Annotated in this window: 46 protein-coding genes (2 of these 46 cut by a window edge); 32 read left to right on the top strand and 14 right to left on the bottom strand. The window is 63.4% G+C overall.

What is annotated here, in order from left to right; genetic code table 11:
- The 5 genes from AWB76_RS13945 to AWB76_RS13965 form a co-directional block, all read right to left on the bottom strand.
- Positions 1–1,133: the 5' portion of a cytochrome-c peroxidase gene (locus AWB76_RS13945; RefSeq protein WP_061160716.1), read on the bottom strand. The gene continues 310 nt to the left of window position 1, outside the view; the window shows 1,133 of its 1,443 coding nt (coding positions 1–1,133); it begins with the start codon at positions 1,131–1,133; its stop codon lies off the left edge, out of view.
- Between the two features lie 92 nt (positions 1,134–1,225).
- Positions 1,226–3,040 (bottom strand): phospholipase C, encoded by a 1,815-nt coding sequence (locus tag AWB76_RS13950; protein WP_061160717.1) that lies wholly within the window; start codon positions 3,038–3,040, stop codon positions 1,226–1,228.
- 214 nt (positions 3,041–3,254) lie between these two features.
- Entirely contained in the window at positions 3,255–3,692 is a 438-nt protein-coding gene (locus AWB76_RS13955; protein WP_061160718.1) for a hypothetical protein, read from the bottom strand.
- Positions 3,693–5,657, bottom strand: a complete 1,965-nt coding sequence (locus AWB76_RS13960; RefSeq protein WP_061160719.1) for an RICIN domain-containing protein — start codon at positions 5,655–5,657, stop codon at positions 3,693–3,695.
- A gap of 24 nt (positions 5,658–5,681) precedes the next feature.
- On the bottom strand, positions 5,682–6,266 hold the full coding sequence (locus AWB76_RS13965; RefSeq protein ID WP_096031298.1) for an SCO family protein: 585 nt from the start codon (positions 6,264–6,266) through the stop codon (positions 5,682–5,684).
- 460 nt (positions 6,267–6,726) lie between these two features.
- On the opposite strand from AWB76_RS13965, the gene AWB76_RS13970 reads away from it, so the two are divergent.
- Complete coding sequence (locus AWB76_RS13970) at positions 6,727–8,406, top strand: outer membrane protein assembly factor BamB family protein (protein ID WP_061160884.1); 1,680 nt, start codon at positions 6,727–6,729, stop codon at positions 8,404–8,406.
- Between the two features lie 194 nt (positions 8,407–8,600).
- Entirely contained in the window at positions 8,601–9,737 is a 1,137-nt protein-coding gene (locus AWB76_RS13975) for an aminotransferase class V-fold PLP-dependent enzyme (RefSeq protein ID WP_061160721.1), read from the top strand.
- Here AWB76_RS13975 and AWB76_RS13980 read toward each other — a convergent pair.
- The gene (locus tag AWB76_RS13980) at positions 9,631–11,592 is read right to left on the bottom strand and encodes an AAA family ATPase (RefSeq protein WP_082864436.1); all 1,962 of its coding nucleotides are present in this window, start codon (positions 11,590–11,592) and stop codon (positions 9,631–9,633) included. The genes AWB76_RS13975 and AWB76_RS13980 overlap by 107 nt on opposite strands.
- A 179-nt stretch (positions 11,593–11,771) precedes the next feature.
- Positions 11,772–12,089 (bottom strand): LysR substrate-binding domain-containing protein, encoded by a 318-nt coding sequence (locus AWB76_RS13985; protein ID WP_061160722.1) that lies wholly within the window; start codon positions 12,087–12,089, stop codon positions 11,772–11,774.
- A gap of 476 nt (positions 12,090–12,565) precedes the next feature.
- On the opposite strand from AWB76_RS13985, the gene AWB76_RS13990 reads away from it, so the two are divergent.
- The gene (locus AWB76_RS13990) at positions 12,566–13,894 is read left to right on the top strand and encodes a phenylacetate--CoA ligase family protein (RefSeq protein WP_061160723.1); all 1,329 of its coding nucleotides are present in this window, start codon (positions 12,566–12,568) and stop codon (positions 13,892–13,894) included.
- Positions 13,895–13,909: 15 nt separating this feature from the next.
- Here the strand turns inward: AWB76_RS13990 and AWB76_RS13995 are convergent, their stop codons facing one another.
- Positions 13,910–14,767, bottom strand: a complete 858-nt coding sequence (locus tag AWB76_RS13995; RefSeq protein WP_061160724.1) for an alpha/beta hydrolase — start codon at positions 14,765–14,767, stop codon at positions 13,910–13,912.
- Positions 14,768–15,236: 469 nt separating this feature from the next.
- Between AWB76_RS13995 and AWB76_RS14000 the strand changes: the two genes are divergently transcribed.
- From AWB76_RS14000 to AWB76_RS14010, 3 genes are all read left to right on the top strand, one after another.
- Entirely contained in the window at positions 15,237–21,308 is a 6,072-nt protein-coding gene (locus tag AWB76_RS14000; RefSeq protein WP_157696124.1) for a hypothetical protein, read from the top strand.
- 214 nt (positions 21,309–21,522) lie between these two features.
- Positions 21,523–21,696 (top strand): hydantoinase/oxoprolinase N-terminal domain-containing protein, encoded by a 174-nt coding sequence (locus tag AWB76_RS39160; RefSeq protein ID WP_244173363.1) that lies wholly within the window; start codon positions 21,523–21,525, stop codon positions 21,694–21,696.
- A gap of 477 nt (positions 21,697–22,173) precedes the next feature.
- Positions 22,174–23,754 (top strand): isocitrate lyase, encoded by a 1,581-nt coding sequence (locus AWB76_RS14010; protein ID WP_061160727.1) that lies wholly within the window; start codon positions 22,174–22,176, stop codon positions 23,752–23,754.
- A 70-nt stretch (positions 23,755–23,824) separates the two neighbouring features.
- Here AWB76_RS14010 and AWB76_RS14015 read toward each other — a convergent pair whose 3' ends face one another.
- Positions 23,825–25,216 carry an aminotransferase-like domain-containing protein gene (locus tag AWB76_RS14015; protein WP_061160728.1) on the bottom strand — a complete coding sequence of 464 codons (1,392 nt, stop codon included), beginning with the start codon at positions 25,214–25,216 and terminating at the stop codon, positions 23,825–23,827.
- Positions 25,217–25,607: 391 nt separating this feature from the next.
- Between AWB76_RS14015 and AWB76_RS14020 the strand changes: the two genes are divergently transcribed.
- Genes AWB76_RS14020 through scpA form a run of 9 tightly spaced genes read left to right on the top strand, consistent with a single transcriptional unit; the run spans position 25,608 to position 34,240 of the window.
- Complete coding sequence (locus AWB76_RS14020) at positions 25,608–26,090, top strand: MSMEG_0572/Sll0783 family nitrogen starvation response protein (RefSeq protein WP_061119141.1); 483 nt, start codon at positions 25,608–25,610, stop codon at positions 26,088–26,090.
- 5 nt (positions 26,091–26,095) lie between these two features.
- Entirely contained in the window at positions 26,096–27,103 is a 1,008-nt protein-coding gene (locus AWB76_RS14025; protein ID WP_061160885.1) for a Nit6803 family nitrilase, read from the top strand.
- Positions 27,096–28,166, top strand: coding sequence for an MSMEG_0568 family radical SAM protein (locus AWB76_RS14030; RefSeq protein WP_061160729.1), 1,071 nt, complete (start codon positions 27,096–27,098; stop codon positions 28,164–28,166). Before AWB76_RS14025 ends, AWB76_RS14030 begins: the two co-directional genes overlap by 8 nt.
- Before the next feature lies 1 nt (position 28,167).
- Positions 28,168–28,728 carry an MSMEG_0567/Sll0786 family nitrogen starvation N-acetyltransferase gene (locus tag AWB76_RS14035; RefSeq protein ID WP_061160730.1) on the top strand — a complete coding sequence of 187 codons (561 nt, stop codon included), beginning with the start codon at positions 28,168–28,170 and terminating at the stop codon, positions 28,726–28,728.
- A complete protein-coding gene (locus AWB76_RS14040; RefSeq protein ID WP_061160731.1) occupies positions 28,725–29,675 on the top strand; it encodes a sll0787 family AIR synthase-like protein in 951 nt (316 codons plus the stop codon). Before AWB76_RS14035 ends, AWB76_RS14040 begins: the two co-directional genes overlap by 4 nt.
- Positions 29,676–29,697: 22 nt before the next feature.
- Positions 29,698–29,982 (top strand): MSMEG_0570 family nitrogen starvation response protein, encoded by a 285-nt coding sequence (locus AWB76_RS14045; protein WP_061160732.1) that lies wholly within the window; start codon positions 29,698–29,700, stop codon positions 29,980–29,982.
- A gap of 32 nt (positions 29,983–30,014) precedes the next feature.
- A complete protein-coding gene (locus AWB76_RS14050; protein WP_061160733.1) occupies positions 30,015–31,304 on the top strand; it encodes an MSMEG_0569 family flavin-dependent oxidoreductase in 1,290 nt (429 codons plus the stop codon).
- A gap of 9 nt (positions 31,305–31,313) precedes the next feature.
- Positions 31,314–32,138, top strand: coding sequence for a Pnap_2097 family protein (locus tag AWB76_RS14055; protein ID WP_061160734.1), 825 nt, complete (start codon positions 31,314–31,316; stop codon positions 32,136–32,138).
- Positions 32,135–34,240 (top strand): methylmalonyl-CoA mutase, encoded by a 2,106-nt coding sequence (gene scpA / locus AWB76_RS14060; protein WP_096031299.1) that lies wholly within the window; start codon positions 32,135–32,137, stop codon positions 34,238–34,240. Before AWB76_RS14055 ends, scpA begins: the two co-directional genes overlap by 4 nt.
- A 24-nt stretch (positions 34,241–34,264) precedes the next feature.
- Here the strand turns inward: scpA and dkgB are convergent, their stop codons facing one another.
- The 3 genes from dkgB to AWB76_RS14075 form a co-directional block, all read right to left on the bottom strand.
- The gene (gene dkgB / locus AWB76_RS14065; RefSeq protein WP_061160735.1) at positions 34,265–35,071 is read right to left on the bottom strand and encodes a 2,5-didehydrogluconate reductase DkgB; all 807 of its coding nucleotides are present in this window, start codon (positions 35,069–35,071) and stop codon (positions 34,265–34,267) included.
- A gap of 159 nt (positions 35,072–35,230) precedes the next feature.
- The gene (locus AWB76_RS14070) at positions 35,231–35,812 is read right to left on the bottom strand and encodes a PPC domain-containing DNA-binding protein (RefSeq protein WP_061160736.1); all 582 of its coding nucleotides are present in this window, start codon (positions 35,810–35,812) and stop codon (positions 35,231–35,233) included.
- A 109-nt stretch (positions 35,813–35,921) separates the two neighbouring features.
- On the bottom strand, positions 35,922–36,872 hold the full coding sequence (locus tag AWB76_RS14075; protein ID WP_061160737.1) for a LysR family transcriptional regulator: 951 nt from the start codon (positions 36,870–36,872) through the stop codon (positions 35,922–35,924).
- A gap of 178 nt (positions 36,873–37,050) precedes the next feature.
- On the opposite strand from AWB76_RS14075, the gene gbd reads away from it, so the two are divergent.
- From gbd to AWB76_RS14130, 11 genes are all read left to right on the top strand, one after another.
- Positions 37,051–38,190 (top strand): 4-hydroxybutyrate dehydrogenase, encoded by a 1,140-nt coding sequence (gbd, locus tag AWB76_RS14080; protein WP_061160738.1) that lies wholly within the window; start codon positions 37,051–37,053, stop codon positions 38,188–38,190.
- A gap of 25 nt (positions 38,191–38,215) precedes the next feature.
- Positions 38,216–38,995: an enoyl-CoA hydratase/isomerase family protein gene (locus AWB76_RS14085; RefSeq protein ID WP_061160739.1), complete on the top strand. Its 780-nt coding sequence runs from the start codon at positions 38,216–38,218 to the stop codon at positions 38,993–38,995.
- A 19-nt stretch (positions 38,996–39,014) separates the two neighbouring features.
- Positions 39,015–40,193: a CaiB/BaiF CoA transferase family protein gene (locus AWB76_RS14090; RefSeq protein ID WP_208606567.1), complete on the top strand. Its 1,179-nt coding sequence runs from the start codon at positions 39,015–39,017 to the stop codon at positions 40,191–40,193.
- Between the two features lie 45 nt (positions 40,194–40,238).
- Positions 40,239–41,270 carry a TRAP transporter substrate-binding protein gene (locus AWB76_RS14095; RefSeq protein WP_061160741.1) on the top strand — a complete coding sequence of 344 codons (1,032 nt, stop codon included), beginning with the start codon at positions 40,239–40,241 and terminating at the stop codon, positions 41,268–41,270.
- A 32-nt stretch (positions 41,271–41,302) separates the two neighbouring features.
- Complete coding sequence (locus AWB76_RS14100) at positions 41,303–43,183, top strand: TRAP transporter large permease (protein WP_061160742.1); 1,881 nt, start codon at positions 41,303–41,305, stop codon at positions 43,181–43,183.
- 51 nt (positions 43,184–43,234) lie between these two features.
- A complete protein-coding gene (locus tag AWB76_RS14105) occupies positions 43,235–44,140 on the top strand; it encodes an amidohydrolase family protein (protein ID WP_096031300.1) in 906 nt (301 codons plus the stop codon).
- A 10-nt stretch (positions 44,141–44,150) separates the two neighbouring features.
- Complete coding sequence (locus AWB76_RS14110) at positions 44,151–45,107, top strand: amidohydrolase family protein (RefSeq protein ID WP_061160744.1); 957 nt, start codon at positions 44,151–44,153, stop codon at positions 45,105–45,107.
- Between the two features lie 125 nt (positions 45,108–45,232).
- Complete coding sequence (locus AWB76_RS14115) at positions 45,233–46,351, top strand: ABC transporter substrate-binding protein (RefSeq protein WP_061160745.1); 1,119 nt, start codon at positions 45,233–45,235, stop codon at positions 46,349–46,351.
- Between the two features lie 20 nt (positions 46,352–46,371).
- On the top strand, positions 46,372–47,292 hold the full coding sequence (locus tag AWB76_RS14120) for an ABC transporter permease (RefSeq protein ID WP_061160746.1): 921 nt from the start codon (positions 46,372–46,374) through the stop codon (positions 47,290–47,292).
- Complete coding sequence (locus tag AWB76_RS14125) at positions 47,289–48,080, top strand: ABC transporter permease (protein WP_061160747.1); 792 nt, start codon at positions 47,289–47,291, stop codon at positions 48,078–48,080. The genes AWB76_RS14120 and AWB76_RS14125 overlap by 4 nt, the downstream gene beginning before the upstream one ends.
- Positions 48,081–48,099: 19 nt before the next feature.
- On the top strand, positions 48,100–49,170 hold the full coding sequence (locus AWB76_RS14130; RefSeq protein WP_061160748.1) for an ABC transporter ATP-binding protein: 1,071 nt from the start codon (positions 48,100–48,102) through the stop codon (positions 49,168–49,170).
- A gap of 192 nt (positions 49,171–49,362) precedes the next feature.
- Here AWB76_RS14130 and AWB76_RS14135 read toward each other — a convergent pair whose 3' ends face one another.
- On the bottom strand, positions 49,363–50,268 hold the full coding sequence (locus AWB76_RS14135; RefSeq protein ID WP_061160749.1) for a LysR family transcriptional regulator: 906 nt from the start codon (positions 50,266–50,268) through the stop codon (positions 49,363–49,365).
- Between the two features lie 115 nt (positions 50,269–50,383).
- Between AWB76_RS14135 and AWB76_RS14140 the strand changes: the two genes are divergently transcribed.
- The 6 genes from AWB76_RS14140 (at position 50,384) to AWB76_RS14170 (ending at position 57,414) form a co-directional block, all read left to right on the top strand.
- Entirely contained in the window at positions 50,384–51,262 is an 879-nt protein-coding gene (locus AWB76_RS14140) for an alpha/beta fold hydrolase (RefSeq protein WP_061160750.1), read from the top strand.
- A gap of 4 nt (positions 51,263–51,266) precedes the next feature.
- On the top strand, positions 51,267–52,685 hold the full coding sequence (gene leuC / locus AWB76_RS14145) for a 3-isopropylmalate dehydratase large subunit (RefSeq protein ID WP_061160751.1): 1,419 nt from the start codon (positions 51,267–51,269) through the stop codon (positions 52,683–52,685).
- Positions 52,682–53,296, top strand: a complete 615-nt coding sequence (gene leuD / locus AWB76_RS14150; RefSeq protein WP_061160752.1) for a 3-isopropylmalate dehydratase small subunit — start codon at positions 52,682–52,684, stop codon at positions 53,294–53,296. The genes leuC and leuD overlap by 4 nt, the downstream gene beginning before the upstream one ends.
- Positions 53,297–53,402: 106 nt before the next feature.
- Positions 53,403–54,755: a dicarboxylate/amino acid:cation symporter gene (locus AWB76_RS14155; RefSeq protein WP_061160753.1), complete on the top strand. Its 1,353-nt coding sequence runs from the start codon at positions 53,403–53,405 to the stop codon at positions 54,753–54,755.
- A gap of 68 nt (positions 54,756–54,823) precedes the next feature.
- Positions 54,824–56,254: a DEAD/DEAH box helicase gene (locus AWB76_RS14160; protein ID WP_061160754.1), complete on the top strand. Its 1,431-nt coding sequence runs from the start codon at positions 54,824–54,826 to the stop codon at positions 56,252–56,254.
- 464 nt (positions 56,255–56,718) lie between these two features.
- Complete coding sequence (locus AWB76_RS14170) at positions 56,719–57,414, top strand: CBS domain-containing protein (protein WP_061160886.1); 696 nt, start codon at positions 56,719–56,721, stop codon at positions 57,412–57,414.
- A gap of 36 nt (positions 57,415–57,450) precedes the next feature.
- Here the strand turns inward: AWB76_RS14170 and AWB76_RS14175 are convergent, their stop codons facing one another.
- On the bottom strand, positions 57,451–57,671 hold the 3' portion of the coding sequence (locus AWB76_RS14175; protein ID WP_061160756.1) for a universal stress protein. The gene runs 607 nt beyond the window's last position; only the last 221 of its 828 coding nucleotides appear in the window; its start codon lies off the right edge, out of view; it ends in the stop codon at positions 57,451–57,453.

Here is a 57,671-nt window from a genome sequence, read left to right on the forward strand (position 1 = left end):
ATGCCGCAGTATTGCGTCAGCGTGGTCATGTCGGTGCGGAGCGGGCCGCAGACGCCCATGTCGTAAAACTTCGGATTCCTGTTGATCGGCAGATTGCGATTGCGCGGCACGCCGAGCGCTTCGTATTGAGTATCGGTGAAAAGCGGCGGCAGGTTATCGGCGGTGGGCTTGCTCAGGTGGCAGCCGGCGCAGTTGGCCTTGTCCGGATCGTTGAAGAGGCGCAAGCCGCGCAGCTCCGCCTGCGTGAGACGCGCCTTGCCTTGCAGCCAGTAATCGTATTTGCTCGTGAAAGGATGAAACGACGCGTCCTCGAACTGATAGCGTCCGACCGCGAACATCGCTTCATCGATGAGCAGATCGGGCTGACTCACGATACGGTCGCCGAAGAGCTGCTTGAATTGATCGAGGTACTTCGCTTTCAGCAGCTTCTGCACGACTTCGCCGGCGTTCTTGTTCGCCATTTCGACGGGATTGAGCATCGGCACGATCGCCTGGTCCTGCAGCGTGCTGGCGCGTCCATCCCAGAACAGGCCGCCTTGCGGCACGAGCGCGGGCGCGGCGGGCGCGGTGCCGGCCGACTTCGTGGCGCGCTGCGTGCCGCTCGCCGCCGCGGCCAACTGGTCGAGCGAGACGGGCGCGGCGTCCATGTCGTTCTGATCGGGACCGATGGAAAACGCCGCCTGCCGATACAGATACGCAAGCGACGGCGGCGGCCGGTAACCCGCGTCCGCGAGATGCGGACCGCCCAACTGAACCGAGAGCTTGTTCGGTGGCCCGTAAGCGTGATCGGGGCTGTGACACGACGCGCACGACTGCTTGCTCGACGCCGACAGCGACGGGTCGTTGAAGATCTGCTTGCCGAGCAGCGCCACCGCGCTCAACGGCGCGTTCGGCGGCGTATGCAGCGCGACCGGCTGCGGATTCGCGCCGGTCACGTTTTCGACGATGACGCCGATCGCGAGAGGCATCCGTTCCGGATAGATGGCCGCGTAAGCGACGAAGGCCGCGCCGCCGGCCGCGACGATCGCGGCGGTCCAGCCGAGCACGCGCGCAAGCAGGCGTTTCGAGGCGTTGGCGGGCGCGGCGTCGCCGGCAGGCAGCGAGGGCGGCAAGGCAGGATTCGGAGAACTCATGACGAAAGTGACGGAGATGAACCAGAAAGACGCCGAGCCAGCACGTTGCGGTGCTGGCTCGGCCCACTACTTCGCGGACGATCGACCTTGGCTTATTGCGCCGGTGCGGCGGCGAGCTTCGTGCCGAGGCTCGGGTCGAGATACACGGCCGGCGTGTTGCCCGCGCCCGTCAAGTCGAGCATGCCGCGGATGTCGCCGGCGGATGCATCGAACGAACCGCCGCCGAGACGCTGGCTGCCGAGCCAGTTATCCTCGATGAACTTCACGACCGACGCCTGCGTGATCGGCGTGTGATCCACGAAATTCACCTTGGCGTACGGCGAGACCACGATGAACGGCGTGCGCGTGCCCGGACCGCAACGGCCATTGACCGCGCCGCCGTTGATGCCGAGCGGCTGCGTCGCGCCCGTGCCCGTGCACTGGCCCTGACCGGACAACTGATCGGCGCCGGTGAAGGTCGCATTGCCGACCTTGGTGATGAGCGTCTTGTCGAACGACGAACTCGTGACCGCCGGCTTGACGTGGTCGTACCAGCCGTCCGAATCGTCATAGGCGATCACGATCAGCGTGTTCTTCCAGTCGGGCTGCTGCTGCAGGAAGTTCGTGACCTTCACGACGAACTGCTGCTCGTCGAGCGGATCCGAATTGCCCGGATGGCCGTCGCCGATCGCGGGCGCCTTCAGGAAGCTGACCGACGGATAGTTGCCCGCCTTCACCGCGGTGAAGAAATCGTCGACGTCATACTGGTGATGAACCGGCGTCGCGGTGTTGTCGAGCGACGGCTCCGTGAAGCCGATCATCGCGGTCGAGCTCGGACGCTGATGCGTCGGATTCGACGTCGACGCGTAATACTGGAACCACGCGTGGTGCTGAACGTAGTCGCTCGGCGACGCATTGAGGACATCCGAGAACGTCGAGCGCGCGCAACCCGTCGTGCCGTTCGCGTTGACGGTCTGCAGGTTGAAGCCGCCCATGAAGCCGCCCCACGTGATGCTCTTCGCGTTCAGCAGATCGCCGATGTTCTTGCCGCCCATCATGCCGGTTGGACCGGAGCTCGCGGTTTGCGCGGCCGTCGTGCAGACGTCGGTGGTCGGGTCGAGGTCGCCGATCATCGTGAAGCTGCCCTGGCCATCGGGAATCGCGTTGGCGCTGGTTTTGACCGACGCGTTCTTCGGATTGGGCGTCATCGTCAGGCCCTGGTTCTGGCCCGAGATCACTTCGAGCGCGCCCGGCGTCGACGGGCCGAAGGTATCGGTCCACGCGTTGTCGTTCATCGCGAAGTTCTGCGCGAGGTTCCAGTACGCGGTCACCGTGTTGCCGTCGAAGTAGCCGAGCACTTGCGCCGACGAGCCGAACTGGCCCGTGCTTCCCGCGACGATCGACGCGGCCGACGTGAAGAGCGGGAACGCGTCCATCTTCAGGTTGTCGTCGCCGAGCTGCTCCGGCTGGTAAGCGTGGTTCTGGCTCTTCGTGTTCGCCTGCGAGCGGTCGAGGCGGAACGGTTGCGCGGTGGTCGTCGTCAGCGCGCCGCCCAGCGTCGGCGGCGTGGTCGTCTGACCGTTCACGTTCGCGGCGGCGATGTTCGGCGAAGCCGGCTGCGCGTTGGGATTCGCCGCGCCGAGCAGGCCCGCTGCGGAGAGCGTTTCGATATCGGTCTGGGTATTCGCTGCCGCGCTGAACGACGGCTCGCCCGCGACGTTCGTCGCCTTCGGATATGTCGCGAAGTAGTGATCGAACGATACGTTCTCGCCGAAGATCACGACGAGATGCTTGATCGGCGTTGCGGTTTGCAGGGCGTCTTGCGCGGAGACGGCGGGCGAACTGTCGTGGTTATCGCTGCCGCATGCGGCGATGGTCAACATCGCCGCGATGCATATCGCGGTGGGAAGTATTTTCTTGTAAGACATTGGGTTGGGGGCTCCAAAAATGCCGTCAGCGCTCCGGGACCGATCCGAGGGAGGTGCTGGGTTTTTATAGGCGAAGTCGCAAGCTGAATTACATGGATGAAGCGCCCGAATTGAAGCATGTCCATAAGACGTAACAGGGAAGGTTTCCTTTAAAGTGAATTACATACACATTCATTAAGATTTCTTTCGACAACCTTCGACGCAGCGCGCGAAGTCAGCGCTGCACGACGAATCGCCAGAGCGCCATGCATTCGGCATCGGCCATCCGATAGTGGGGCATCGACTTGCGAAGCAGGACGCCCGCCGGGTCGACACCATCCTTGACCGCGCGGCAGAAGGCCGTTTCGTCATAGTGACTGACCGGCCCGCCCCGGCGGCTCGCCGCGCCCAGCAGGGAATCGTGGGTCAGCGGCGGCGCGAAGGCTTGCGCCTTCGGCGTGTCCGCGTGGCAATTGACGCATCGCGTCGTCCAGGCAGGCAGCGGACGGTCGTCGTCGCGCAGATGCGCGGTCATCGGATGTTGTCCGTTGAAGATCGCGCAGCCCAGATCGGCCCGATCGCACGCGGCCTGTGCGCGCGCAAGCGACGTCATCGCGGCGAGCGCGAGGCCGATCGCGGCGGCCTGCATCGCAAAGTGGCGTCGCCGGGCCATTCAATGCACGAGCACTACGCGCGAGACGCTCGGCACGCCTCTCGAGTTCAGCGCGAAAAGCATGTAATAGCCCGGAACCACGACGCCGGGATCGGAAGGAATGTTCAACTGATATTCGCCTGCGGTACCCACGTTGAATGTCAGCGGCACGCGTCGTTGTTCGTTGTTCACCGAATGCGTGACCGACGAGGAACGCATCAGCACGAATGAGCGAATGTTTCTGCTGGCCGTCACCACGATCGTCGTGCCGAGTTGCGCGTCGCCCGGCACGGAACTGAGGCTCGGCCGGGACGCGGCGGACCCGTCCGCGTTGAGCAGATAGGGCGGCGTCAGTATCTCGACGTCGGTGTGATTGGTCGCGCAACTCCCGCACAATCCGCCGCCGCCGCTCAACACGCGTCCGTCGTTCAGCAGCAGCGCGACGCTGTGATAAGTGCGCGGCACGGCCTGAGGCACGAGCGGGGAGAAAGCATTGGTCGCGGGGTCCCACAGCTCGGGAGTCAGGACCGCGCCGTCGTCCGAGAAGGGAGAAGCGAAGGTCTGCCCGCCGACCACGACAACCTGTCCGTTCGGCAGCACGACGCTGTTGCTGAACGCGCGCCGATAGCTCATCGGCGCGATGGTCTGCGTCACCGCGTTGCCGCTGCTGATGTCGATGAGCGTCGCGTTGGACGTGGCCACCGACTGATCGTAGCTCGGCGCGCCGCCGACCGCGAGAATCTTGCCGACGTCGTACATGACCGCGTTGCCGTTCATCGCGTCGTTGTCGCTTCCGCGATTGCCGGCCGCCGTGACGCTGCCGTTGCCGGCGGTATCGAACCAGTGCATCGCGCGGCTGGGGCCCGCGTGGAATACGCGTCCGTTCGCGACCGCGAACATCCACGCGTGATTGTCGCCGCGGAACGGACCGGCGGCGTCGTTCGTGTAGATGTAGTCGTCGATGATCGCGCTGTTGATGCGCCAGCCCGAACCCGGCGTCCAGGTTTCACCGCTTTTTCCGCCGATCCCGCCGCTCCACGAGCCGCCCACCAGGAACACATTGCCGTTGCTCAAGGTCAGGCTGCCCTGATAGCCGCGTGGCAGGTTCATCTGATCGCTCGCGCTCCACGTGCCCGTCGAAGGCGAATAAATGCTCGTCAGGCGCACGCTCAATCCGCCCGTCACGAAGATGCGCCCATCCGGCAGATTGGCGATGCCGGGGCAGAACATGTCATGTCCGGTATTGGTGACGATCACCTGCCGGTTTCTGCCCGTCGATGGATTGAAGATGGCCGTGTACGTCCTGCCCGGCGGGTTCGAGCCGTCGGTGAAGCTGAGTGCGGCGTCGGCCGACCAGACCAGCACCGTTCCATCCGGCAGATTCGCGGCTTCGAGCGGAACGAGCGGCAGCGTGATGGGCGCCGTCCACTTCGACTGCAAGGTGGCTTTCGGCGTCGGCAGGCCGCTCACCTGCCACGTCTGCGTCGCGCTTCCGTTGCACACCTGCTGCGTCAGTTGCACGCCCTGCGAGGTCGTGCTCGACGCGCTCACGCACAAGCCGCTATGTCCCGCGACGATCGCGTAGCCGCCGCCTTGCGGCATCAACGAGAAGGCCTGATTCAAACCGCCGTTGCAGGTCCACTGGATGATGGGTCCGCCCGGACTCGTGCTCTGGCCCGATACGTCCATGCACAGGCCGCTGTTCTGATTGACGAGGTTGTAACGGGCGCCGGCCGCGGACGGAAGCCATTGCTGATTGGCGCCGCCCCAGCACGGCCACGAAAGCACGGGTGCGCCCGGTGTTCTGGATTCGCCGCTGACGTCCGCGCACATGTTGGTGCCGGCCAGCGTGATGGGCGCCGAGGTTTGCGCCCGCACCGCCGGCGATATGCCTGCCAACGCCAGCGGTAACGCGATCAGCAGCAAAAGGCGCACGTATCGGACGAGCCGACTGGTTGCTTGCTTCGTCGAGCGAATGCCAGGCATGGTCACTCCCGTACATGGATCCGGTTACGTACGCGCGAGCGCCGCGAGCGCATCGCAGATGTCGTTGACGCGTGGAAGATCGGCGCTGCGCCAGCGCAACATCGCGTTGGCATCGAAACAATAGACTTGCGTGGAGTGGTCCGAAATGTCGCCCAAGGGCGTCTTGCTGCCCGACAGCGCCATGCGCATCCGGTCGACTTCCGCGAGTGCCGGCGTCGCGGCATTCCACGCGGAACCCGCCTGAAAACGTGCGAGCCAGGCGCGCAATGCGGAAGGCGAATCGGAAAGCGGGTCGATTCCGATCGACAACAATTGCACAGGATGACGTCCACGGATTGCGGGCATTTTTCCCTGCACCGCGCTGAACAGCGCACCTTGCAGGGGACATATCGTGCCGCAACCGGTGTAGACGGTTTGCAGTGCGGTGACGCCCTGGCCCAGCAGGTCGTTCAGCCGGCGCTTGCTGCCGGTCTGGTCGACGAGCCATACATCGTCGAGGCGAACCGGCGGCGTGACGAGCCCGAGCCCGCCATGCTGCGCGAACGCAATGGGGGACGCTGCACCGAGAGCGAGCGCGGCCATATCGCGAAGCAGGGCGCGACGCGTCATTGAAGGAACGAGCGCATGCACGCCGGATGCCGTGCGGCCGGGCGTCTTTGCGTGGCTAGGTGAAATCGACCTCATTGACACTTTTTTGGTCCCCGTACGGAACGCTGATCAAAGCTCATCAAAGATTAGCAGCCCATATTGGTAATAAAAGTTCGGCTCACGAAGTGAGTGGCTAAATATGTGCACTTGGACACATTCGCCGACGAAACTCGCATAACGTGTTATCAACGGACTGTTCGGTTTCGAATATTGCAATTCCCGGCGTGCTCAACGGCGCGTGTTCGCAACGCCCGGGACGGCACTTGAACATCGCTGGCGCAAAAGTTTTCGTTTTCTGTCACCATCGACAGCGACCGTCGATCTGAAAGCGAGTCGAAGGCATTCCGATTGCTCTGTTGCAGCATCGATGTCGATCGACACCGCGTTGTCCGTTCCGGCCCTTCCGGAGAAGGAGACTGCCATGAACGCGCGTTTTTCCGCCTATGCCGCCGCAGTCGGCGCCGTGCTGATCACGGCAATCATCGGCGCGTGCAGCGGGGGTGACTCCGGCAGCGAATCGACATCCGCCGCCGCGGCGAGAGCGCCGTCGAGCGTTTCAAATGCATCGAACGCGGGCAACACAGCCGCCGGCAACGCGATGGACGTCGTCACCTGGCACAACGACATCGCCCGCACCGGACAGCAGCTCGCGGAAACGGTCCTCACGCCTGCGAACGTGCGTTCGAGCAGCTTCGGCAAGCTTGCATTCTTTTCCGTCGATGGCGCCGTCGACGCCGAGCCGCTCTTTCTGTCAGCCGTGCCGGTCGCGGGCGGCACGCACAACGTGCTCTACGTCGCGACCGAGAACGCGAGCGTCTACGCATTCGATGCCGACAGCGGCGCGGTGCTGTGGAAAGTCTCGACGCTCGGCAGCGGCGAAGCCCCAAGCGACGACCACAAGTGCGCGCAGATCACGCCGACCATCGGCGTGACGTCGACGCCGGTCATCGACCGCACGCGCGGGCCGAATGGCGCGATCTATGTCGTTGGCATGTCGAAGGACGCGTCGGGCGCGTATCACCAGCGCATCCACGCGCTCGACGTGACCACCGGCGCCGAACTCTTCAACGGTCCGACCGAAATCCGCGCCACCTATCCGGGCAATGGCTCGGGCAGCCAGAACGGCACGCTTACGTTCGATCCGGGCCAGTACGCGGAGCGCGCGGCGCTGCTTCTGCTGAACGGCGTGATCTATACCGCTTGGACATCACATTGCGATTTCCTGCCGTACACCGGCTGGGTCATGGGCTACGACGCAAACACGCTGCAACAGGCGAGCGTACTCAATGTCACGCCGAACGGTCAGATGGGCTCGATCTGGATGAGCGGCGCGGGCCTCGCATCGGACGGCGAAGCGATCTATTTCCTCGACGCCAACGGCACCTTCGATCCGACGCAAAACGAGCACGAAATGCCGATCAACGGCAACTACGGCAACGGCTTTCTGAGGCTCAATCTCGGGCCGCTCAGGGTGCAGGATTACTTCCAGCCGTCGAACACGGTGCAGGAATCGAACGAGGACGAGGATCTCGGCTCCGGCGGCGCGATGGTGTTGCCCAATTTCGCCGATGCGAACGGCAAGGTCTGGCATCTCGCGATCGGCGCGGGGAAGAACTCGACGATCTACGTCGTCAATCGCTTCTCGATGGGCAAGTTCGATTCGAACGCGGACCACATCTATCAGGAAATCGTCGGGCAGATACGCGGACCGATGTTCGGCGCGCCGGCGTATTTCAACAACACGGTCTATTTCGGCTCCGTCGACGACACCATCAAGGCGTTCACGATTTCGAACGCGGCGTTGTCCCGAACGCCGGCGAGTCAGACGCCGAACGCGTTCGGCTTCCCGGGCGCGACGCCGAGCATTTCCGCGAACGGCACGTCGAACGGTATCTTGTGGGCGGCGGAGAAGGGCACGATCGGCGTTCTGCGCGCGTACGACGCGACCAATCTCGCCAACGAGCTGTATAGCAGCGTCGACGCCGGCGGGCGCGACCAGTTCGGCGCGGGCAACAAGTTCGTCACGCCGATGATCGCGAACGGCAAGGTGTATCTCGGCACGCGGAACGGCGTGGTCGTGTTCGGCTTGCTGTCGCAATAGCGGGGCCGATGTTCGGCGTCATCCTTCGCACGATGACGCCGATAACCCGCATACGCCGGTTCCATCACGTTCGATGCGCCCGCGCGTCGATGTCCTCACACTCTCCGCGAATTGCAACGGTCGCCTGAGCCGCACGCGGCTTTTCGTTAGAATCTCCTTTCGAACTTCTCATTCGTCTTTCACAGGGGGCGAGCGTGCCTGGGTTACTTCCCGATGTAGACCGCGAGGGACTCCTCGAATATTCAGTCGTATACACCGACCGATCGATCAACCATATGTCGCGGCTTTTTCAGGGCGTCATGCTCGACATATCGCGTGCCCTGAAAAAAGTCTATAACGCGCATGCGACCGTGATCGTTCCGGGCAGCGGCACGTTCGGCATGGAAGCCGTTGCGCGCCAGTTCGCGACGAACAAGAAGTGTCTGGTCATCCGCAATGGCTGGTTCAGTTTCCGCTGGTCGCAGATTTTCGACATGGGCGGCATTCCGTCCGAATCGGTCGTGTTGAAGGCGCGTCCGGTCGCGGAGGGTCGGCAGGCCGCCTATGTACCGCCTCCGGTGGATGACGTCGTCGCTGCGATCATGCAGCACAAGCCCGATCTGGTGTTCGCGCCGCACGTCGAAACCGCGTCCGGGATGATGCTGCCCGATGCCTACTTGCGCGCGGTAGCCGACGCGGTTCATGCCGTCGGCGGGATGTTCGTGCTGGATTGCATTGCTTCCGGCACGGTCTGGGTCGACATGCAGGCCAGCGGTGTCGATATCCTGATCAGCGCGCCGCAAAAAGGATGGAGCGCGTCACCGTGCTGCGCGCTGGTCATGCTCGGCCCGCTTGCCCGCGAAAGAATCGACGCGACCACCAGCACCAGTTTCGCGTGCGACCTTCGCAAATGGCTGCAAATCATGGAGGCGTACGAGAACAACGGCTTCGCGTATCACGCCACGATGCCCACGGACAGCCTCGCGACGCTGCGTGACGTTATAAAGGAGACCGAAGCATATGGCTTCGACAAGGTGAGAGCGGAGCAGCTGGAACTCGGCAAGCGCGTTCGCTCGCTTCTCGCGAAGCATGGCTTCAAGAGCGTGGCTGCCGAAGGGTTCGAGGCGCCGGGCGTCGTGGTCTGCTACACGGACGACGACGCAATCCGGTCCGGCAAGAAGTTCGCCGATGCCGGCCTGCAGATTGCGGCCGGCGTTCCGCTTCAATGCGACGAGCCCGAGGATTTCAAGACCTTCCGCATCGGATTGTTCGGCCTGGACAAACTGCATGACGTCGAAGGCGCGGTGGCCAGGCTTGCGAAAGCGCTGGACGGCATTCGCTCCGGCGAATGAGATCGTAGACATAGGCGCCGGGCACCGTCTCGGTGCTCGTCAGCGCGAGCGTGACGTCGTGCAGGATCGATTCATTGCGCCTGAGCAGCTCGAGACAGCGCTCGTCGATTTCGTTCAATAGCGCGTTCGCCTGTTCGATCGCGCCGTCGAGCTGCCGCCCGGCGCTCTCGCGTGGCAGCGCGGCGAGGCTGAAAAGATTACCTTCGCGGCCGAAGCCGAGCCGCGACACCATCTCCAGACTAATGCGCGACGCCTCCTGCAAGTCCTGCGCCGCGCCGCTCGATGCTTCGCCGAACACGAGCAACTCCGCATTGCGTCCGCCGAGCAGCACCATCAGTTCATTTTCCAGTTCGCTGCGCCGATACAAATGCTTGTCCTGCGGCTTCGTGATGAGCGCCATGCCCAGCGCGCCGCCGCGCGGCAGCACCGTCAGTTCCTCGAGCACGCCCGCGCCCAGCAGCGCCGCGACGATGCCATGCCCCGCTTCATGCACGCCGACGCGGCGCACTTCGTCGGCATCGAGCGCTTTCTGCGCGCCGCTCACATCGCCGATGCGCACGATCTTGACCGCTTCGCGCAGATGCTCCGCGCACACGCTGCTCGCGCCTTGCTTGCGCGCGATCAGCCCGGCCTGATTGACGATCATCGACAGCGATGCGGGCGACAAACCGACCGTCAGCCGCGCGAGCTGATCGCAGTCGATATCCGCCGCACGCGAGGGCAGCTTGCCGAGGTAATACTCGAAAATCTTCACACGATCCGATACATCCGGCAGACGCACCGGCACGATGCGATCGAAGCGGCCCGGACGGCGCAGCGCTTCGTCGAGATTCTCGGGAAAGTTGGTCGCGGCGACGAGAATCACGCCTTCGTTTTTCTCGAAGCCGTCCATCTCCGCAAGCAGTTGATTGATGATGCGGTTGCTTTCGGCATCGGCGGAACCGGATGCGCTGGTGGTGCGCGCGGCGAGCCCATCGGCTTCATCGATGAAGATCACGACCGGGCCTCGCTTGCGCGCCGTCCTGAACAGATGCTTGACCTTCTGAATGCCGACGCCGTAATACTTCGCGCTGAAAAAGCTGCCCGTGATCGCGATGAAATGCGCGCCGCATTCACCCGCCAGCGCCTGCGCGAGCCGCGTTTTGCCGACGCCGGGACCGCCTGTCATCAGCACGCCGCACGGCGGACGGATGCCCATTTTCGTGAACGATTTCGGATCGCGCAGATAGGCCTTGATGTCGTCGAGCGCGGCCTTCGCTTCGCCCGCGCCGATCACGTCGTCGAAGCTCATATCCGGCGGCGCGGTGATCGGCGTCGCATCGCCCTTCATCTCGCGGCGCATGTACCAGAACATCAGCGCCAGTATCAGCAGGGACACGAGCATGCTCGCCGAATCGCGCACCATGCCGAGCCATGCGCCGATGCCCGCGTCCGTGCCCACGGACACGTTCGGCAGCCAGGCGATCTGATAGTCCGGCGCGCTTTCGTCCTTGTCCGGCTTGAGCAGCAGCGTCTGCGAGAACACCGCGAAGCGATCGGTGACGAAGTAGCGCGCGCCGCTCTTCGTCGACACGAGCATGGCGTCGAGCGTCACGCCGATCGCGGCCACGCGCTTCTCGCGGATATCCGCGAGCATGTGCGATGCGTCCTTCTCGGTATGCGTCCACGGCGACGGATCTTGCCGCATCTGATAGACGATGCTCGTCGCCGGCAGCGGATGATCGCGCTGTTGCGCCGCGCGGTGCCGCAGCACGCCCGATCCGATCGCGATCAGCACGGCGACGAGCACAGCGAACGCGACGAGCAATCGTCGCCGGCCATGCCGGGTCCATCGTCCGTTCTTTCCCGCTTTCATGGGTTTTTCCTCGTATTGCCTGCGTGTGCGTCCCTCTCGAGCGGGGTCGTCTCTCATGCGCGGGCAACGCATGAGCACAGGCTATGAATGTTGCGCGCGCTGAAGATTCGCGTCCGTGCGCATGGCCGCTTTGGGCGATGTGCGATGTCGGACTGTGTGGGGCGATCGCGGCGGCACGCTCACGGAAGCGAATGGGCCGCCGTGCTGAAGAACTCCGTCAAATAGCGCAGCGCCGTTTCGCTGACCGGATTGCCCGTGTCATCTCGCCAGGCAAGGACCAGCTCGGCATTGACGGCGTGCGCTTCGACCAGCGGCCGGAAGATCACATTGTCGAAGTGGATGCTCTGGGCCGAGCGCGGCACGAGCGCCACGCCCAAATCCGCAGCGACCAAAGCCAGGATCGAGTGCGTCTGCGTGACATGCTGCGTTTCCGCCACGCGCACGTTCATGGCCTGAAGCAGTCCCGTGATCAGCGCATGAAAATACGCGCCCTTCACGGGCGTCGACGACCGCGAGGAAGCAGCGCAACTGGATGTAGGTGATCAACGATACAAAATAAGTATCAACCGATGCCTGAGTAAGCCTTTTCGATATCGGAATTTCTGACTGTCGTGTGCTTCATCTGCCCATCACACGCTCATGTCCACGATCGAAACGTTGAAGCAATCCGCCGCTCCGAAGCAGAACTCGCGCTGTTGGCCTTGGATCTCCTGCACGCGGCGGCGTGGTCGCTCGCGACGACGCTTCAACGTTCGCGTCTGATTCATTCGTGGAATAAAGGACAGTTATCATTCGGCATCCGAAGTAACCAATCAGGAGTCGCCACGCTCGCGAACAGCGCGCTGATGAATCTCAGGACAAAGACCGTTCAGGCGTTAGACTGGCGATGTACGCAAGTACCTCTTCCTGTAAAACGGTGCACGACCTGATGACCATGCCCGATGCTCTGCGTTCCCTTTCGCCCCGTAGTTCGGTGACCGACATCGATTGGCCGCCGGTCCTGACACGCGACGCCGCATCGCTCTTTGCGCTGCTGACCGAACTCGATCGTACGCCTTCGCTGAACGACGATGAATTCGCCGCCGCGCAAGGGCGTCAACTCCAGGCGCTCGCGCGTCATGCGAGCCAGCAGTCCGGATATTTTCTCGAGCGATTGAAGCGTTCCGGTCTGAACGCCGACGATCTGTGCCACCCCGATTCGCTACGCGCGCTGCCGGTCATGACGCGGCAGGAAGTGCAGGCGAACGGTGCGACACTGGCCTGCGCACAGGTGCCGGAATCGCACGGCCCGGTGCACGAGACCGGCACATCGGGATCGCTCGGCCAGCCTGTCATCGTCAAGCGAACGGGCATCACGCAACTGTTCTGGAATGCGTTCACGGTGCGCGAACACCGCTGGCAGCAGCGCGACCTGAGCGCGCGTTTTGCGGCGATCCGCGCGGATTTGCCGTCCGAAGGCGCGCGGGTGGATGACTGGGGCGCGCCGCTCAATCTGCTCTATCGCACCGGACCGGCGTTCGCCCTGGCGAGCAACCGTCCCATCGACGATCAGATCGCGTGGCTCGACAGCATCGAGCCGCGCTATCTGCTGACGTATCCGACCAATCTGTCGGAACTGCTGGACCGGTGGGAAACGCGCGGCCACGGACTCGATGGTCTCGCGCAAATACGCACGATCGGCGAGACCGTGACCGATGCGTTGCGCGAGCGCGTGCATGCTGTCCTCGGCGTGCCGATTGCCGATACCTACAGCTCGCAGGAGTTTGGGACCATCGCGATACAGGCAGCATCGGACGAGCTTTATCACGTCATGGCGGAGAACTACATCGTCGAAGTGCTCGATGATGCGGGCGAACCTTGCGCGGAAGGTCAGACCGGCCGCGTGATCGTCACGGACCTGCACAACTACGCCATGCCGCTCGTGCGTTATGAAACCGGCGACTACGCGCAACCGGGCGCGCCGGGCCGTGGACCGCGCGGCCTGCCTACACTCAGACGCATCATGGGACGTAAGCGCAACATGATCGTGATCGACGGCACGCGTCGCTGGCCGAGCCTCAACGCGCACCGGTATCGCGAAGTGGCGCCGATCGAGCAGTATCAGATCGTGCAGACTACACCGGAGACGATCGAAGTGCGGCTCGTCTGCGCGCCGCTCACGCGTGCGCAGGAACACGAACTCGGCGACATCATTCTCGAGGCGCTGGAGCATCCGTTCCGGTTGACGTTCGCTTACTACGCGCAGCGCATCCCGCTCGGCCGCACCGGCAAGTTCGAGGAGTTCATGAGCCTCGTCGCATGAATGACGCTGTCCTGGTCAGCGCGGCAACAACGGCGCGATCAGCGTGGGCCAGCGCTGCACCCAGCAGCATGCGTGATCGAATCCATCGATCTCGATCGTGCGTAACGGCGCGGAAGCCGGAAAATGCGCGGCGAACGCACGCGCGACCGAAGGCGGCACCACTTCGTCGTCCGTACCGACGAAGTGAACCTGCGGCACCGCTATCAATGAAGCGGTGAAGTCGGCGGGATCGAGCGATCCATTCAATGGACGCAAGCGCTCGATGCGCGTCCACGCGGCGACGTCCGTGTTCGCAGCAACGGTGACGAGCAGTGCGACGTCATGGCGGCGCGCGGCCACGAGCGCCGCGAGCGCACCGCCGCCCGAATAGCCCACGAGCACCACTTGCGATGCGCCCATGCGGCGCTCGATCATGTCGACGGCGTGGTCCATGTCCTCGACGACTTCCGGCGCATAACGCGCGTTGGTCCAGTACCGCTGATCGCACGGCTGCGCGGTCTGCGAGCGGAACTGGCAGGGTCGCGCTACGTAAGCGGCCGTGCCGCCGGGCTGCGCAAGCGCGAGTTCGAGCGCGACCGGATGGATCGGCGTGGGATCGTCGGACGGCGTATCCGGCGACTGCCAGGCCGCGCCATCGCCTTCGAAATACACCGTGGCGATTTTCGTTTGCGTTGGCGTGCCCGCCGGCACGAAGCCCGATAACGTGAAGCGACGCCCGGGAAACTCGACGGCCTCCCATCCGGAGCGCGCGGCGAGGGCGCGCGCGTCGTCAAGGCGCGTCTGAGGAGACGGCGCAGCGCAGCCGGCAACGATGCCGGCACTCAGTAAAACGAGGCGGATAGTCAGCCGGTGAAGCGATCGATTCGAATACATCAACGACGCGAATAGAAGTGAAACAACGGGTCAAATCGGAGCATGGGTTTGCGCGCCGATGCGATTAAATACTTACTGCCGGTACAGCAAAAAATTCCGATTTAGAGGTAACGGCAAGTTATAGCGCGAAATAGGTCTCAAAGTCACTTAAGAATACTTTAAGCGCACCGTTAATGAGCGGAACGTGTCCAGCGATTGATTACGATGCGTAGCGCGCGCTCAGCGCGAGCGATCGTGCCACGAGAACGCAGCGTGTCGTATTTCCAGAACGGAGAAGCACGAAGAAGAACATACAGTTAAATCAGGAAATCGCCGTATCCCGCTGAATGCACGATCCGACGTGCAATCGGCGCTCGCCGTAATCCATTTCCGTCATTTCACGATCCCGAAGCCGCATCCCTTTCGACGCGTGGCACACCCGCGTCGCGACGTTTCGTGCACGCTCCGAAAAGCAATTAAAAAGCCTTCAATGAAAAAAGAATTTGAGTTTCGTAGGAAAAATATCGCCATTCTCGTCTCGGTCGCGTGCCTGACAATGGCGTCGACTGCCGCCGTCGCGGATTGTGCGTCGCCAGTAACGGGCAGCCAGAGCGGCACGTGCTCGGTTTCGAACGGCGACGATTTCGTGGTCGACCAGGGTGCAAGCGTCACGACGTCCGACGGCACACCCGCCGTCTCGGTTTCGCCGACGACGACGGCTTCGAGCGTCACGAATAACGGTTCCCTCTCCAGCGCCTCGGGCGACGGCATCCTCGTCAACGGCACCGTGAGCGGCGCGGTAAGCAACGTGTACGCGAACATCGGCGCGCCGGTTCCGACGATCACCACGGGGCTCGACGCCATTCACGTGAGCGGCGGCTCGGCTGGCTCGGTGTCGAACGACGGCATCATCGTGGCGGGCAACGGCATCTCGGCCTACAACGGCGCGCCGGTGGGCAACGGCATCGTGCTGGACGGCAACTCCACGGTGAACGGCGGCATCTACAACTCGGACTCCATCACGGCTTCGGGTACCGGCATGCTGGTCAATGGCTCGACGACCGGATCCGTCACCAACGGCGGCACGTTGCAGAGCCAGTCCGTTACGTACACGTACTATGATGGTCAGGAATACGAATCGTATCCGGGACTGCAAGGCGACGGCATCACCGTGTCCAACGGCAGCCAGGTGAACGGCAGCGTGACGAACTACGGCACGATTAACACGACCGGCGGAACGGGCGTGACGATCAACGACAGCACCGTAACCGGCGCTGTCTCGAACTCCGGTTCGATCTCGACGGGCCTCAACGGCATCGCCGTGCTGAACGGCAGCCAGATCGGTTCGGGCGTGACCAACAGCGGAACGATCAACGCCGAATACGGCATCGAAGTGTCGGACAGCACGATCACCGGATCGCTGAAGAACAGCGGCACGATCAACGGCGATTTCAGCGGCATCAACGTATCGGGCAGCACGATCACCGGATCGATCACCAATACCGGTTCGATCGAAGCCGGATACGGCGGCATCGTGCCCTTCATGATGGTCGGGAGCATCGTCGCCGGCGGGGATGCGATTCACGTCGACGGCAGCACGGTCACGGGCAGCATCACGAACTCGAACACGCTGCAGGGCGCGGAGAACGGCATCAGCGTGACAGGCAATTCGCAAGTCGGCTCGATCACCAACAGCCCGAACGCGACGATCACGTCCAACGACGCGGCCATTCTCGTCGATCAGTCGTCGGTGCGGACCAACGTCACGAACCAGGGCACGCTGACGACAACGTATGGTCCGGGCATCGAACTGGCGAACGGCGCGTCGGCCGCGTCGGTTTCGAATAGCGGCACCATCAACAGCAATGACGCCGATGGCATCGGTCTCTACAACACCAGTCACCTCACCGGCAACCTGACCAACACGGGCTCGATCTCCGTGGGCCAGAACGGCAGCGGCATCGACGTCGCCAATGGGTCGAGCGTCGGCGGCAACCTCATCAACACGTCGTCGATCGCGATCAATACGCTGTCGCTCGACGGCGGCGAGGGGAATCAGGCCGGCATCAACGTGCAGTCCGCGAGTTCGGTCACGGGTTCCATTTCCAACACGATCTCCGGTTCGATCATCGCGCAGGGCGGCACCGGCGTGCTCGTGACGAACTCGACCGTGGGCGCCGGCATTTCGAACAGCGGCCAGATCACAGCCGATAACGGCATCGTCCTGAACAACCTCGATGGTGGCGAAGGCTCCGGCAGCAAGGTCCTCGCAGGCGGCATCACGAACAGCGGCACGATCAGCGCGGAGTTCGACGGCATCGACGTGAACAACGGTTCGGCGGTCGCCGGCGGCATCAGCAACACCGGCGCCATTTTCGCCGCGCAGCAGGACTCGTTTGCGAGCGCCGGCATCGTCGTGCGCAACGGCTCGACGGTCAGCGGCGGCGTGAGCAACAGCGGCATCATCGACGCCACGCTCGACGGCGGCGAAGGCAGCTCGGCGGGCGTCGTCGTCGAATACGGCTCGACGGTGAACGGCGGCATCACGAACACGGGCACGATCACGGCAACGGGCCTGAATGCGAATGGCGCGGCGATCGTGGTCGTCGGCGGCTCGACGGTGAACGGCGGCATCCAGAATGGCGTGGGCGGCCAGCTCAATGGTTCGTTTGCAGGCGTGCTCGTCGGCGGCGCGGCGGTCAACGGCGACGTGTCGAACCAGGGCGCCGTCAACGGCGGCCTCGTCTTCGAATCGGCTGCGGTGAGCGGCAACATCAACAACGCCTCGACCGGCACGATCACCGGCGCGGCCATCGGCGTCGACATCGACGGCGGTTCCACGGTCAGCGGCAAGTTCAACAACAACGGCTCCGTGACGGGCACGACGACCGGCCTGCTGGTGGCCGGCAGCGCCCTCGGCGGCGTGACCAACGCGGGCATGCTGACGGGCGGCACGAACGGCATCGCGCTGATCTACGCGAACGTGTCGGGCAACGTGACCAACAGCGGCACCATCAAAGGCACGACGGGCGACGCGCTCTCTGTGTCCGGTTCGACGCTCGCGGGCACGATCAGCAACAGCGGCACGATCGTGTCCACCAATGCGCGCGGCATCGCGATCGACGGCGGCGAAGGCAACGGCTCGGCCGGCGCGATCGCCAACCTGTCGGGCGGCACGATTCAGGGTGCGACCGACGGCGTCGCGTTGAGCAACGTGACGATTACGCGCGGTCTGTCCAACGCGGGCTCGATCGCCGGTTCGACGGGCGACGGCGTGCGTCTCGACGGCGCCACGATCGCCGCGGGCGGCATCAGCAACGCATCGACGGGCACGATCTCCGGCGCGCAGACGGCCGTGCAGATCGGCTTCGGCAGCAGCGTGACGGGCGACATCAACAACGCCGGTCATCTGAACGGCGGCTTCGCGGGGCTCGTGATCGATCCGGCGAGCACGGTCCACGGCAACGTCGTCAACAGCGGCGCGATCGCGGGCCAGCAAGGCATCGCGCTGTACGACGCGACCGTCACCGGCAACCTCACCAACAGCGGCACGATCACCGCGACGCAAGGCAGCGCGATTCTCGCGAGCGGCGCGTCGATCGGCGGTCAGATCGCGAACAGCGGCACGATCAAGGCCACCGGCGGCTCGGCGATCATGCTCGACGGCGGCGAAGGCTCGGCGCATGTCGGCTCGATCGCCAACGGCGCGGGCGGCAAGATCATCGCGACGGGCGGCAGTGCGATCCGCGCGAACAATGCGACTGTGGCGAACGGCATCGATAACGCGGGCACGCTGTCGGGCACGTATGGCATCTATCTGAACGACACGTCGACGGGCGGCTCGCTGACCAACCAGGCCGGCGGCACGATCACCGGCACGGGCGGCCTGGGCATCGCGATCGGCGGTTCGCATATCGGCGGGGACATCGCCAATGCAGGCGCGATCACCGGCTCGATGTTCGGCATCGGCATCGCCGATACGACCGTAGCCGGCTCGCTGAACAACAGCGGCAACCTGACGGCGCCGGGCGCTGGTCTGTATCTCGTGGCGGGAACCACGATCGGCGGCGACATCGTCAACAGCGGCGCCGTGAGCGGCGGAACGCAAGGCGCGGGCGTCGTGCTGGCTGGCTCGGCCGCGAACGGCTCGCTCGTCAATTCCGGTTCCATCGATGGCGCGACGGGCGTCCTGCTGACCGGCGGCTCGACAATCGGCGGCGACCTCGCGAACAGCGGCTCGATCCACGGCGTGACGCTCGACGCTTCGGCCGTGCAGGGCAATGTGCAGAACACCGGCACGATCGGCGCATCGGGGCTCGTCTTGCAGCAAGGCGCGAAGATCGGCGGCTCGATCACGAACGGCGGCGAACTCGCCGGCCTCTCCGTCGATGCATCGACGGTGGCGGGCGCGCTGCGCAACACCGGCAAGATCGACGGATCGGTCGCGCTGACGAACGGCGCGACGCTCGGCAGTCTCGCGAACAGCGGCTCGATCGGCGGCGTGACGCTCGACGCATCGACGGTGCAGGGCAATGTGCAGAACGGCGGCTTTATCGGCGCGTCGGGACTCGCCGTGCAGCAGGGCGCGAAGATCGGCGGTTCGATCACGAACAGCGGCGCGATCGCCGGCGTGTTCGTGGATGCATCGACGGTCACGGGCACGCTGCAGAACACCGGCACGATCGCCGGGCCGGTTGCGCTGACGAACGGCGCGACGCTCGGCGGTCTCGTCAACAGCGGCACGATCGGCAACGCAGCGAACGCAGCCGGCGTCAGCGTGGTCGATGCCACGCTCGCCGGCACGATCGACAACAGCGGCACGATCAGCGGCGCGACGGCGATCGATCTCTCGAAGGCGAAGACGCCGGTGACGATCGATAACTCCGGTTCGCTCGCGGGCGCCGTGCAACTGGGCGCGGGCACGCTGAACCTGAACGGCGCGTCGTCGCAGGTGACAGGCGCGGTGACGGGCACGGCATCGTCGACCGTCAACGTGAACGGCAGCTTCGGCACGGCAAGCACGTTCGATGTCGGCGCGATCAACATCGCCTCGGGCGCGAGCCTCATCGACCAGCACGATCTGACGGCAACGCACGGCGTGAACAACGCGGGCACGTTCGCCGTGCGCTCGGCGACGCCGGTGACGGTGCACGGCGACTACACGCAGGCTGCGGGCGGTACGTATGCCATGCAGGCGTCGGGTCCGGGCACGTATAGCCGTCTCACCGTGAACGGCACGGCGAATCTCGCGGCGAACACGAACATCGACGTCGATGTCGCGGGCAACGCGACGCTCGTTCCGAACGGCGTGCTGAAGGGCGTGATCGCGGCGGATTCGCTGAATGCATCGACGTTCAACGTGACCGACAACAGCGTGCTGTTCAACTTCAAGGGTGTCGTGGATGGCAACAACGTCGACCTGAACGTGATCAACGCGCAGACGGTGCTTCAGCAGACGAACGCGAACAGCAACTTCGCCGGCGGCGGCGCGGCGCGCGTGTTCGACTACCTCCTCGCGAATGGCGCATCGGGCGCGATGAACCAGATTCTCGGCGCGCTGGGCAGCATGACGACGAGCCGTCAGGTCTCCGATGCAGTCAAGCAGACGCTGCCGGTGCTGACGGGCGCGACCGCCGCGGGCGTGACGAGCACGATGAACGACGTGAGCCGCGTGGTGCAGGCGCGTCAGGAAGAAAGCCGCGGCCTGTCCGCCGGCGATGCCTACGCGGCCGACCGGCATCTGTGGTTCAAGCCGTTCGGCTCGTGGGCGCATCAGGACGACGACAACGGCGCGGCGGGCTTTACCTCGTCGACGGCGGGTGTGGTGGTGGGTGGCGACGGTTCGGTGTCGGCGCGTGACCGTGTCGGCGGCGCATTTGCCTATGCGCACCTGAACCAGACCAGCAGCGACAGCGCCGCGCCGCAGTCGGCACGGACCGATTCGTATCAGGCGATCGTGTACGGCAGCCACAGTCTCGAACCGCGCACCGATATCAGCTGGCAGGCCGGCGTCGGTTACAACAGCACGAACGGCAGCCGCACGATCACGTTCGCGGGCGGCGACACCACGGCGTCGAGCAGCTATGGCGGCTGGAACGCACATGTCGGCGCGGGTATCGGCCATATCTTCGATCTCAGCTCGGCGGTCAGCCTGACGCCTTCGCTGCGCCTCGACTACACGACGGTCACGAACAACGCCTATACCGAAACCGGTGCTGGCGCGCTGAACCTGAACGTGGATAGCCAACGCGCACAGGAACTCGTGCTGGGCGGCGACGCCAAGCTGCTGTATTCGGTGTCGGAGGCGTTCTCGCTGACGGCGAACGCGGGCCTCGGCTATGACGCACTCGCGAAGAACGCGGTGATCGTTTCGTCGTTCACCGGCGGCGGTCCGGCTTTCGCCACCGAAGGTGTGAGCCCATCGCATCTGGTGGCGCGAGGCGGCGCTGGCGTGGCGTATCACGGCGCCAAGGGCTGGGAAGTGGTCGGCCGCTACGACGTGCAGGCGCGCTCGAAGTTCACGAACCAGACCGTTTCGCTGAAGGTTCGCAAGTCCTTCTGATGCTGTTGTCAGGCGCGGCACCTGCCGCGTGAATTCGAAACCCCGTGTTCATCCGGACACGGGGTTTTTTGCTTTTGTGGGTTCAAAACGGACATCGGATGGAGCAGAGCCGAGCCGTTTGAATTCATGTCGAATACGCGATCACGTGCGCTATGGCTTCGATCGGACCCGGCCGGAGCGGCGGCGATTCATCAGCTTCAGTGAGGAAATGGCCATGGCAAGAATAGGAGTCGACGTCGGCGGCACGTTCACCGATCTGGTCCTCGAAAAGACGGACAAGAACGATCGATCGAGCGTGTTCGTCCACAAGGTCCCGAGCGCGCCGCACGATCAGTCGGTGGGCGATCATGAACAGCAACTGGAATGGCACCGGTTGCTCGCTCCATAGCGTGCCGTCGTCGTCGAAGACGGCGATGCGTGCGTCGGGAGGCACGCAGCTCGACGCACCCTCACGCGTCACATCGGATACGAACTTGAGAATGGCGGCGCGCGCGGCGCCGTCCTGCCACGAGGGAAGTCCCTTTGCCGATGAATTCGCCGATAGCGGCGGTTGCGCATCGCCATGACTCGCAGCCGTATCCGGTCCGCTGCCTGCCTTCAACAACCCGAAAACTCGTTTCACATTGCGGGATTCGCATCGGATTTCCGCCGCGCTCGCTTTTTGCCGCTTGAAAGCGTGTTTTGCATCGCAAAATGCGCTACCTATCTCATTGAAAAATAAGCATAAATTTGGTCTTATGTCTTATATAAGACTTCGCGCAAAGCGACGAAACGGCGCTACCATTTAGTCATGCAGTGCGCTTCGACAGACGCAGCGACACGCTGAACCATTCGATCAAACCCGTTTAGCTCTCAGGAGATACACATGGCCCAATACCAAGACGACATCAAGGCAGTTGCTGGTTTGAAAGAGAATCACGGCAGCGCCTGGAATGCGATCAACCCCGAATACGCCGCCCGCATGCGCGCCCAGAACAAGTTCAAGACGGGTCTGGACATCGCCAAGTACACGGCGAAGATCATGCGCGCCGACATGGCCGCCTACGATGCCGACCCGGCCAAGTACACGCAGTCGCTGGGCTGCTGGCACGGCTTCATCGGTCAGCAGAAGATGATCTCCATCAAGAAGCACTTCAACAGCACCGACCGCCGTTACCTCTATCTTTCCGGCTGGATGGTGGCTGCGCTGCGCTCCGAGTTCGGCCCGCTGCCGGACCAGTCGATGCACGAAAAGACCTCCGTCAGCGCGCTGATCCGCGAGCTGTACACCTTCCTGCGCCAGGCCGATGCCCGTGAACTGGGCGGCCTGTTCCGCCAGCTCGACGCAGCCGAAGGCGCCGCCAAGGCCGCCATTCAGGAAAAGATCGACAACCACGTCACGCACGTCGTGCCGATCATCGCCGACATCGATGCGGGCTTCGGCAACGCGGAAGCCACCTATCTGCTGGCCAAGCAGTTCATCGAAGCGGGCGCATGCTGCATTCAGATCGAAAACCAGGTGTCCGACGAAAAGCAGTGCGGCCACCAGGACGGCAAAGTCACCGTGCCGCACGAAGACTTCCTCGCCAAGATCCGCGCGATCCGCTACGCGTTCCTCGAACTGGGCGTGGACGACGGCATCATCGTGGCGCGTACCGATTCGCTGGGCGCGGGTCTCACCAAGCAGATCGCCGTGACCAGCACGCCGGGCGACCTGGGCGACCAATACAACGCTTTCCTCGATTGCGAAGAGCTGTCGGCCGACCAGCTGGGCAATGGCGACGTCATCATCAAGCGCGACGGCAAGCTGCTGCGTCCGAAGCGTCTGCCGAGCAACCTGTTCCAGTTCCGCGCCGGCTCGGGCGAAGCGCGCTGCGTGCTGGATTGCGTCACCGCGCTGCAGAACGGCGCCGACCTGCTGTGGATCGAAACGGAAAAGCCGCACATCGCCCAGATCGGCGGCATGGTCAGCGAGATTCGCAAGGTCATCCCGAACGCGAAGCTGGTGTACAACAACAGCCCGTCGTTCAACTGGACGCTGAATTTCCGCCAGCAGGCGTATGACGCGCTGAAGGCCGAGGGCAAGGATGTGTCCGCATACGATCGCGCCCAGTTGATGAGCGTCGAGTACGATCAGACCGAACTGGCGAAGCTCGCGGACGAAAAGATCCGGACGTTCCAGGCCGATGCGTCGCGCGAAGCGGGCATCTTCCATCACCTGATCACGCTGCCGACGTATCACACGGCTGCGTTGTCGACCGACAATCTGGCGAAGGAATATTTCGGCGACCAGGGCATGCTGGGCTATGTGGCGGGCGTGCAGCGCAAGGAGATTCGTCAGGGCATCGCCTGCGTGAAGCATCAGAACATGTCGGGTTCGGACATCGGCGACGACCACAAGGAGTATTTCAGCGGCGAAGCGGCGCTGAAGGCAGCGGGTAAGGACAACACGATGAACCAGTTCTGATACCGGCAGCGACAGGTCGAGTAACAAGTAACAAGCCAACCCGTACGGGTTGGCTTATTTTTTGTGCGCATCAGAGCATCGGCATATGCAGATGATGCGGATCGGCCATCATATCCGCCACGCGCCTCAACGCCTCGCGGCAATCCTCGCGATCCTGAGGGCCGCCGAGACACAAACGCAGCGCGTTCGGCGGATTGCCGTCGGTGGAAAATGCGGCGCCGGCCACCGCGCCGATGCCTTGATTGCGCAATTGCAGCGCCAGTTCCGGCGCACTCCAGTCGCACATCGACGGCACGGGCAACCAAAGATGAAAGCCTTGCGGGTCTGCATCGAATGCGAGGCCTCGAAGCTCCGCCGACGCGATCGCCTGTCGGGCGGCCGCTTCATCGCGAATGGCGTCGAGCACGTCCGCCGCGGTGCCGTCGTTGATCCATTGTGTCGCGAGCAGCACGGTGAACGGACTCGGCATGACCGTCGTCGCACGTAACGCTCCCGCGATGCGTTGCGTCTGTCTCGGCGTCGGCGCCTTCAGATACGCGACACGCAGCCCCGCACCCAGCGTCTTCGATAAACCGGTCACGTGATACGTGAGTTCGGGCGCGAGTTCCGCGAGCGTGGCGGGCGCATCGAAGGGCAACATGCCATAAGGCTCGTCCTCGATGATCGGCACGTTGTAGCGCAACGCCACATCCGCAAGCGCTTCGCGCCGCTGCCGCGTCAACGTCAAGGTGCTCGGATTCTGCAACGTCGGATTGCAATAGAATCCGCCGGGCTTCTCCGTTTTGCACAACGCCTCGAACGCATGCGGCAGCGGCCCTTCGTCGTCGCGCGCCAGAGCCTGCAAGCGCACGCCCAGTTGCGATGCGATCGCCTTGATACCCGGATAAGCCAGCGAATCCAGACAGATCATTTCACCCGGCCGCGCAAGCTGCGACACCAGCGCGACGAGCGCTCCGTGAATGCCGGGACAGACGAGCACGGTATCGGCATCGCAATCCGGAATGCGCGCTCTGAGCCACTCGCGCCCCGCCGCGCGATCCGCCGCCGTGCCGCCGAAATCCTGATAGCGCAGCAACTGAAACGGATCGGCGCGCTCCATCAGACTCGCCGCCGATGCCCGCAATCGCGCCGCCAGCGCGGGCGGCTCCGGCGGCATGTTCATCGACATCTCGACACTGCTGCCGCCCGCGAGCGGCAAGGTCTGCGTTCTGCCGCGCACGAATGTGCCGCTGCCCGCGCGCGCATCGAGCAGGCCGCGCTTGCGCGCTTCGGCATATGCGCGCGCAACCGTCGTGTAGTTAAGCTTGAGAAGATCGGCGAGATCGCGCAGACCTGGCAGCCGATCACGCGGCCGCAATCGCCCGCTCGCAAGGTCTTCCTCGATCAGATCGGGAATGGTCAGATACGCGGGCTTTCTGCTCTCTTCGAGCTTCCTGATCCAGTGATGCGCCGGCTGATTCATGACCGCGATGTCCTCGGCAAATGTTCGATTCACCTTAGCATGTCAAATCAATCAAAAGAAAAGAGATCGCATGCGCTAATCGCACTTGATTGCATTGATCGCATCGATGCACGGCTTCGGTGTGCCGCGCACCATGCGCACGCTTTCCTGCGCTGAATTCGTGCGTGCATCGCTTGTGCACGGCACTCCCGCGTGATGGCAAAAGGCCCTCCGGTCGGGCGTCCGCAAGAATTTTTCGGTTCGCGCATGCAAGTTCGTTTTGCTTGATTGCAAAGTGATTGCATTTCGCGGGCCAATCATTGGCATATCCGTTGCGTTTGAGCATGTGCCGTCGCGATGAATGCGATCAATAGCGACGGCTCATTTGCGAACCCACACATCGGAGAATGCCATGCCCGCAGTCAATCAACCGCTTCACAAGAACGGCGACTTTCTGGTCGACTACGAAGAGAAGGTCTTCGAGGACGTGAAGGCCGAACCCGGCGAAAAAGCGCTCGTCACGTTCCATACGGTTGCGTTCGAAGGCTCGATCGGCTTCGTGAATCTGCTGCAGGCGACGCGACTTCAACGCAAGGGCTTCGATACATCGGTTCTGTTGTACGGTCCCGGCGTCACGCTCGGTCTGCAACGCGGCTTCCCGACGCTCGGCGACGAAGCCTTCCCCGGTCATCTCAACTTCAACAAGCAACTGCAGAAGTTCATGGCCGAAGGCGGCAAGGTGTATGCGTGCCGCTTCGCATTGCAGGCGCTGTACGGACACGGCGAAGCCTCGCTGATCGAAGGCATTCGTCCGATCAACCCGCTCGACGTGCTCGATCTCCAGCTGCTTCATCGCAAGGAGAACGCGCTCGTCATCCATACGTGGACCGTGTGACGATCATGTCCGATGCCCTTTCGAAAAAGCGCATCGTGCGCGCTGCCGCCGTGCAGATCACGCCGGACTTCGAGCGTCCGGGCGGCACGCTCGATCGCGTCTGCACCGCCATCGACGAGGCTGCCGCGCAGGGCGTGCAGCTCATCGTGTTCCCCGAAACCTTCGTGCCGTATTACCCGTACTTCTCGTTCGTGCGCGCGCCGGTCGCATCGGGCGCGGATCACATGAAGCTGTACGAGGAAGCGGTCGTGGTGCCCGGTCCGGTCACGCAGGCGGTGGCCGAACACGCACGGCTCGCGAACATGGTCGTCGTGCTCGGCGTGAACGAGCGCGATCACGGCAGCCTGTACAACACGCAACTCATCTTCGATACCGACGGCAAGCTGCTGCTCAAGCGCCGCAAGATCACGCCGACATTCCACGAACGCATGATCTGGGGCCAGGGCGATGCAGCGGGACTGAAGGTCGTCGAAACGGGCGTGGGACGCGTCGGCGCGCTCGCGTGCTGGGAACACTACAACCCGCTCGCGCGCTATGCGCTGATGACGCAGCACGAAGAGATCCATTGCAGCCAGTTCCCCGGCTCGCTGGTCGGTCCGATCTTCGCGGAGCAGATCGAAGTGACAATCCGCCATCACGCGCTGGAATCGGGCTGCTTCGTCGTCAACGCGACGGGCTGGCTGACCGAGGCGCAGATCGAAGCCGTCACGCCCGATCCGAAGCTTCAGCGCGCGCTGCGCGGCGGCTGCAACACGGCGATCGTGTCGCCCGAAGGCCAGCATCTCGCGGAGCCGTTGCGCGAAGGCGAAGGCATGGTCATCGCCGATCTCGACATGTCGCTGATCACGAAGCGCAAACGCATGATGGATTCGGTCGGTCACTACGCGCGGCCCGAGTTGCTGAGTCTCGCGATCAACGATCGCCCGGCATCGCCCGTCACTACTTTCAAGGACACCTACGACGATGAACGCCCGCGAGAACCTGCCGGCATCGAGCCGGCAATTGATGACTGAGCTTCAATCGACGGGCCTGCGGCTCGTCGATCCGCGCGCGGGCGTGTCGAGCCGGCGCGGCGGCGCGGGGCCGTCGGATCACAAGGCGGTGACGGTCGATGGCGTGACCATCATGGTGCCCGTGCATACGAGCACCGCGTGGGAGTCGCCGTTCGTCGCCGGCGAGCCCGATGCGCACGGCAAGAGCGCGCTCATGCGCAACGCGATTCCGATCGCGAGCATCAGCTTTCCGAAAGCGCCGCGCTTCTATGCGATGCAGACGCTCGACGGCGTGCCGTACTCGCACATCGCCACGCTGCACAGTGCCGACGTGCTCGCGACGACCGTGCTGCAAACGTGCATCCGTTACGAAAGCCGCCGCAAGTCGTGCAAGTTCTGCGCGATCGGTCAGTCGCTTGCGGCCGGCCGCACGATTGCGCGCAAGACGCCGGAGCAGCTCGCCGAAGTGGCGCGCGCCGCCGTGCTGCTCGATGGCGTCAAGCATATGGTGCTGACGACCGGCACGCCGCCGACGCCTGATCGCGGCGCGCAGATCCTCTGCGAAAGCGCGTTTGCGATCAAGGCGGCCGTCGATCTGCCGATTCAGGCGCAATGCGAGCCGCCCGACGACGACAACTGGTTCGAGCGCATGAAGGCAAGCGGCATCGATACGCTCGGCATGCATCTCGAAGCGGTGACGCCCGCCGTGCGCGAACGCATCATGCCGGGCAAGGCGACGGTGCCGGTCGCGCGCTACATGGACGCCTTCGAGGCGGCGGTCGCGGTGTTCGGGCGCGGGCAGGTGAGCACGTACATCCTCGCGGGGCTGGGCGATAGCGCGCAGGCCATCGTCGATACGGCACACGAACTCATCGCGCTCGGCGTGTATCCGTTCGTCGTGCCGTTCGTGCCGATCAGCGGCACGCCGCTCGAAGATCATCCCGCGCCCACGCCCGAGTTCATGCGCTCAATACTGGCACCCATCGGCGCGATGCTCGCGAACGCCGGCATGCGTTCCGCCGACATCAAGGCCGGCTGCGGCAAATGCGGCGCGTGCTCGTCGCTTTCTTCGTACGAGGTGTGACATGTTCGTCGAAGCCATCGAAGGCGACGCATTCGATCTTGCCTATACGCCGGTCGAATATCGCGTCAAGTGGGCGACGTTGCCTTGGGAAGCGGATGAAGCGTACAAGCTGCGCCGCGCAGTGTTCTGCATCGAGCAGGGCGTGTTCGTCGGCGATGATCGCGACGAGATCGACGAGCACGCGCAATTGCTCGTCGCGCTGAGTTGCGTCGCGGGCATGCCGGAGCAGGTGGTCGGCACGGTGCGCATCCATGAAACGGAGCCAGGCGTATGGCTCGGCTCGCGGCTTGCGGTGCATGCGGCGTTCCGCTCGCACGGCAAGATCGGTTCGACGCTGATCCGCCTCGCGGTGTCGAGTGCCCACGCGCTCGGATGCGAGACTTTTCTCGCGCACGTGCAGGCGCAGAACGTGCCGCTCTTCAGACGGCTGCGCTGGGATACGCAACAGGAAGAAACGCTCTTCGGCCGGCCGCATCATCTGATGCGCGCGCAACTGGATGCGTATCCGCCGTGCGTCACGCCGCAAAGTGGCTTCGTCGCGCTGGCGCGGAGGCTGCCGTGAATGCGCTGACTGGTCTCGTCGAACGTCTGCGCGAAAGTCGCGGCTTTCGTCACAAGAGCGATCTCTCGGGCGTGCTGTCCAGACTGCCCGAGGCTGCACAGGCGGTGCCGATAGGCGACGACTGCGCCGCGATTTCCGATGGCGACGGTTATCTGCTCTTCGCGATCGAAGGCATGGTGAGCGACTTCGTGCGCGCGATGCCCTGGTTCGCCGGCTACAGCGGCGTGATGGTGAACGTGAGCGACATCTACGCGATGGGCGGCCGTCCGCTCGCCGTCGTCGATGCCTTGTGGAGCGGCGACGCGCAAGCCGCAGCCGAAGTGCTCGCGGGCATGGCGGCGGCATCGGCAGCGTATGGCGTGCCGATCGTCGGCGGACACAGCAACGTGCGCAGCGACGGCGCGCAACTCGCGGTGGCGATCGTCGGGCGGGCAAAGACGCTTTTGACGAGCTTCGACGCGCGCCCCGGCGATGCGCTCGTGATGGCCGTCGATCTGCGTGGCCGCTTCGAGGATCCGTATCCGTTCTGGAATGCATCGGTCGGCGCGCCCGAAGGCCGTGCGCGCGGCGACTTCGAACTGCTGCCCGCGATGGCCGAAGACGGCCTGTGCGATGCCGCGAAGGACATCAGCATGGCGGGCGCGCTCGGCACCGCGCTCATGCTGCTCGAATGCTCGAAGGCGGGCGCGCGCATCGATCTCGATGCAGTGCCGCGGCCCGAAGGCGTCGATTTCGAGCGCTGGCTCGCGGCGTTTCCGAGCTTCGGCTTCGTCTTGTCCGTGCGTCCCGAACATGTCGATGAAGTGCTCGCGCGTTTCGCGTCGCGCGATCTCGCGAGCGCGGTGATCGGCGAAGTCGATGCATCGCGTGAAGTCGTGTTGAAGCGCGACGGCGATGCCGCGTTGCTATGGAATCTGCACGAGCAGCCGTTCATATGCGCGCGATGAACCCCGCAACCGAGGCCACACCATGCCCGTCATGCACTTTCTGATTCGTTGGCCGGATGGCGTCGAGGCGAACTGCTATTCGCCTTCGACCGTGGTCGGCGAGTATTTCGCGGCCGGCGAAAGCTATACCGTCGGCGATTTCGTCGCGCGTTCGCGCGAGGCACTGAACATCGGCTCCGAGCGCGTGCGTGAGAAATACGGTTTCGCCTGCTCGGCCGCGCTCGATCAGCTTGCGCGCATCGAAGAGGATGCGGGGCGATTCAGCGAGGCGCACGACGCACGCGTGACCGTGCTCGCGCTCGATTGACTCATTGGATGAACTGTCGAAAAGGATTGGATATGTCGAACATCGATTCAGCGCAGGATACGGCCGCGCATTACAGCGTCATCGTCATCGGCGGCGGACAGGCGGGGCTTTCGGTGAGCTACTTCCTGAAACAGGCGAACATCGATCATCTCGTGCTGGAGAAGCACAGCGTCACGCACACGTGGCGCACGCAGCGCTGGGACACGTTCTGCCTCGTCACGCCTAACTGGCAATGTGCGCTGCCCGGACATCCGTATCAGGGCGCGGACCCGCACGGCTTCATGAAGAAGGACGAGATCATCGACTATCTCGATGCGTTCATCGCCAAGGTGAATGCACCGGTGCTGGAAGGCGCGGCGGTCACGCGTGTCACGCGCGACGCGCAAGGCCGCTATGCCGTGACGAGCACGCGCGGCGCGTTCACGGCGGATCAGATCGTGGTCGCGTCGGGCGGCTATCACACGCCGATCGTGCCGCGCATGGCCGAGCGGCTGCCTGCGGGCATCGCGCAAGTGCAGTCATCGGAATACCGCAACGCCGATGCGCTGCCGCCCGGCGCGGTGCTCGTGGTCGGCTCGGGTCAGTCGGGCGCGCAGATCGCGGAGGATTTGCATCTGTCGGGGCGCAAGGTGCATCTCGCGGTCGGCGAGGCGCCGCGTTGCGCGCGTTTTCATCGCGGGCGCGATGTCGTCGACTGGCTCGCCGACATGCGCTATTACGACATGCCCGTGACCGATCATCCGCTGCGTGAAGGCGTGCGCGACAACACCAATCATTACGTCACAGGCCGCGATGGCGGACGCGATATCGATCTGCGCCGCTTCGCGCTCGAAGGCATGGAGCTGTTCGGCCGGCTCGAAGATTTCCGCGACGGCAAGCTGCGTTTCGCGACCAACCTGCGCGCGAATCTCGACGACGCCGACGATACCTACAACCGCATCAACGCGAGCATCGACGGATTCATCGCGAAGCACGGCATCGATGCGCCGCCTGCCACGCCGTACGAGCCGATCTGGCAGCCGGACGACGAGCGCGCGGAACTCGATCTGCAGGCGAGCGGCATCACGTCGATCGTCTGGTGCATCGGCTTCACGCCTGACTTCGCGTGGCTCGATGCGCCGGTGTTCAACGGGCGCGGATATCCGTCGCACATGCGCGGCGTGACGGCGGTGAAGGGGCTTTATTTCGTCGGCTTGCCGTGGCTGCATACGTGGGGCTCGGGCCGCTTCTCGGGCGTGGCGCGCGATGCGCAATATATCGTCGATGCCGTTTGCGCCGAGCGGGCGAGCGCGCCGGAGCGCGTGTCGATCGCGTGCGCGTGAAGGTGCGTCATGCCTCATCACGATGATCTGTATCGCGCCGGCATGCCGCAGCTCAACTTCGCGGGACTCTCTGAGAACTGGCTGCTGAAGGAGTGCGGCGACCGGCATTGGGATGCGCTCGCACGCGAAACGGCGAGCGATTTCATCTCCGACGAAGGCAGCCGCGCGTATGCCGCATTCACGTCGATCCGCCTGCGCGCCCACGGCATTCACGATGTGCGCGAGAACGACACGCTGCGCATACGCACCGAACTGTCGCGCATCGGGCCGGTGCGGCATCTCAGCGAACATCGCGTGAATGGCGGGGACGCCACACATGCATCGCTGTCGATGATGTCCACCTTCGTGCGACGCACCGAGGCGCGCAACAATCGCTCGGTCGCGCGGGCGAGCTTCGCAAACCTCAAAGGCGAGATCGCGCCGATGAGTCCCGTCGTCGCCGGCATGCAGGAAGCGGCGCGCAAACTGCGCCTGCGCGAGAGCGGGGCGCGCATCGACGGGTTTGATCTGCACGATGCGAACCGTGCGCCCGTCGAATTTCTGCCGTGTCCGTACAACGACTTCAACGGCGCGGATTTTCTGTACTTCGCGAGCTTTCAGGCGTTCGTCGATCGGGCGGAATGGCAGACCTGGCGTCTTGCGGAAACACCCGCGCTGGTATCGCGCGAGCTGCACTATCACGGCAACATCAACGTCGGGGACGCGTTGCGGCTGACGTTTCGCCGCGCGTTCGTCGATGATGCGCGCATCGCGCACTGGTGCGAGATCGAGCGCGCGAGCGACGGCCTGAAAATCGCAGATGTGCTGACGCACAAGACACGGAGACGCGCATGAATCGCGTGCCGCGCAAGCCGCTCTATACATCGGCGGATCTCGAAGGTCTCGCGCATCTCGGCTCGATGCCGGGCGCCGCGCCGTTCGTGCGCGGGCCGTATGCGTCGATGTACACGACCAGGCCGTGGACCATCCGCCAGTACGCGGGCTACGCGGACGCCGCCGATTCGAACCTCGCGTTTCGCCGGGCGCTCGAGCGCGGCGCGCAGGGCTTGTCCGTTGCCTTCGATCTGCCGACGCAACTCGGCTACGATTCCACCGACGACGAAGCACGCGCCGATGTCGGTCTTGCGGGCGTCGCGATCGATACCGTCGACGATATGGCGCGGCTCTTCGAAGGCATTGCGCTGGATCGCGTCTCCGTGTCGATGACGATGAACGGCGCCGTGCTGCCGGTGCTCGCGGCGTACATCGTCGCGGCGGATGAGCGCGGCATCGCGATGGAATCGCTCGCGGGCACCGTGCAGAACGACATCCTCAAGGAATTCATGGTGCGCAACACTTACGTGTTCGCGCCGGAACCGTCGATGCGCATCGTCGCGGATGTCGCGCGCTTCGTGAGCGAGCATATGCCGCGTTTCAAGGCGTTATCGGTGTCGGGCTATCACTTTCAGGAAGCAGGCGCGGATGCATCGCTGGAGCTTGCATTGACGTTCGCCAACGCACTCGCGTATCTTCGCGCGATGCGCGCGCGTGGCCTGAGCGCCGATGCCGTCTGCGGACAACTGAGCTTCTTCTTCGGGACCGGCAAGGATTTCTATACGGAGATCGCGAAGCTGCGCGCGGCGCGGTTGATCTGGTCGGGCATCGCCGAAGAAGCGGGCGCGACGACGGCGAAGAGCCGCGCGCTGCGGATGCATTGCCAGACGTCGGGTTGGTCGTTGAGCGCGACGCGGACGCAAAACAATATCGTACGCACGACCGTCGAAGCGATGGCGGCCGTGTTCGGCGGCACCCAGTCGCTGCACACGAACGCGCACGATGAAGCGCTGGCGTTGCCGTCCGCATCCGCCGCGCAACTTGCGCGCGACACGCAGTTGATTCTTCAGCACGAAATGGGTCTGTGCGATGTCGTCGATCCGTGGGCGGGCTCGTACATGATGGAATCGCTGACGGCGAACGTTGCCGAGCGCTCGCGCGAGATCATCGACGAAATCGAGGCGCGCGGCGGGGCTATCGAAGCCATTCGCACGGGCTGGGTGCAGCGGCGGATTCAGGAGCGTGCGGCGATGACGCAGGCGCGCATCGATTCGGGAGAGCAGGTGATCGTCGGCACGAACGAGTTCATTCCAGATGATTCGGATAACGAATCACCCGTTTGTCTCGCAATCGATGGCGAACGCGTGCGTGTTCAGCAGTCGCGCAGAATCGCCGATGTCATGCGCCGGCGCGATGAGCATCGTGTGCGCGCCGCGTTGGCAGCATTGACGCGCGCCGCGCACGACGATGACGGCAACCTGCTTGCGTTGACGATCGATTGCATGCGCGCCCGGGCCACCGTGGGTGAATGCACGCGCGCGCTCGAATCGGTCTGGCCGCGTCATGAACCGGCATCGGCCGATACGACGCGCACATACGGAGAGTGTCGCCATGACGATCACGCATGGCGCACGGCATGCGCTCGCGTCGCGCGACTCAGCGACGAGCTAGGCCGAAAGCCGCGCGTGCTGATCGCGAAACTGGGACTTGATGGACACGATCGCGGCGCGAACGTCGTAGCGTCTGCGCTGAAGGACGCAGGCTTCGACGTGACGACCACAGGATTGTTCGCATCGCCGGCGAAGGTTGCGAAGCTCGCCGCCGAACGGCCGCATGACGTAATCGGCGTCTCGTCGCTTGCTGGCGCGCATCGCACGCTGGTGCCGCGACTCCAGCATGAACTTGCGGAACGGTGCGTGCATATCCCGCTCGCCATCGGCGGAATCGTGCCCGATGAGGACGCTTCGTTTCTGCGAAAGCACGGCGTCGTTGAAATATTCAAACCCGGTGTGGCGATGCACGAGATCATCGCGCGGCTGGCGGACGTGATTCGTTTCCACGTCCGGCACGCGCCATTGAGCGCGTCGAGTGTCTACGGAACAAAGGACAGCGATCGCTCATAGCAGGACAAAACGTGCATGTGAGTTTCAGTCCCACACCGGCGCGAGGCCTTCGGGGCTGACTTCACGGCCGTTGCGTTCCAGTCCGGCCATCTGCGCCATGTCTTCGGCGGTCAGTTTGAGCTGCTGCGAGAGCAGGTTGCTTGCGAGATTTTCCCGCTTCGTCGACGACGGAATCACCGAGTAGCCGAGTTGCAGCGCCCAAGCGAGCGCGACCTGTGCCGGTGTCGCGTGATGCTGCTTCGCGATCTCGCCGATGACCGGGTCCTTCAGCACCTTGCCGTAAGCGAGCGTCATATACGACGTGACGTGAATGCCTTGCTCGCGAAGAAACTGCACGAGCTTGCGATTTTGCAGATACGGGCTCAACTCGATCTGGTTGGTCGCGATGTTCTCTTTGCCGACCACGGCGATGGCCTGCTTCGTCAATTCGATATTGAAGTTGGAGATGCCGATCTGCTTCGTGAGACCTTGCGCCTTCGCATCCGCGAGCGCGCTCATGAATTCATCGAGCGACACGCCGTTGTCCGGCGCGGGCCAATGGATCAGCGTGAGGTCGACTTCATCGACACGCAGCTTCGTCAGGCTGTCTTTCAGGCTCGGGACGAGCTTGCCGCGCGCGTAGTTGTCCGTCCAGATCTTGGTCGTCAGAAAGATGTCCGCGCGGGGTGCGCCCGAGGCCGCGATCGCTTCGCCGACTTCGGCTTCGTTGCCGTAGATCTGCGCGGTGTCGATCGCGCCATAGCCGAGTTCGAGCCCGTTGCGCACGGAATCCATGACGACCTGATCTTTCAGGCGGAAGGTGCCGAGTCCGAAGGCGGGAATCTGATTCATGGAAGGCGTTCTCCGGTCCGATGTGTCGTTCAATGTCGATGAACGTGATTCTGACCGGTTCGATTCCTTCAAAAAACCGCTTGAAACGCGAAAGAATCTTGATTCCACGTCAAATATCGACGGCGCCTGCCCTCGCAACACCGCGTTTTCCGCGATGCATCATCCGATGCCGAGCACATTCGCGCCGATGCACGGATCGATCGCGCGCTCAAGCCGCTTCTGATGAACGATGAGCGTGATTTCCATCGAGCCGGTTCCCACTTCGAGATTCAGCAGATGGCCGCCGCACGCGTTGAAGTTGCTGTCGCCGGCCATGCCGTGCATGTGGATCGACGGCTTGCCTTCTTTCCACGCGACCGATCCTGTCAGGCTGCCCATCTCGACATTGCGAAAGGTCTTCGCATCGAAGTCCTTTTTCGCCGCGTTCCAGAAGCCGAACGTCGGATGACCGAAGCCGATACCTGTGAGGCTCGCCGCAGGAATGTTCTCCGCGAGCGCGAACGTCGTCAGGTGCTCGAAGACGTTGTCGCCCATGCGCAGCACCATGAAATAACCCGTAGGTGTCCCGATGTATCTGCGTTGCACATCGGGTCCGCCTGCCGCGATCACGCCGGCTTCGCATTCAGCGGGCGTCTGCGTCTGGGCCGCGACACTGCCCGGGATAACCGATGCCGCGAGTGCGCCGGCAGAGAGTGCCGCGATGTTCCTGAAGAAGTGCCGGCGCAGATAAGTCTCGTCCATGAAGCTGTCTCCGTTGAGGTCATTGCCGACTCGATTCGGCTGCGGCGGAGTGTAGACAAGACGTTCGAGACGGAATACTGAGAGTTGCGACTACGGCTATAACGCGAGGTCATGGCTTGAGCGCGTCTTCCGGCTCGATGTGTTGTGCGAGCAGTTCGTCCATCAACAGGCGCGCGCCCGCGGACGCCGGCGCGCCGCGTCGCGTGACGAGTTCGTAGGGTTCGCTTTTCGAGGACAGCTTGAGCGGAAGCATGCGCGCCATGCCATGTCGCGTGAAAAACTCCGCCACGTCGATGGAGACCAGCGCGACGAAAGTCGGATTGCTTTGCAATAGCGAAAGCGTGGCGAATGCTGAAGTGGTCTCGACGAGATGCAGCGGAAAGCGGATTCCGGCTTCGCGGAACTCGCGCTCGAGCAGCATGCGCATCGGCATGTTGGCGCGATAGACGACCCATCTCACGTCGGCAAGGTCTTTCAGGTGAAGCCTGCGCGCCTTCTGAAACGGATGGCTCAGATTCGCGATGACCGCCAGCGTCTCATCCTGAAGATTGACGCTGTCGTAGAGAAAGGGCGTCTGGCTGATCGTCGTGCGGCATACGGCGAGATCGAGCCTTCCGGCATCGATGAGGCTCAACAACGCGGCGCTCGTATCCTCGACGATCTCGACCGACATCTCCGCATGCTTCGTGACCAGCGACGAAATCGCTTCGATCGCGCGCGGCACCGCGCCCATGATGACGCCGACCGAAACGCGCCCGCCATGTCCGCGCATGATGCCGACGATCTCTTCGCGCAAATGCGCTACATCGGTATGAATCAGCCGCGCATAGCGAATCACGCAATTGCCGATGTCGTTCGGCTCCAGCCCTCGGCTCGTCCTGTTGAACAACGCGGTACCGAAGGTCGTTTCGATCTCGTGCAGCGCCTTGCTTGCGCCGGGCTGCGTGAGCGAGACCTGCTTGGCCGCGCTCAGGAGCGAACCATGATCGGCGAGCGCGATCAGCAGGCGCAACTGCTTGAGATGCAGCCGGGAAATGATGGAGTTGAGCGAAGGAGTCATGCGCAGAGTTGAGGAATAGTTATACCCGTATTCATTACTGTCAATTCCGGCCGCTTTGGCCGCTGCCTATACTGCCGCATCAAACCCGCATTGCGCAGGCCTTAAAGCCTAACGTTAACCCGTATCGATCAGGGTTCCTGCTAGTCGGGTTTCCGTGTACCTATAACTGTCGATCAACATGGCCCTCATCAACTACATCACGCAGATCCAGTTCGACTTCGGCGCCGTGCGCCTCGTGAAGAGCGAATGCGAAAGGATCGGAATCAACCGGCCGCTCATCGTGACGGATCGCGGCATCCAGGCGGCGGGCATCGTGGACACGGTGCTGTCGGCCTTGAGCGCGGATCATGAGGTGCCGGTGTATGACGGCACGCCGCCGAATCCGAACGAAGCAGCGGTGCGCGAAGCGGTCGACGTGTTCGTCGCCGAACGTTGCGACGGCATCATCGCGGTGGGCGGCGGATCGTCGATCGATCTTGCGAAGGGCGTGGCCGTTTGCGCGACCCACGACGGCCCGTTGCAGAGCTTCGCGGTGATCGAAGGCGGCGCGACACGCATCACGTCGGCCACAGCGCCGGTCATCGCGATTCCGACCACGGCGGGCACCGGCAGCGAAGTCGGACGCGGCGCGATTCTGATTCTCGACGACGGCAGAAAGGTCGGCGTGATATCGCCGTTCGTCGTGCCGAAGTCCGCGATCTGCGATCCGGAACTTACGCTCAAGCTGCCCGCGACGATGACCGCCGCGACCGGCATGGACGCAATCGCGCATTGCATCGAAACGTTCATGGCGCCCGCGTTCAATCCCGCAGCGGACGGCATCGCGCTCGACGGACTCTGGCGCGCATGGCGTCATATCGAGCGCGCCACGACGCATCCCGACGACAGGATCGCGCGCATGAACATGATGAGCGCGTCGATGCAGGGCGCGCTCGCGTTCCAGAAGGGCCTCGGATGCGTGCACAGCCTCAGTCATTCGCTTGGCGGCATGAATCCGCGTCTGCATCACGGTACATTGAACGCGATCTTTCTGCCTGCCGTGATCGCATTCAATCAGGAATCCAGATCGGTTCATGAAGAGGGAAAGCTTCCACGTCTCGCGCAGGCAATGGGCCTCGAAAATCCGGCGAACGTCGGGACTTCGATCAGGGAGATGACGAATCGCCTCGGTCTTCCCACGACGCTTTCCGGCGTCGGCGTCACGCGCGACATGTTTCCGGACATCGTGAAAGGCGCGCTGAAGGATCACAGTCACAAGACCAATCCGCGCGATGCATCCGCAAGCGACTATCACGCGATGCTCGAAGCGTCGTTCTGACGACGGACCACCCGAAGAGGAAGACATGGGAGACAAACTCGGCATCGAGCGTCATGGCGATATTGCCATCGTCACGCTCGACAACCCCGACAAGATGAACGCGCTCACGCTTTCGATGTGGCGCGATCTCGGCGCGGCGATGGAGCAGCTCTCGGACGATGACAGCGTTCGATGCGTCGTGCTGCGCGGCGCGGGAATGAAGGCATTCGCGGCAGGCGCGGATATCGGCGAGTTTGCGGCGCTTCGATCGAACCGCGATCAGGCGCGCGCCTATGCGGAGATCACGACAGCGGCGATGGATGCCATCGAGCGTTGCCGGCATCCCGTCGTCGCGATGATTCATGGCGTCTGCGTCGGCGGCGGACTCGAGATCGCGTCGCTCTGCGATATCCGCGTCTGCGGCGAATCGAGCCGCTTCGGCGCGCCCGTCGGACAACTCGGACTCACGATGTCTTACGCGGAACTCGGCGCATTGATTCGTCTCGCGGGCCGCGCGGTCGCGATGGAGATCGTGCTCGAAGGACGCATCTTCGATGCACGGGAAGCGCTCGCCAAAGGGTTGACATCGCGTGTCGTCGCCGACGATGCCGTGGAGGATGAAGCCATCGCCACCGCGCGGCGCATCGCGCGTGGCGCGCCGCTCGTCGCGCGCTGGCACAAGGCCGCGTCGAACAGGCTCACGCGCGCGCCCGCGCTGTCGGCCGACGAGATCGAGTCTGCGTTCGATTGCTTCGATACGGAGGACTTTCGCATCGGCGCGGAAGCATTCAATGCAAAACAGAAACCAGTCTTCAAGGGAAAGTGAAATGGGTCCGCTGAGTGGAATGAAAGTGGTTGAACTGGCGCATATCATGTCCGGCCCCGTGTGCGGCATGATGCTCGCCGATATGGGCGCGGATGTCGTGAAAGTCGAGAAAGTGCCTGACGGCGACGATTCTCGCCGCTTCTCGCCGATTCTGCCGAGCGGCGAATCCGCGTCGTTCATGATCGTCAATCGCAACAAGCGCGGCATCGGGCTGAACCTGAAGAGCGAGGGCGGCCGCGAAGTGCTGCAGCGATTGTTGTCGGACGCGGATGTCGTCACGGAGAACTATCGCGCCGGCACGATGGAGAAGTTCGGTCTCGGCTATGACACGCTCAAGGAACTCAATCCTGGGCTGATCTATTGCGCGATCTCGGGTTTCGGCCGCACCGGACCGTTCGGCGAGAAGGGCGGCTTCGATCTCATCGCGCAAGGCATGAGCGGCATGATGAGCATGACGGGCGAAGAAGGACGCGAGCCGGTCAAGGCAGGCTCACCCGTGGCGGACATCAACTCGGGCATTCTCGCGGCGCTCGGCATCGCGGCGGCCTATGCGCAGAAGCTTCGCACCGGGCGCGGCCAGATGGTCGACACATCGCTCTTCGAAGCGGGCTTGCAGCAGATGTTCTGGCCTGCGGCGAGCTATCTCGCGGACGGCACCATTCTGCCGAAGATGGGTTCCGCGAATTCGACAAGCGCGCCGTATCAGGTCTTCAAGACGCGCGACGGCTGGATCAATATCGGCGCGGCCAATCAAAGCAATTACGAACGCCTGCTCGACGTGCTCGATGCGCCCGAACTCGCGAGCGATGCGCGCTTCGCAACGAATGCACTGCGGCTTCAGCACCGCGAGGCGCTCGTCGCGATCCTCAATGAACTGCTCGTGCGCCGCACGACGGATGAATGGATGGCGCAATTCGATCGCATCGGTTTGCCCGCGGGACCGGTGCTCGATATCGCGGCGGCGCTCGCGCATCCGCAGACGATTGCGCGCGAGATGGTCGTCGAAACCGACCATCCGCGTGCGGGCAGGGTCAGAGGTCTCGGCCTGCCGATTCACTTCTCCGATGCAAAACGCTCGGGCAATCGTCCTGCGCCGCTGCTCGGCGAGCATACGAGAGAAGTGCTGATGGAGTCGGGCTATGCGGCGGCCGAAGTCGACCGGTTGATCGAAGAGAACGCCGTCGTAGCGCTGGCCTAGTAAAGACGCGATCAAAACGCGCATCACGAAGTTCAGGAGACAAACATGAGTGGAACCATCACACGTCGGGATTTCCTGACGACGGCGGGACTCGCCGTGGCCGCGACCGCGACGGGCATCGCATTGCCGAACCGCGCATTCGCGCAGACTGCGCCCATCGTCCTCAAATACGCGAGCAGCTTGCCGGACAGCCATCCGCTCAATGCGCACATGCGCGAGGCTTCGGCAGCGATCAGGAAGGAGACGAACGGCCGCGTCGATCTTCAGGTGTTCGCGAATGCGCAAATGGGCGGCGACACCGACATGCTCTCGCAAGTGCGCGCGGGCGGCGTCGATTTCATTCCGCTGCCGGGCGCGATTCTGTCGACGCTCGTGCCGATTGCATCGATCGAAAGCGTGCCGTTCGCGTTCAAGAACTACGACGACGTCTGGGCCGCGATGGACGGCGATCTCGGCAAGCACGTGCGCGAGCAGGCCGCGAAAGCGGGATTGATCGCGATGGACAAGGTCTGGAACAACGGCTTCCGCCAGATCACGAGTTCGACGCGCCCCATCAAGACGCCTGCCGACCTCAAGGGCTTCAAGATCCGCGTGCTGGTCAGCCCGCTATGGACGTCGATGTTCAAGACCTTCGGCGCGGCACCCACCGGCATCAGCATCAACGAGACGTACTCCGCGCTGCAGACGAAGGTCGTCGAAGGGCAGGAGAATCCGCTCGTCGTGGTGCAGTCCGCGCGCTTCTATGAAGTGCAGAAGTATTGCTCGCTGACGGGACACATCTGGAACGGCTTCTGGCTGCTCGCGAGCGGCAAGACCTGGCCGAAGCTCCCGAAAGACGTGCAGGACATCGTCGCACGCAACATCAACGAAGCCGCGATGAAGCAGCGCGAGGAAGTCATCCGTCTCAACCAGAGTCTGGAGCCGATGCTCACGGCCAAGGGCGTCACGTTCAATAAGGTCGATCAGCAGGCGTTCCGCACCGATCTGCAGCAAAAGGGCTTCTACGCCGAATGGAAGAAGAAATACGGCGATGCGGCATGGGGACTTCTGGAGAAGTATGCCGGGCAGCTTTCGTGAGCAAGGAGCGGATCATGAGCACTGACGTTTCGATGGGCAGCCTGCCTGTTCAGGTTGCGAGCAAACCGCCCGGTCCGGTTGCACGAGCGGGTCATATCCTCGATGCCTGCATCCGCTGGTCGGCCGAACTCTGCGCAGCAGCGCTCGTGGTGGCCGAAGTGATGCTGCTGTTCGCAAACGTGTTCTATCGGTACGTGCTGCACGATCCGCTGATCTGGGGCGACGAACTCGCGACGCTGCTCTTCATCTGGCTCGCGATGCTCGGGACCGTCATCGCATTGCGCCGCAACGAGCACATGCGGCTCACGACGTTCGTCGCGCATCTGAAGCCAGCGAAGCGTGCCTTCGTCGATACGTTCGGCGCCGTGATCGTCATCGCGTTCATCGTGATGTTGTTGTCGCCGGCGTGGGAGTATGTGTCGGAAGAGTGGGCCATCACGAGCGCGGCGCTGGAAATCTCCAACGGTTATCGCGTCGCGGCGCTCGCGGTCGGCCTCACGCTGATGCTCGCGATTTCCGTCGCGCGTCTCATGGAGCAGGCGCGCGCGATGCACTTCGTGATAGCGGCGGTTGTCGTCGGCGGCATCGCGCTTTTGCTGATGACGTTCGAGGCCGCGATGACTTCGCTCGGCAACTGGAACCTCGTGATCTTCTTCGTGGTGGCCGTCGTGTTCATGGTGTCGATCGGCGTGCCGATCATGGTCGCGTTCGGTTTGTCGACCGTCGCGTATCTGAACACGGTGACGATGACGCCGATGCTCGTCGTCATGGGCCGCATCGACGAGGGCATGTCGAGCCTGATCCTGCTCGCGATTCCGTTGTTCGTGTTCCTCGGCGCGCTCATCGAAGCAATGGGCATGGCGCAGGCCATGATCCGCTTTCTCGCATCGCTGATCGGGCATTTCAAGGGCGGGCTGTCGTATGTGCTGATCGGCGCGATCTATCTCGTGAGCGGGATATCGGGCTCCAAGGCCGCCGATATGGCTGCCGTTGCGCCCGCGCTTTTCCCCGAGATGAAGAAGCGCGGCGAGGACGAGAACGAACTCGTCGCGATGTTGAGCGCGTCAGGCGCGATGTCGGAGACCATTCCGCCGAGTCTCGTGCTCATCACTATCGGCTCGGTGACGGGTGTATCGATCTCCGCGTTGTTCACGGGCGGCTTCATGCCGGCAGTCGTGGGCGCGCTCGCGATGATCGCGGTGATCTGGCTCAAGAACCGCAAGCGCGAACTGAAGGAAGTCGAACGCGCGAAGCCGCGTGAAGTCGGCAGGGCGTTTCTGTTCGCGCTGCCGGCGCTCGCGTTGCCGTTCGTGATCCGCGCGGCGGTCGTCGAAGGCATCGCGACGGCGACCGAAGTCGCGTCCGTCGGCGTGGCGTATACGTTCGTCGTCGGGCTCGTGTTCTATCGCTCGTTCAATTGGAACCGGCTCTATCCGATCATCGTCGGCACGGCTTCGTTGTCGGGCGCGATTCTGATCATCATCGGCTGCGCGACGGCGATGGCCTGGGCGCTCACGCAATCCGGCTTCTCGCATCAGCTCGCGCAACTCATGTCGACGGCGCCCGGCGGTTCGATGGGCTTCCTGCTGATATCGGCGGTGGCGTTCGTGTTGCTCGGCAGCTTTCTCGAAGGCATTCCGGCGATCGTGCTGTTCGGCCCGCTGCTGTTTCCAGTTGCGCGGCAACTCGGCATCAACGAAGTCCACTATGCGATGGTCGCGATCTTCGCGATGGGCCTCGGGCTTTTCGCGCCGCCGTTCGGCGTGGGCTTCTATGCAGCCTGCGCGATTGCTAAAGTCGATCCGGACGGTGCAATGAAGCGCGTGTGGCCTTATCTCGGCGCGCTCGCGGTGGCGCTGCTCGTTCTGGTGGCCGTACCGTGGGTGTCCACGGGCTTTCTTCCCGCGAACTGAACCATGAACGAGGATTCATTGCACGCTCGAAACCACGCGACGCCGAACCGGATGGATGACATCCCGATCATCGATGCGCATCATCATCTGTGGGATCTCTCGATGGGGCGCTATCCGTGGCTGCAAGAGGACTATCACGAAGACTTCTTTCTCGGCGATTACCGCAGCCTGCGCCGGGATTTTCTGCCGGAAGACTATCTGGCGGCGGCGGGCGCGCAACCCGTGATCGGAACGGTCCATGTCGAAGCGGAACGCGCGCGCGATGAACAGGTTGCCGAAACGCGCTGGCTGCATGAGGTTCACGAGCGACACGGCTTTCCGGGCGCGGTGATCGCGCATGCGTGGTTCGACCGGCCGGACACGGAAGATATTCTCTCTCAACATGCGGCGTATCCGCTCGTGCGGGGGATTCGTTCGAAGCCGGTGACGTCGCGAAGTCCCGCCGATCGCATCGACGATATTCGCGGAACCATGCGCGATCCGGCGTGGCTGCACGGCTTCTCGCTGCTGGAGAAATTCGGCCTTTCGTGGGACTTGCGCGTGCCGCCGTGGCATCTCGCCGATGCCGCCGATGTAGCGCGCATGTTCCCGAATACGCCAATCGCGTTGAATCACACCGGCTTTCCGTGGGACCGGAGCGACGAAGGCTTGTCGCATTGGCGTCGCGGGATGGAACAACTCGCGAAGCAGCCGAACGTGTCGGTGAAGCTGTCGGAGTTCGGTCTGAAGAATGCGCCTTGGAACTACGACGATAACCGGAAGATCGTCCTCGATGCGGTTTCGATATTCGGCGTCGATCGCTGCATGTTCGCGAGCAATTTCCCCGTCGCCGGTTTGCGGGTGAGTTACGACGTCCTCGTGCACAGCATGAAAAGCATGCTGGAACCGCTCGGGCGTGATGCGCTGGAGAAGATCTTTTATCGGAACGCGCAGCGGTTCTATCGCGTCGTGGTTTAAGCAAAAGGAGATGCCCGTGTCAAACGCCGACGAACTTCGCCGCCGGTTTCTCGAGAGCGGCTCGGACGACGATCTGCCGATCGCGGATCCGCATCAGCATTTCTTCGACATCGAGCGCAATTATTATCCGTGGCTCGCCGACGAGCCGGTGCAGAACTTCCGCTACGGCAACTACGATGCGATCCGGCGCAGCTTCCTGCCCGGCGATTATTTTCGTGCGGCGGGGCATCACAAGATCGTGAAGACGGTGCTCATCGAAGGAGAATGGAATCCGGCCGATCCGCTCGGCGAACTGCGCTGGGTCGAGTCGCTGCAACGCGAGCACGGCTTTCCGCACGCGATGAGCGCTCAGGCCTGGCTCGACCGCGAAGACGTGGACACCGTCCTCGATGCCTATGGCCGGCATCCGCTGGTCAGGGGTATCCGGCACAAGCCGACTGCGGTCGCGCGCGCCGATCATGCGGATGATTTCGTCGCGCCCGGATCGATGCGCGATCGGACATGGCGCGACGGCTACGCGAAACTGCGCGACCACCGTCTGCTGTTCGAGCTTCAGGTGTTCTGGTGGCATTTCAACGAGGCGGCGGAACTGGCGCGCGATTTCCCGGAAACGCAAATCGTCATCAATCACACCGGGCTCCCGGCGGACCGCTCTGACGAAGGGCTGAAAGGCTGGCGCAATGCGCTCGACGTGGTGGCGCGCGAGCCGAACGTGCATCTGAAGATTTCGGGAATCTGCATTCCGGGGCAGCGCTGGAACATCGAGGCGAACGGGCGCATCGTGCGTACCGCGATCGACGTGTTCGGCGCACAGCGCTGCTCGTTCGCCAGCAACTATCCGGTGGACGGCGTCGTGGACCGCATGACGGATATCTTCGACGGCTTCAAGGCGATCGCCGCGCCGTATTCCATCGCGGACCGGCTGGCGCTCTTTCACGACAACGCGGTCAGAATCTACGCGATGTGACCTTCGGCCACGGCGCGCCGCACTCTCGTTCATTTTGGCTGCTTGCAAATTTGAGGATTTGAATCTAGCCTGCATCAGCAATCGGCGGAACTCTTCAACGCACTACCTTCCTGATGGGAACAGCGATGACGATGAAGCGTAGCTGGGCGGGCCGAATCCTTTCGATATCCGCGGCAGCAGGACTGACGGGAGCTGGTCTAGGCACGGCGTCGGCTGCGCCACCCGACGCGCTCGTCGCCGCCGCGAAGCAGGAAGGGCAATTGACGACGATCGCCTTGCCGCACGACTGGTGCGGATACGGTGCGCTGATCGCCGCGTTCCAGACGAAGTACGGCATCCACGTCAACGAACTCAATCCGGATGCGGGTTCGGGCGACGAGATCGAAGCCATCAAGGCGAACAAGGGCAACAAGGGACCGCAAGCGCCCGACGTGATCGATGTCGGTCTGTCGTTCGGTCCGTCCGCGAAGAAGGAAGGCTTGTTGCAGCCTTACAAGGTATCGACGTGGAATTCGATCCCGGCTGAGTCCAAAGACGCCGAAGGCTACTGGTACGGCGACTATTACGGCGTGCTGGCGTTCGAAGTCAACGCGGACATGATCGACAAGCCGCCGGCCGACTGGGGCGATCTGCTCAAATCCGAGTATCGCAACGCAGTATCGCTCGCAGGCGACCCGCGCTCGGCGAATCAGGCCATTCAGGCCGTGTATGCGGCGGGCCTTTCGCAAAGCAAGGGCGATGCGGCCAAAGCCAATCAGGCGGGCCTGAAATTTTTCGCCGATCTGAACAAGAGCGGCAACTTCGTGCCGGTGATCGGCAAGGCGGCGTCGCTGGCGCAGGGCACGACGCCGATCATCGTGCGATGGGACTACAACGCGCTCGCCGACCGCGACACGCTCAAGGGCAATCCGAAAGTGCAGGTCATCGTGCCGAAGACCGGCGTGGTCGCGGGCGTCTATGTGCAGGCGATCAGCGCCTATGCGCCGCATCCGAACGCCGCGAAGCTGTGGATGGAGTTCCTTTATTCCGATGAAGGTCAGCTCGGCTGGCTCGCGGGCTATTGCCATCCGATGCGCTACAACGAGCTCGTCGCGCAGAAGAAAGTGCCGCAAGCGCTGCTCGCGAAGCTGCCGCCGGCATCGGCGTACGGCAATGCGGTTTTCCCGACGCTCGATCAACAGAACGCCACCAAAGACGCGGTGACCAAAGGTTGGGATCAGGTCGTCGGCGCGAACGTGAAGTAGCCGCGCGCGAGATCGCAGGAATGAGCGCATCGGGCCCCGACCTGCTGACGCCGGCCGCGCCCGCGCCGCAGTCCGGTCACACACGCGCAAGCCGTGGCGCGGGCTGGCTCACCTATGCGGGCGTCGCGCCGTTTTTTGCGTTTGCGCTGCTGTTTCTGCTGTTGCCCACGGCTTTCCTGATGATCGGCGCGTTTCAGGACGCGCAGGGACATTTCACGCTGGCAAATCTGCGCGAGCTGTTTCAGCCTGCCGTGCTCGATGCCTACTGGATCAGCGTGAAGGTCAGCGTGGCGTCTTCCGCCGGCGGGACGGTGTTCGGCGCGTTGCTCGCGTGGGCGGCGGTGCATGGCCGGCTGCCCGCGTGGATCCGGCCGACGCTGATGACGTTTTCCGGCGTCGCGTCCAATTTCGCGGGCGTGCCGCTCGCCTTCGCATTCATCTGCACGTTGGGGCGCGTGGGCCTCGTGACGGTGCTGGCGCGCAAGTATCTCGGCTTCAATCTCTATTCCACGGGCTTCAGCATCCTCAGCTTTCTCGGGCTGACCATTACCTACCTGTACTTCCAGATTCCGTTGATGGTTCTCATCATCACGCCCGCGCTCGACGGTCTGAAACGCGAGTGGCGCGAAGCGTGCGACTGTCTCGGCGGCTCGGCTGCGCAGTATTGGCGCTACGTCGGCTTGCCGGTCTTGTGGCCGAGTCTGCTCGGGGCGGCGCTGCTGCTCTTCGCCAACGCGTTCGGCGCGGTGGCCACGGCCTACGCGCTGACTGGCAGCTCGCTCAATATCGTGCCGATCCTGCTGTACGCGCAAATTCGCGGCGATGTGCTGCATAACCAGAACCTCGGCTACGCGCTCGCGCTCGGCATGATCGTGGTCACGGGTCTGTCGAACGGCGGCTACATCTGGTTGCGTGCGAGAGCCGAAAGGGGACGTCGATGAAAACGCAATCGCGCGCGGGCGCCTGGATCGCGATGATCATCGGCACCTTGTATTTCCTGATTCCGCTCGCCGCGACGTTCGAGTTCAGCCTGCGCATGCGCCGCGACGCATACAGCTTCGAAGCGTATCGCGTTGTTCTGGGCGATCCGCATTTTCAGGCGTCGTTCGGCTATTCGGTGTTGATGGGGCTGCTGACCATTGTGATCGGCGTGCTGCTGGTCGTGCCCACCGCGTACTGGGTGCAACTGCGTCTGCCGAAGCTGCGGCCCGTCGTCGAGTTCATCACGTTGCTGCCGCTGGTGATACCGGCCATCGTGATCGTCTTCGGGTATCTGCGCATCTATAACAGCAGTTCGATTCTGCCGCTCACCAGCAACGAGCGCGCGACCGATCTGCTGCTCATCTTCGGTTATGTCACGCTGTCGTTGCCGTACATGTACCGCGCCGTCGATGCGGGCATGCGCGCCGTCGATGTCCGCTCGCTCACCGAGGCCGCGGAGTGTCTCGGCGCGGGCTGGACGACGATCCTCTTTCGCGTGATCTTCCCCAACGTGCGCTCGGGGATTCTGTCCGGCGCGTTCCTGACATTCGCCGTCGTGATCGGCGAATTCACGATCGCGAGCCTGCTGGACCGGCCGGCGTTCGGACCTTACCTGCAACTGATCGGCGCGAATCGCGCATACGAGCCATCGGCGCTGGCGATCATCGCGTTCATCGTCACGTGGGCATCGATGGGGCTGATCCAGGTGTTCGGATCGGCGCGCGCGCTGGCCGGCCATAAAACCTGAGCCGACGAGGCCGCGACCCATGCCATTTCTCGAAATCGACGATCTTCACAAGGCGTTCGGGCCGAACGTCGCGCTGCACCGGTTCGATATGGCGATCGAGCAGGGCGAATTCATCACGTTTCTCGGCCCGTCCGGCTGCGGCAAGACGACGGTGCTGCGCATGATCGCCGGATTCGAGACGCCCACGCGCGGCACGATCCGTCTGAACGGACGCGACGTCACGCATATGCGCACGCGCGATCGCGCCGTGGGCATGGTGTTTCAGGCGTATGCGCTGTTTCCGAACATGACGGTGGCGCAGAACATCGGCTTCGCGTTGAAGGTGGCGAAGCGCTCGCAGAAAGAGATCGACGCGCGTGTGGCCGAGATGCTCGAACTGATCAAGCTGCCGCATCTCGCCGTGCGTTATCCGTGGCAATTGTCGGGCGGACAGCAGCAGCGCGTCGCTCTGGCGCGCGCTCTTGCGAGCAAACCGCAGGTGCTGCTGCTCGACGAACCGCTGTCCGCGCTCGACGCGAAAATCCGCGTGTCGCTGCGCGAAGATATCCGCGCGCTGCAGCGCGAGCTCGGCATTACATCGATCTTCGTCACGCACGATCAGGAAGAGGCGTTGTCGATTTCCGACCGCATCGTCGTGATGAACGACGGGCGCGTGGAGCAGGTGGGTTCGCCGCTTGATATCTACAATTTCCCGCGCACGCGCTTCGTGGCGTCGTTCGTGGGGACGCTCAACATTCTGGCCGGACGTGTGATCGATCCCGCGACGGGACGCATTGCCGTCGATGGTCAGGAGCTGGTGACATCGCGCCCGCTGCCGCCGGACGATGCCGGCAAGGAGCGATTGCTGGCGCTGCGTCCCGAGGCGATCATGCTGGAGCCGCCGTCGAACGGGCGGAATTCGCTCGCGGCAACCGTCGAGCAAATCAGTTTTCTCGGCGCTGTGGTGCGCATTCGCGCGCGGGTCAGCAACGCAGTCGTTTCACTCGATATCTTCAACGACCCCAACCGGATTCTGCCGGAGCGCGGGCAGCCGGTCGCGCTCGGTTTTTCGCACGACAACCTGCTCGTGCTCGACGAAAACGTGCATTGAGCGCAGGGCGGCGCGGGTGCGATTGCCGCGGGCACTGCTTTCAGCGGCATCGATATCGGCCATGTAAAAAACAAAACGAATCAACGGAGACAGGCTTGAGCAACGAGATCACCCGAAGCCATTAGGATGACGTAGCATATTCGCATCCGCGAACGTCTATTGATTCATGCCGCACATCAGGCATGGAGTTCCTCACTTCTTATCGTGCGCCGGCCTGCGCAGATACTCACCAAGAAAATCGACAAACGTTCTGAGCTTCACCGAAAGCTGGTTACGCTCCAGGTAGATCGCGTGGATATTGGCATCCGGCAAAGCCCAGTCCGATAGCAAGGGCACCAGTTCGCCGCTCGCGAGATGTCCTTCGATTTCCCACTGCGATCGCACGACGATCCCGCGTCCTTCGAGCGCCCAATGAAGCACGATGCTGCCGTCGTTGCTGGACAGCGCCCCGTCGACCTTCACGGTCTCCGTGCGCTTGCCGCGCGAGAAATGCCATGTGCCGTAAGCCGATTCGTTCTCGCGCAAAACGATGCACGCATGCCGTGTCAGATCGTGCGGCACGGAAGGCTCGCCGTGTCGCGCCACGTAGCCGGGTGACGCGCACACCACGCGCCTGTTTTCGAGCAGAAGCCGAGCGTTGATGCGCGCATCCGGCACCTCGCCGAAGCGGATGCCGAGATCGAAGCCTTCATCCTGAAGACTCACCGGGCGATCCGTCAGATGCAGCAGGATCTTCATCGCGGGATAGCGCGCGGCGAATTCCGACACCGCCGGTGCAATACGCGCACGGCCGAATCCGAACGATGCGTTCACGCGCAGCAAGCCCGTCGGTTCGCCCCGGCTTTGCGTGACGAGATGTTCCAGTTCCGATAACTCGTCCAGAATGCGCGAGCCGTTCGACAGATACAACTCGCCCTCGGGCGTGAGGCTCAGACGCCGCGTCGTGCGGTTCATCAGGCGCACGCCCAGGCGCCGTTCCAGTTGCGCGAGCCGCTTGCTGACCGCGGGCGGCGTCACGCCGAGCTCGCGCGCGGCCGCCGCGAGATTGCGATGCCGCGCCACGAGCGCGAACAGGTTCAGGTCGGAAAAGCCATCCATGTCGTCGCTCCAGAGTGTCTTTGATTCGTTCCTGAAAGTTACGACCGGAATGCTTTTCAGGAAACCCAATCGCCAGATTCATCAATTAGACTCGAATCACGATCAGGAGACAATCATGTTCGAAGGCTTCAGGGACGTATCGGCGACCGTCGACGAGATATCCGTTCACGCCATCCAGGGCGGGCGTGGTCCCGCGCTTTTGCTCTTGCACGGGCATCCGCAAACGCATGCGATCTGGCACAAGGTCGCGCCTGCGCTTGCCGGGCATTTCACGGTGATCGCCGCCGATCTGCGCGGCTACGGCGACAGCGGCAAGCCGCTGGGCACGGCCAATCACGCGAACTACGCGAAGCGCCGCATGGCGCTGGATCAGATCGAAATGATGCGCGGTCTCGGCCATGAGACCTTCGCGGTGATCGGCCACGATCGCGGCGGGCGTGTCGCGGCGCGCATGGCGCTCGATCATCCCGATGCGGTCACGCGCCTCGTCACGCTCGATGTCGCACCGACGCTCGCGATGTACGAGCAGACCACGTTCGACTTCGCGCGCGCCTACTGGCACTGGTTCATGCTCGTGCGTCCCGCGCCGTTTCCGGAGACGCTGATCCGCGCGGACCCCGATCTCTATCTCAGGCAGACCATCGGTGCGCGCAGCGCCGGCCTCGCGCCGTTCACGCCGGCGGCTTACGCGGAATATCTGCGTTGTCTCTCCGATCCCGATACGGCGCACGGCATCTGCGAGGACTATCGCGCGAGCGTGACCATCGACCTCGAACATGACCGCGCGACACTCGCTTCGCAGCAGCGGATCGTCTGTCCATTCATGGCGTTGTGGGGCGCGCAGGGCGTCATCGAACAATGTTTCGATCCGCTCGCCGAGTGGCGGGCGTATGCACCGGATGTGCAGGGCGAGGCGCTGCCTTGCGGCCACTACATTCCCGAAGAAGCGCCCGAGCGACTGCTCGAACGCGTACTGCCTTTCCTGAGCGAGTGATCCGATGTCCAACCGAACCCTTTATCAAAAGTTAGTTGATTCGCATACCGTAACGAACATCGACGAACACAACGTGCTGCTATACGCCGATCTGCATCTGATGAACGAGTACACGAGCCCGCAGGCATTCAGCGCGCTCGATGCGCGCGGCCGCGTGGTGCGTCGTCCGCGTCAGCAGCTCGCCGTCGTGAGTCACATCATTCCCACGCATGCGGAAACGCCCCGCGTGATTCGCGATGCCGCGTCGCTGTTGCAGGCGCAGAACCTCGCGCGCAACTGTGAACGCGCCGGCATCCGGCTCTTCGCGGCGAACGATCCGCTGCAGGGCATCGAGCATATCGTCGCGCCTGAACTCGGGCTGATTCGGCCCGGCATGGTCGTGCTGTGCGGCGACAGTCACACCACGACATACGGCGCGCTCGGCGCATTGGGCTTCGGCATCGGCACATCGGAGGTCGAGCACGTGCTCGCGACGCAGACGCTCGTGTACCGGCTCGCGCGGACCATGCGTATCACCATCGACGGCGCGCTGCCGTACGGCACGTCGTCGAAGGATGTCGTCATCTGGATCATCAGCAAGATCGGCGCGCAAGGGGCGCGCGGCTATGCCGTGGAATTCGCCGGTTCGACGATCGCTTCGCTTTCCGCCGAAGCGCGCATGACCGTGTGCAACATGACCGTCGAGGCCGGCGCGCGCGCCGCGCTGATCGCGCCCGATGCGACGACTTTCGACTATGTGCGCACTCACACACCTTCACTCGACGATACGGCCTGGCAAGCCGCGCTCGACGACTGGCGCGGCCTGCATTCCGACATCGGCGCGCATTTCGACGCGGAGCATCGCTTCGACGCGCGGCACATCGCGCCGTTCGTCACGTGGGGCACGAGTCCCGATCAGGCCGTCGCCATCGATCAGCCGATTCCCGGCGAAGCCGCGCAAACGACGCCCGAAGCCGCCGCATCGCTGCGCCGCGCGCTCGACTACATGGGACTGAGCGCGAACCGGTCGATTGCCGGCACGCGCATCGACCGTGTGTTCATCGGCTCGTGCACGAACGGGCGCATCGAGGATTTGCGCACGGTGGCCGCGATCGTGCGCGGCAGACATGTCGCGCCCGGCGTGCGCGCGATGGTCGTGCCGGGCTCGGGCAGCGTGCGCCGTGCAGCCGAAGCGGAAGGCATTGCGAAGACGCTGATCGACGCGGGCTTCGAGTGGCGCGAACCCGGCTGCTCGATGTGCCTCGCAATGAACGACGACGTGCTCGGCCCGGGCGAACGCTGCGCATCGACGACCAACCGCAATTTCGAAGGCCGCCAGGGACGCGGCGGCCGCACGCATCTGATGAGTCCGGCGATGGCGGCAGCCGCCGCGATGACCGGCTGCATCACCGATGTCCGCACACTGGAGACAGTCACATCATGACGCGACTTACGATCATCCGGGGCAGCGCCGCGCCGTTGCCGATCGACAACCTCGACACCGATCAGATCATGCCCAAGCAGTTCCTTCGCATCATCGACAAAGCGGGTCTTGCAGACGGTCTGCTGTACGACCTGCGCTTCGACGAGCGAGGCATGCCGCGTGCGGATTGCGTGCTCAACCGGGACGCTTATGCGAATGCGCGCATTCTGATCGGCGGCGCGAACTTCGGCTGCGGATCGAGCCGCGAGCATGCAGTGTGGGGCTTGCAGCAATACGGCTTTCAGGCGGTGATCGCGCCGAGCTTCGCGGAGATCTTCTATTCGAACGCGATGAACAACCGTTTGCTGCTCGTGCAGCTCAACCGCGACGCGATCGATGCCCTGATGCACGAGGCGATCGAAACGCCGGGCGCGTCGATCTCGATCGATCTCGACACGCAGACGGTCACATCCGCATCGGGCGAACGGTACGCGTATCCGATCGGCGCGCGTCACAAGCGCATGGTGATCGAAGGCATGGATACCGTCGATATCACGCTCGATTCGCTCGCCGCAATCGAAGCATTCGAACGGCTGCATTTTGCGCGGCATCCCTGGGCGCACGTGATGTAACGCTTATCCGCCGCGCATCGCGGCGGCTTCCTGTATCAGCGACGCCGATTCCCTTCCGCTCGAAGAAGGGAAGGGCTGCGCTTTGCCTCGACAACGGAGGAGACACATGAAACGCAAACCGTTCTACACGATTCTCTATGTGCAGGTGCTGGCGGCCATCGCCGCGGGAGTGCTGCTCGGCCACTTCGCGCCGCAAACCGCGGTTGCGCTGAAGCCGCTCGGCGATCTGTTCATCAAGCTCGTGCGGATGATCATCGGGCCGGTGATTTTCTGCACGGTGGTGACCGGTATCGCGGGCATGCAGGACATGAAGAAGGTCGGGCGCGTCGGCGGCAAGGCGCTGCTTTATTTCGAAGCCGCGTCCACTCTCGCGCTGGCGATCGGTCTGCTCGCCGCGCACGTGCTCGCGCCGGGCAAAGGCTTCAACGTCGATCCATCGACGCTCGACGCACGTGCGGTGTTGGGCTACGCGGCTCAGGCAGCGCATGGCGAGGGCGTCGCCGGATTCATCGCGCATGTCATACCGGAAACGTTTCTTGGCGCGCTCGTTCAGGGCGACATTCTTCCCGTGCTGCTGATCGCGATGTTGTTCGGCACGGCGCTGGCGTTGATGGGCGAGCCCGCCGCGCCCGTCACGCATTTGATCGAGAGCTTGTCCAAAGCGTTCTTTCGCATCGTGCGGATGGTGACGAGTCTCGCGCCGATCGGCGCCTTCGGGGCGATGGCCTTCACGATAGGCCGCTACGGCATCGTCTCCTTGCTGCCGATGCTGAAGCTGATCGGCGCGTTCTATCTCACCGCGTTTCTGTTCGTGGCTGTCGTACTCGGCATCGTCGCGCGTCTGTGCGGGTTCAGTCTCTGGCGCTTTCTTGCGTATATCCGCGATGAATTGCTGATCGTGCTCGGCACATCGACGTCCGAAGCCGCGTTGCCGCAACTGATGGACAAGCTCGAACGCCTGGGTTGCCCACGCGGCGTGGTGGGGCTCGTCGTGCCGACCGGTTACTCGTTCAATCTCGATGGCACCAACATCTACATGACGCTCGCCGTGCTGTTTCTCGCGCAGGCGACCAATACGCATCTGTCGTTCGCGCAGGAAATCACGCTGTTGCTCGTCACGATGCTGACCTCGAAAGGATCGACGGGCGTGACCGGCGCCGGCTTCATCACGCTCGCTGCGAGCCTGTCGGTCGTGCCAACCGTGCCTGTCAGCGCGATGGTGCTGATTCTCGGCATCGATCGCTTCATGTCGGAGTGTCGAGCGTTGACGAACATCGTGGGCAATGGTGTGGCGGCGATCGTGGTATCGGCGTGGGAAGGCGGTCTGGACCGGGCGGCGCTCTCGACAGCGTTGAGCAACGGCGAACGCGGGCGAGGCGATGCGTGGACGCCGCCCGTGCACGAATCGACTGTCGGCGATACCTTGCCGGAACTGCGCGGGCACCCTGCCGATGGCTGACGCAAGCGGTTGCGCAAACCTGTCGCGCCGTAACCGCTAAAATTGCGTTTTTAGCCTGGAATACGTGCATGTCTTTTGCCTCGCTCGGCCTGATCGGTCCGTTATTGCGTAACGTGCAGGATCTCGACTACCAGACGCCTACGCCGGTGCAGACCAAGGCGATTCCTGCCGTGCTCAGCGGCAAGGACGTCATGGCCGCGGCGCAGACCGGCACGGGCAAGACGGCGGGTTTTGCGCTGCCGCTGCTGCAACGGCTGGCGCAACACGGCCCGGCGGTGTCCAGCAATCGCGCGCGCGTTCTGGTGCTGGTGCCGACGCGCGAATTGGCCGAGCAAGTGCTGCAAAGCTTCGTCGTGTACGGCAAAGGCCTCGACTTGCGATATCTGGCTGCCTACGGCGGCGTGAGTATCAATCCGCAGATGATGAAGTTGCGCAAAGGCGTGGATGTGCTCGTCGCTACGCCGGGCCGTCTGCTGGATCTCAATCGCCAGAATGCGGTGCAGTTCGATCAGGTACAAACGCTCGTGCTGGACGAAGCCGACCGCATGCTCGATCTGGGCTTTGCACGCGAACTCAACGCGGTCTTTGCTGCCTTGCCCGTTGAGCGCCAGACGTTGCTGTTCTCCGCCACGTTCACCGACGATATCCGCGTCATGGCAGCGAGCATCCTGCGCGACCCGGTCAACGTCAGCGTGAGTCCGCCGAATGCCACGGCCAGCAAGATCAGGCAATGGGTCGTGCCGGTGGACAAACGGAACAAGCCGGACTTGTTCATGCATCTCGTGGCCGAGAACGACTGGACGCACGCGCTGGTGTTCGTCAAAACCCGCAACGGCGTGGATTATCTGGCGGCCATGCTGGATGAAGCGGGCTATGCTGTCGACACCATTCACGGCGACAAACCGCAACCCGCGCGCATGCGTGCGCTGGAGCGCTTCAAGACCGGCGAGGTCCAGATGCTGGTCGCCACCGATGTGGCCGCGCGCGGGCTCGATATCGACGATCTGCCGCTGGTGATCAACGTCGATCTGCCGATCGTGGCGCAAGACTATGTGCATCGTATCGGCCGTACTGGTCGCGCGGGCGCGAGCGGCGTGGCGGTGTCGCTCGTATGCGCCGATGAAGCGCCGCAACTGGCCGCCATCGAAGCGCTGATCCGGCAAACGCTGCCTCGTGAAGAAGAGCCGGGTTTCGAAGCCGAACACCGTGTGCCGCAAACCAGCGCGACGGGCGAGATCATCAAGAAGCCGAAAAAGCCCAAGAAGCCGAAGGTGCCTCAGGCGGCATCGAGCGCCACGCAGGAAGTCGGGAAAAAGCCGCGCCCGCAAAGCGGCGAAAACAAGCGCAAACCTGCATCGCAGGGCGCGGTGGCCGCGGATCGAGGCACGAGCCTCGGCCATAATCCATTCAACGTGCAGGAGCCGCGCGGCAAGCCCGCTTCGGGTTCACGCAAGCCGGCTGGCAAACCCGCTGGCGGGCGCGGCAAACGCCAGTCCTGACCGGCGCGGCGTATCGCCAGTGCGTCCGGCGAGTTAGCGCGGTCATGACGGCGATCCAATGGCTCGTCAAGACGATCATGCGGCTCGCGGAGGCGCATCGTATCGCCGACTACTGAAGCGTGCGCGCCAAATCGACGATCGCGAGCCGCACAGCGATTTTCAGACGGGCAACTTCAAGCCCGGAGGAAAGGATCGCAACGGCATCGTCCACGATACGGCGCGCTTCACGAGTTCTTCAAGGCTTTGCCCGTCGAGACACGCGAGCATTCTTTTTCCTTCATTCCGCGATCAGGGCACGCCTGATCGGCGATAGCTAAATCAACGCTACCTTAATGCCCGATTCCGGGCGGGCTGTCTTGTCAGAAGCGGTATCCTGGCGCGATGATTCGAATAAGGGCACACGACACGAGCCGGCCCATCATGCGTCGTAGTGGACGACGATAACTTCTCTCAAGGAGATGAACGTGCGAGCTTCCGACATCATGACGACTTCGATCATCTCGGCCACTCCGGACATGACCATACGGCACGCCGCAGGGATGATGGTGTTCGCCGGCATCAGCGGGATGCCTGTCATCGACGAATCCGGCAGGCTGCTGGGTATGGTCACGGAGGGCGATCTCATGCATCGCGCGGAGATCGGAACCGGCGTCAAACAGCGCTCGTGGTGGCTCGAACTGGCCGCGTCCACGACAGAACTCGCGAGCCAGTACGTGAAGGAGCATTCGAGAAAGGTCAGGGACGTCATGTCGACCGACGTTTCGACGGTCACTGAAACATGTCCTGTCGCGGATATCGCCGAACTGCTTGATCGGCGGCGTATCAAGCGCGTGCCGGTCATGCGCGACGGAAAGGTCGTCGGCGTGGTGAGCCGCGCCAATCTGATTCGGGCACTCGTGACGATGGCGCCCGAAGTGCCCGCTACGGGCGAGAGCGGCGACAACGCGATCCGCGAAGACGTGCTCTCGGCCATGAAGGATCATCCGTGGGCGCTCGCGCGGGAAAACGTCACCGTCGAAAACGGAACGGTGCATCTCTGGGGGCCGGTTGTGCGCCCGGAAGAGGCCAACGCGATTCGCGTCGCAGCGGAGAATGTGCCGGGCGTCAAAGATGTCAGAACGCACTTCGGTCTTCCGCCATCGGATCAGGCGTCGAGGTAGCGAGGGCGAACGCTTGTCGCCTCGTTTCGCCGCCGTTCAATGCGAGAGCAGAACCGGAAGTGTCGAAAGCTGCAGAATATTGCGTGTGACTCCGCCGAGCACGCGTTCCAGACCGCGAGCGTGTGCATACGCGCCCGCGACAAGCAGATCCGCATGCACGGCGTTCGCTCGGTCCAGCAACGTCATGCCGGTGCTCTGGCCGCGACTGCGAGGCGTCGAAGCGAAACTCGCGCGCACGCCCTGGCGATCGAGATACG

The sequence above is a fragment of the Caballeronia temeraria genome (assembly GCF_001544795.2).
In the GTDB taxonomy this organism is placed as follows: domain Bacteria; phylum Pseudomonadota; class Gammaproteobacteria; order Burkholderiales; family Burkholderiaceae; genus Caballeronia; species Caballeronia temeraria.

Excerpts from the sequence above, each read along its gene's own strand:
- AWB76_RS13950 (WP_061160717.1), bottom strand. The coding sequence starts at position 3,040 with ATGTCTTACAAGAAAATACTTCCCACCGCGATATGCATCGCGGCGATG.
- AWB76_RS13955 (WP_061160718.1), bottom strand. The coding sequence starts at position 3,692 with ATGGCCCGGCGACGCCACTTTGCGATGCAGGCCGCCGCGATCGGCCTC.
- AWB76_RS13960 (WP_061160719.1), bottom strand. The coding sequence starts at position 5,657 with ATGCCTGGCATTCGCTCGACGAAGCAAGCAACCAGTCGGCTCGTCCGA.
- AWB76_RS13965 (WP_096031298.1), bottom strand. The coding sequence starts at position 6,266 with ATGACGCGTCGCGCCCTGCTTCGCGATATGGCCGCGCTCGCTCTCGGT.
- AWB76_RS13970 (WP_061160884.1), top strand. The coding sequence starts at position 6,727 with ATGAACGCGCGTTTTTCCGCCTATGCCGCCGCAGTCGGCGCCGTGCTG.
- AWB76_RS13980 (WP_082864436.1), bottom strand. The coding sequence starts at position 11,592 with ATGAAAGCGGGAAAGAACGGACGATGGACCCGGCATGGCCGGCGACGA.
- AWB76_RS13995 (WP_061160724.1), bottom strand. The coding sequence starts at position 14,767 with ATGTATTCGAATCGATCGCTTCACCGGCTGACTATCCGCCTCGTTTTA.
- AWB76_RS14000 (WP_157696124.1), top strand. The coding sequence starts at position 15,237 with ATGAAAAAAGAATTTGAGTTTCGTAGGAAAAATATCGCCATTCTCGTC.
- AWB76_RS39160 (WP_244173363.1), top strand. The coding sequence starts at position 21,523 with ATGGCAAGAATAGGAGTCGACGTCGGCGGCACGTTCACCGATCTGGTC.
- AWB76_RS14010 (WP_061160727.1), top strand. The coding sequence starts at position 22,174 with ATGGCCCAATACCAAGACGACATCAAGGCAGTTGCTGGTTTGAAAGAG.
- AWB76_RS14015 (WP_061160728.1), bottom strand. The coding sequence starts at position 25,216 with ATGAATCAGCCGGCGCATCACTGGATCAGGAAGCTCGAAGAGAGCAGA.
- AWB76_RS14020 (WP_061119141.1), top strand. The coding sequence starts at position 25,608 with ATGCCCGCAGTCAATCAACCGCTTCACAAGAACGGCGACTTTCTGGTC.
- AWB76_RS14025 (WP_061160885.1), top strand. The coding sequence starts at position 26,096 with ATGTCCGATGCCCTTTCGAAAAAGCGCATCGTGCGCGCTGCCGCCGTG.
- AWB76_RS14030 (WP_061160729.1), top strand. The coding sequence starts at position 27,096 with ATGACTGAGCTTCAATCGACGGGCCTGCGGCTCGTCGATCCGCGCGCG.
- AWB76_RS14035 (WP_061160730.1), top strand. The coding sequence starts at position 28,168 with ATGTTCGTCGAAGCCATCGAAGGCGACGCATTCGATCTTGCCTATACG.
- AWB76_RS14045 (WP_061160732.1), top strand. The coding sequence starts at position 29,698 with ATGCCCGTCATGCACTTTCTGATTCGTTGGCCGGATGGCGTCGAGGCG.
- AWB76_RS14050 (WP_061160733.1), top strand. The coding sequence starts at position 30,015 with ATGTCGAACATCGATTCAGCGCAGGATACGGCCGCGCATTACAGCGTC.
- AWB76_RS14055 (WP_061160734.1), top strand. The coding sequence starts at position 31,314 with ATGCCTCATCACGATGATCTGTATCGCGCCGGCATGCCGCAGCTCAAC.
- scpA (WP_096031299.1), top strand. The coding sequence starts at position 32,135 with ATGAATCGCGTGCCGCGCAAGCCGCTCTATACATCGGCGGATCTCGAA.
- dkgB (WP_061160735.1), bottom strand. The coding sequence starts at position 35,071 with ATGAATCAGATTCCCGCCTTCGGACTCGGCACCTTCCGCCTGAAAGAT.
- AWB76_RS14070 (WP_061160736.1), bottom strand. The coding sequence starts at position 35,812 with ATGGACGAGACTTATCTGCGCCGGCACTTCTTCAGGAACATCGCGGCA.
- AWB76_RS14075 (WP_061160737.1), bottom strand. The coding sequence starts at position 36,872 with ATGACTCCTTCGCTCAACTCCATCATTTCCCGGCTGCATCTCAAGCAG.
- gbd (WP_061160738.1), top strand. The coding sequence starts at position 37,051 with ATGGCCCTCATCAACTACATCACGCAGATCCAGTTCGACTTCGGCGCC.
- AWB76_RS14085 (WP_061160739.1), top strand. The coding sequence starts at position 38,216 with ATGGGAGACAAACTCGGCATCGAGCGTCATGGCGATATTGCCATCGTC.
- AWB76_RS14090 (WP_208606567.1), top strand. The coding sequence starts at position 39,015 with ATGAAAGTGGTTGAACTGGCGCATATCATGTCCGGCCCCGTGTGCGGC.
- AWB76_RS14095 (WP_061160741.1), top strand. The coding sequence starts at position 40,239 with ATGAGTGGAACCATCACACGTCGGGATTTCCTGACGACGGCGGGACTC.
- AWB76_RS14100 (WP_061160742.1), top strand. The coding sequence starts at position 41,303 with ATGGGCAGCCTGCCTGTTCAGGTTGCGAGCAAACCGCCCGGTCCGGTT.
- AWB76_RS14105 (WP_096031300.1), top strand. The coding sequence starts at position 43,235 with ATGGATGACATCCCGATCATCGATGCGCATCATCATCTGTGGGATCTC.
- AWB76_RS14110 (WP_061160744.1), top strand. The coding sequence starts at position 44,151 with ATGCCCGTGTCAAACGCCGACGAACTTCGCCGCCGGTTTCTCGAGAGC.
- AWB76_RS14115 (WP_061160745.1), top strand. The coding sequence starts at position 45,233 with ATGACGATGAAGCGTAGCTGGGCGGGCCGAATCCTTTCGATATCCGCG.
- AWB76_RS14120 (WP_061160746.1), top strand. The coding sequence starts at position 46,372 with ATGAGCGCATCGGGCCCCGACCTGCTGACGCCGGCCGCGCCCGCGCCG.
- AWB76_RS14125 (WP_061160747.1), top strand. The coding sequence starts at position 47,289 with ATGAAAACGCAATCGCGCGCGGGCGCCTGGATCGCGATGATCATCGGC.
- AWB76_RS14130 (WP_061160748.1), top strand. The coding sequence starts at position 48,100 with ATGCCATTTCTCGAAATCGACGATCTTCACAAGGCGTTCGGGCCGAAC.
- AWB76_RS14135 (WP_061160749.1), bottom strand. The coding sequence starts at position 50,268 with ATGGATGGCTTTTCCGACCTGAACCTGTTCGCGCTCGTGGCGCGGCAT.
- AWB76_RS14140 (WP_061160750.1), top strand. The coding sequence starts at position 50,384 with ATGTTCGAAGGCTTCAGGGACGTATCGGCGACCGTCGACGAGATATCC.
- leuC (WP_061160751.1), top strand. The coding sequence starts at position 51,267 with ATGTCCAACCGAACCCTTTATCAAAAGTTAGTTGATTCGCATACCGTA.
- leuD (WP_061160752.1), top strand. The coding sequence starts at position 52,682 with ATGACGCGACTTACGATCATCCGGGGCAGCGCCGCGCCGTTGCCGATC.
- AWB76_RS14155 (WP_061160753.1), top strand. The coding sequence starts at position 53,403 with ATGAAACGCAAACCGTTCTACACGATTCTCTATGTGCAGGTGCTGGCG.
- AWB76_RS14160 (WP_061160754.1), top strand. The coding sequence starts at position 54,824 with ATGTCTTTTGCCTCGCTCGGCCTGATCGGTCCGTTATTGCGTAACGTG.